54 protein-coding genes (1 of these 54 running past the window's edge) are annotated in these 57,671 nt (G+C 52.6%); 38 read left to right on the top strand and 16 right to left on the bottom strand.

The annotated features are described in order from the left end of the window. The 5 genes from BUA28_RS09625 to BUA28_RS09605 all read right to left on the bottom strand — a co-directional run. Positions 1 to 635 carry the 5' portion of a methyltransferase gene (locus BUA28_RS09625; RefSeq protein WP_072767954.1) on the bottom strand. 403 nt of this gene lie to the left of the window's left edge, so only the first 635 of its 1,038 coding nucleotides appear in the window; the start codon lies at positions 633 to 635; the stop codon falls past the left edge of the window. 135 nt (positions 636 to 770) lie between these two features. Then, a complete protein-coding gene (locus BUA28_RS09620) occupies positions 771 to 1,274 on the bottom strand; it encodes an SRPBCC family protein (RefSeq protein WP_072767904.1) in 504 nt (167 codons plus the stop codon). A gap of 313 nt (positions 1,275 to 1,587) precedes the next feature. After that, the gene (locus tag BUA28_RS15920; protein ID WP_178297997.1) at positions 1,588 to 1,752 is read right to left on the bottom strand and encodes a hypothetical protein; all 165 of its coding nucleotides are present in this window, start codon (positions 1,750 to 1,752) and stop codon (positions 1,588 to 1,590) included. A 117-nt stretch (positions 1,753 to 1,869) separates the two neighbouring features. Beyond that, entirely contained in the window at positions 1,870 to 2,199 is a 330-nt protein-coding gene (locus BUA28_RS09610; RefSeq protein ID WP_143148491.1) for a hypothetical protein, read from the bottom strand. Between the two features lie 194 nt (positions 2,200 to 2,393). Then, positions 2,394 to 3,617, bottom strand: coding sequence for an FAD-dependent oxidoreductase (locus BUA28_RS09605; protein WP_072767901.1), 1,224 nt, complete (start codon positions 3,615 to 3,617; stop codon positions 2,394 to 2,396). Positions 3,618 to 3,879: 262 nt separating this feature from the next. Here BUA28_RS09605 and BUA28_RS09600 point away from each other — a divergent pair, with 262 nt between their 5' ends. Continuing rightward, complete coding sequence (locus tag BUA28_RS09600) at positions 3,880 to 4,830, top strand: formylglycine-generating enzyme family protein (RefSeq protein WP_178297994.1); 951 nt, start codon at positions 3,880 to 3,882, stop codon at positions 4,828 to 4,830. A 178-nt stretch (positions 4,831 to 5,008) separates the two neighbouring features. On the opposite strand, the gene murA is transcribed toward BUA28_RS09600, so the two are convergent. Continuing rightward, positions 5,009 to 6,259 (bottom strand): UDP-N-acetylglucosamine 1-carboxyvinyltransferase, encoded by a 1,251-nt coding sequence (murA, locus tag BUA28_RS09595; RefSeq protein WP_072767899.1) that lies wholly within the window; start codon positions 6,257 to 6,259, stop codon positions 5,009 to 5,011. Positions 6,260 to 6,603: 344 nt separating this feature from the next. On the opposite strand from murA, the gene BUA28_RS09590 reads away from it, so the two are divergent. The 9 genes from BUA28_RS09590 (at position 6,604) to BUA28_RS09550 (ending at position 15,692) form a co-directional block, all read left to right on the top strand. Continuing rightward, positions 6,604 to 6,993 carry a RidA family protein gene (locus BUA28_RS09590; protein ID WP_072767898.1) on the top strand — a complete coding sequence of 130 codons (390 nt, stop codon included), beginning with the start codon at positions 6,604 to 6,606 and terminating at the stop codon, positions 6,991 to 6,993. Positions 6,994 to 7,052: 59 nt separating this feature from the next. Next, complete coding sequence (gene recG, locus BUA28_RS09585) at positions 7,053 to 9,098, top strand: ATP-dependent DNA helicase RecG (RefSeq protein ID WP_072767953.1); 2,046 nt, start codon at positions 7,053 to 7,055, stop codon at positions 9,096 to 9,098. Between the two features lie 67 nt (positions 9,099 to 9,165). After that, on the top strand, positions 9,166 to 9,951 hold the full coding sequence (locus BUA28_RS09580) for an ABC transporter ATP-binding protein (protein ID WP_072767897.1): 786 nt from the start codon (positions 9,166 to 9,168) through the stop codon (positions 9,949 to 9,951). A 144-nt stretch (positions 9,952 to 10,095) separates the two neighbouring features. Next, on the top strand, positions 10,096 to 11,502 hold the full coding sequence (gene pcnB, locus BUA28_RS09575; protein ID WP_072767896.1) for a polynucleotide adenylyltransferase PcnB: 1,407 nt from the start codon (positions 10,096 to 10,098) through the stop codon (positions 11,500 to 11,502). A 9-nt stretch (positions 11,503 to 11,511) separates the two neighbouring features. After that, positions 11,512 to 12,021: a 2-amino-4-hydroxy-6-hydroxymethyldihydropteridine diphosphokinase gene (gene folK / locus BUA28_RS09570; protein WP_072767895.1), complete on the top strand. Its 510-nt coding sequence runs from the start codon at positions 11,512 to 11,514 to the stop codon at positions 12,019 to 12,021. After that, entirely contained in the window at positions 12,021 to 12,662 is a 642-nt protein-coding gene (locus BUA28_RS09565) for a deoxynucleoside kinase (protein ID WP_072767894.1), read from the top strand. Before folK ends, BUA28_RS09565 begins: the two co-directional genes overlap by 1 nt. A 69-nt stretch (positions 12,663 to 12,731) precedes the next feature. Then, positions 12,732 to 13,523, top strand: a complete 792-nt coding sequence (panB, locus tag BUA28_RS09560; RefSeq protein ID WP_072767893.1) for a 3-methyl-2-oxobutanoate hydroxymethyltransferase — start codon at positions 12,732 to 12,734, stop codon at positions 13,521 to 13,523. A 14-nt stretch (positions 13,524 to 13,537) separates the two neighbouring features. Continuing rightward, on the top strand, positions 13,538 to 14,377 hold the full coding sequence (panC, locus tag BUA28_RS09555) for a pantoate--beta-alanine ligase (RefSeq protein WP_072767892.1): 840 nt from the start codon (positions 13,538 to 13,540) through the stop codon (positions 14,375 to 14,377). A 565-nt stretch (positions 14,378 to 14,942) separates the two neighbouring features. Further along, positions 14,943 to 15,692: a Crp/Fnr family transcriptional regulator gene (locus BUA28_RS09550; protein WP_072767891.1), complete on the top strand. Its 750-nt coding sequence runs from the start codon at positions 14,943 to 14,945 to the stop codon at positions 15,690 to 15,692. Positions 15,693 to 15,832: 140 nt separating this feature from the next. On the opposite strand, the gene BUA28_RS09545 is transcribed toward BUA28_RS09550, so the two are convergent. Further along, entirely contained in the window at positions 15,833 to 18,670 is a 2,838-nt protein-coding gene (locus BUA28_RS09545) for an aconitate hydratase (RefSeq protein WP_072767890.1), read from the bottom strand. A 153-nt stretch (positions 18,671 to 18,823) separates the two neighbouring features. Continuing rightward, the gene (locus tag BUA28_RS09540; protein WP_256598287.1) at positions 18,824 to 19,636 is read right to left on the bottom strand and encodes an SDR family oxidoreductase; all 813 of its coding nucleotides are present in this window, start codon (positions 19,634 to 19,636) and stop codon (positions 18,824 to 18,826) included. A gap of 368 nt (positions 19,637 to 20,004) precedes the next feature. Here BUA28_RS09540 and BUA28_RS09535 point away from each other — a divergent pair, with 368 nt between their 5' ends. Then, entirely contained in the window at positions 20,005 to 20,727 is a 723-nt protein-coding gene (locus tag BUA28_RS09535) for an esterase/lipase family protein (RefSeq protein WP_072767889.1), read from the top strand. Between the two features lie 17 nt (positions 20,728 to 20,744). Next, the gene (locus BUA28_RS09530; RefSeq protein WP_072767888.1) at positions 20,745 to 22,202 is read left to right on the top strand and encodes a hypothetical protein; all 1,458 of its coding nucleotides are present in this window, start codon (positions 20,745 to 20,747) and stop codon (positions 22,200 to 22,202) included. Positions 22,203 to 22,246: 44 nt separating this feature from the next. Here BUA28_RS09530 and BUA28_RS09525 read toward each other — a convergent pair whose 3' ends face one another. From BUA28_RS09525 to BUA28_RS09510, 4 genes are all read right to left on the bottom strand, one after another. Continuing rightward, positions 22,247 to 23,698: a bifunctional 2-methylcitrate dehydratase/aconitate hydratase gene (locus BUA28_RS09525; protein WP_072767887.1), complete on the bottom strand. Its 1,452-nt coding sequence runs from the start codon at positions 23,696 to 23,698 to the stop codon at positions 22,247 to 22,249. Between the two features lie 320 nt (positions 23,699 to 24,018). Further along, entirely contained in the window at positions 24,019 to 25,176 is a 1,158-nt protein-coding gene (gene prpC, locus BUA28_RS09520) for a bifunctional 2-methylcitrate synthase/citrate synthase (RefSeq protein WP_072767886.1), read from the bottom strand. Next, positions 25,169 to 26,062, bottom strand: coding sequence for a methylisocitrate lyase (gene prpB, locus BUA28_RS09515; protein WP_072767885.1), 894 nt, complete (start codon positions 26,060 to 26,062; stop codon positions 25,169 to 25,171). Before prpB ends, prpC begins: the two co-directional genes overlap by 8 nt. 23 nt (positions 26,063 to 26,085) lie before the next feature. Next, complete coding sequence (locus BUA28_RS09510; protein ID WP_072767884.1) at positions 26,086 to 27,069, bottom strand: malate dehydrogenase; 984 nt, start codon at positions 27,067 to 27,069, stop codon at positions 26,086 to 26,088. Between the two features lie 393 nt (positions 27,070 to 27,462). On the opposite strand from BUA28_RS09510, the gene sdhC reads away from it, so the two are divergent. The 11 genes from sdhC to lpdA all read left to right on the top strand — a co-directional run bounded on the left by sdhC (position 27,463) and on the right by lpdA (position 42,589). Beyond that, entirely contained in the window at positions 27,463 to 27,840 is a 378-nt protein-coding gene (gene sdhC / locus BUA28_RS09505; protein WP_072767950.1) for a succinate dehydrogenase, cytochrome b556 subunit, read from the top strand. Further along, a complete protein-coding gene (gene sdhD / locus BUA28_RS09500) occupies positions 27,834 to 28,190 on the top strand; it encodes a succinate dehydrogenase, hydrophobic membrane anchor protein (protein WP_072767951.1) in 357 nt (118 codons plus the stop codon). The genes sdhC and sdhD overlap by 7 nt, the downstream gene beginning before the upstream one ends. Further along, on the top strand, positions 28,187 to 29,950 hold the full coding sequence (gene sdhA / locus BUA28_RS09495; RefSeq protein WP_072767883.1) for a succinate dehydrogenase flavoprotein subunit: 1,764 nt from the start codon (positions 28,187 to 28,189) through the stop codon (positions 29,948 to 29,950). Before sdhD ends, sdhA begins: the two co-directional genes overlap by 4 nt. A gap of 223 nt (positions 29,951 to 30,173) precedes the next feature. Continuing rightward, the gene (gene zwf / locus BUA28_RS09490) at positions 30,174 to 31,688 is read left to right on the top strand and encodes a glucose-6-phosphate dehydrogenase (protein ID WP_072767882.1); all 1,515 of its coding nucleotides are present in this window, start codon (positions 30,174 to 30,176) and stop codon (positions 31,686 to 31,688) included. Positions 31,689 to 31,767: 79 nt separating this feature from the next. After that, positions 31,768 to 34,251 (top strand): glycogen/starch/alpha-glucan phosphorylase, encoded by a 2,484-nt coding sequence (locus BUA28_RS09485; RefSeq protein ID WP_072767881.1) that lies wholly within the window; start codon positions 31,768 to 31,770, stop codon positions 34,249 to 34,251. 157 nt (positions 34,252 to 34,408) lie between these two features. Continuing rightward, positions 34,409 to 35,104, top strand: coding sequence for a succinate dehydrogenase iron-sulfur subunit (locus BUA28_RS09480; RefSeq protein ID WP_072767880.1), 696 nt, complete (start codon positions 34,409 to 34,411; stop codon positions 35,102 to 35,104). After that, on the top strand, positions 35,101 to 35,334 hold the full coding sequence (locus BUA28_RS09475; RefSeq protein ID WP_072767879.1) for an FAD assembly factor SdhE: 234 nt from the start codon (positions 35,101 to 35,103) through the stop codon (positions 35,332 to 35,334). Before BUA28_RS09480 ends, BUA28_RS09475 begins: the two co-directional genes overlap by 4 nt. Before the next feature lie 201 nt (positions 35,335 to 35,535). Further along, the gene (gene gltA / locus BUA28_RS09470) at positions 35,536 to 36,837 is read left to right on the top strand and encodes a citrate synthase (RefSeq protein WP_072767878.1); all 1,302 of its coding nucleotides are present in this window, start codon (positions 35,536 to 35,538) and stop codon (positions 36,835 to 36,837) included. A 31-nt stretch (positions 36,838 to 36,868) separates the two neighbouring features. Next, positions 36,869 to 39,736, top strand: coding sequence for a 2-oxoglutarate dehydrogenase E1 component (locus tag BUA28_RS09465; protein ID WP_072767877.1), 2,868 nt, complete (start codon positions 36,869 to 36,871; stop codon positions 39,734 to 39,736). A 15-nt stretch (positions 39,737 to 39,751) separates the two neighbouring features. Further along, the gene (odhB, locus tag BUA28_RS09460) at positions 39,752 to 41,056 is read left to right on the top strand and encodes a 2-oxoglutarate dehydrogenase complex dihydrolipoyllysine-residue succinyltransferase (RefSeq protein ID WP_072767876.1); all 1,305 of its coding nucleotides are present in this window, start codon (positions 39,752 to 39,754) and stop codon (positions 41,054 to 41,056) included. A 72-nt stretch (positions 41,057 to 41,128) separates the two neighbouring features. Then, positions 41,129 to 42,589: a dihydrolipoyl dehydrogenase gene (lpdA, locus tag BUA28_RS09455; protein WP_072767875.1), complete on the top strand. Its 1,461-nt coding sequence runs from the start codon at positions 41,129 to 41,131 to the stop codon at positions 42,587 to 42,589. A 106-nt stretch (positions 42,590 to 42,695) separates the two neighbouring features. Here lpdA and BUA28_RS09450 read toward each other — a convergent pair whose 3' ends face one another. Together BUA28_RS09450 and BUA28_RS09445 are read right to left on the bottom strand one after the other, a co-directional pair. Next, on the bottom strand, positions 42,696 to 43,205 hold the full coding sequence (locus BUA28_RS09450) for a hypothetical protein (RefSeq protein ID WP_143148490.1): 510 nt from the start codon (positions 43,203 to 43,205) through the stop codon (positions 42,696 to 42,698). A 511-nt stretch (positions 43,206 to 43,716) separates the two neighbouring features. Further along, positions 43,717 to 44,742, bottom strand: a complete 1,026-nt coding sequence (locus tag BUA28_RS09445) for a DUF6733 family protein (protein WP_256598286.1) — start codon at positions 44,740 to 44,742, stop codon at positions 43,717 to 43,719. A 728-nt stretch (positions 44,743 to 45,470) separates the two neighbouring features. On the opposite strand from BUA28_RS09445, the gene hisG reads away from it, so the two are divergent. From hisG to tatC, 14 genes are all read left to right on the top strand, one after another. After that, positions 45,471 to 46,115: an ATP phosphoribosyltransferase gene (hisG, locus tag BUA28_RS09440; protein WP_072767872.1), complete on the top strand. Its 645-nt coding sequence runs from the start codon at positions 45,471 to 45,473 to the stop codon at positions 46,113 to 46,115. Between the two features lie 49 nt (positions 46,116 to 46,164). Next, positions 46,165 to 47,481, top strand: coding sequence for a histidinol dehydrogenase (hisD, locus tag BUA28_RS09435; protein WP_178297992.1), 1,317 nt, complete (start codon positions 46,165 to 46,167; stop codon positions 47,479 to 47,481). A gap of 79 nt (positions 47,482 to 47,560) precedes the next feature. Continuing rightward, on the top strand, positions 47,561 to 48,661 hold the full coding sequence (gene hisC, locus BUA28_RS09430; RefSeq protein ID WP_072767948.1) for a histidinol-phosphate transaminase: 1,101 nt from the start codon (positions 47,561 to 47,563) through the stop codon (positions 48,659 to 48,661). 12 nt (positions 48,662 to 48,673) lie between these two features. Then, entirely contained in the window at positions 48,674 to 49,261 is a 588-nt protein-coding gene (gene hisB / locus BUA28_RS09425) for an imidazoleglycerol-phosphate dehydratase HisB (RefSeq protein WP_072767871.1), read from the top strand. A gap of 26 nt (positions 49,262 to 49,287) precedes the next feature. Continuing rightward, positions 49,288 to 49,983 (top strand): imidazole glycerol phosphate synthase subunit HisH, encoded by a 696-nt coding sequence (hisH, locus tag BUA28_RS09420; protein WP_072767870.1) that lies wholly within the window; start codon positions 49,288 to 49,290, stop codon positions 49,981 to 49,983. Between the two features lie 34 nt (positions 49,984 to 50,017). Beyond that, complete coding sequence (gene hisA, locus BUA28_RS09415; RefSeq protein ID WP_072767869.1) at positions 50,018 to 50,785, top strand: 1-(5-phosphoribosyl)-5-[(5-phosphoribosylamino)methylideneamino]imidazole-4-carboxamide isomerase; 768 nt, start codon at positions 50,018 to 50,020, stop codon at positions 50,783 to 50,785. A gap of 228 nt (positions 50,786 to 51,013) precedes the next feature. Continuing rightward, on the top strand, positions 51,014 to 51,772 hold the full coding sequence (gene hisF, locus BUA28_RS09410) for an imidazole glycerol phosphate synthase subunit HisF (RefSeq protein WP_072767868.1): 759 nt from the start codon (positions 51,014 to 51,016) through the stop codon (positions 51,770 to 51,772). A 91-nt stretch (positions 51,773 to 51,863) separates the two neighbouring features. After that, positions 51,864 to 52,100 (top strand): hypothetical protein, encoded by a 237-nt coding sequence (locus BUA28_RS09405; RefSeq protein WP_072767867.1) that lies wholly within the window; start codon positions 51,864 to 51,866, stop codon positions 52,098 to 52,100. Positions 52,101 to 52,134: 34 nt separating this feature from the next. After that, positions 52,135 to 52,524 (top strand): phosphoribosyl-AMP cyclohydrolase, encoded by a 390-nt coding sequence (gene hisI, locus BUA28_RS09400; RefSeq protein ID WP_072767866.1) that lies wholly within the window; start codon positions 52,135 to 52,137, stop codon positions 52,522 to 52,524. Beyond that, positions 52,521 to 52,847, top strand: coding sequence for a phosphoribosyl-ATP diphosphatase (locus BUA28_RS09395; RefSeq protein WP_072767865.1), 327 nt, complete (start codon positions 52,521 to 52,523; stop codon positions 52,845 to 52,847). The genes hisI and BUA28_RS09395 overlap by 4 nt, the downstream gene beginning before the upstream one ends. 2 nt (positions 52,848 to 52,849) lie before the next feature. Next, the gene (locus tag BUA28_RS09390) at positions 52,850 to 53,203 is read left to right on the top strand and encodes a histidine triad nucleotide-binding protein (RefSeq protein ID WP_072767864.1); all 354 of its coding nucleotides are present in this window, start codon (positions 52,850 to 52,852) and stop codon (positions 53,201 to 53,203) included. An 11-nt stretch (positions 53,204 to 53,214) separates the two neighbouring features. Beyond that, positions 53,215 to 53,442, top strand: coding sequence for a Sec-independent protein translocase subunit TatA (tatA, locus tag BUA28_RS09385; RefSeq protein ID WP_072767863.1), 228 nt, complete (start codon positions 53,215 to 53,217; stop codon positions 53,440 to 53,442). 111 nt (positions 53,443 to 53,553) lie between these two features. Further along, the gene (gene tatB / locus BUA28_RS09380; protein ID WP_072767862.1) at positions 53,554 to 53,991 is read left to right on the top strand and encodes a Sec-independent protein translocase protein TatB; all 438 of its coding nucleotides are present in this window, start codon (positions 53,554 to 53,556) and stop codon (positions 53,989 to 53,991) included. Between the two features lie 204 nt (positions 53,992 to 54,195). After that, positions 54,196 to 54,993 (top strand): twin-arginine translocase subunit TatC, encoded by a 798-nt coding sequence (tatC, locus tag BUA28_RS09375; RefSeq protein ID WP_072767861.1) that lies wholly within the window; start codon positions 54,196 to 54,198, stop codon positions 54,991 to 54,993. Positions 54,994 to 55,250: 257 nt separating this feature from the next. On the opposite strand, the gene BUA28_RS09370 is transcribed toward tatC, so the two are convergent. Continuing rightward, the gene (locus BUA28_RS09370; protein WP_072767860.1) at positions 55,251 to 56,447 is read right to left on the bottom strand and encodes a Do family serine endopeptidase; all 1,197 of its coding nucleotides are present in this window, start codon (positions 56,445 to 56,447) and stop codon (positions 55,251 to 55,253) included. 55 nt (positions 56,448 to 56,502) lie between these two features. Between BUA28_RS09370 and BUA28_RS09365 the strand changes: the two genes are divergently transcribed. Further along, positions 56,503 to 57,252, top strand: a complete 750-nt coding sequence (locus tag BUA28_RS09365; RefSeq protein WP_072767947.1) for a Nif3-like dinuclear metal center hexameric protein — start codon at positions 56,503 to 56,505, stop codon at positions 57,250 to 57,252. Positions 57,253 to 57,471: 219 nt separating this feature from the next. Here the strand turns inward: BUA28_RS09365 and BUA28_RS16110 are convergent. Further along, positions 57,472 to 57,671, bottom strand: a 200-nt coding sequence (locus BUA28_RS16110) for a hypothetical protein (RefSeq protein ID WP_218587256.1), incomplete at its 5' end; no start/stop codon positions are given.

Genomic DNA, 57,671 nt, shown 5'->3' with positions numbered 1-57,671 from the left:
ACCATGGGAAAATCGAAAACGATAGCTTGTAAATTACTCCACTTTGATACGGCTCCAATCGAATGTGCGCCCGAGCTTCCACCAACGTCGAGCATGATATGGTGAGCGGAGAGATCGAGCACCTCCGGCCAGTAGAAAGCCGATTTGATGCTCATACTGTACATGCTACGCGTGAATCTTCGTGCGAGTTCGGCCTGCACCTCTTCAGGACGGTAAATACCTGCCCCGCCGTAAACCTGGGGCTCATCTGTGCGTATTGCCTTTTCCAGGCTTTTAAATGAATGTACCTGATCGTTTTCGATCATCAGATCCCACATGAAGCCAAAATAGCTCGGATTTTTCTTAAGCAGATAGTGCTCAGCGACTGCTGTCAACGCATAAAGTCCTCCTTTTACCGACAAGAACCCCAGCGCTGTTGCTGCCGTCAGAATAGCTTCGGCAGGGCGCTCTTTGATGTTCAGCCTCTCGCAGATGACGGGTAGCGAAAGTTCGCCGTCTTCCAGCAGAGAAAAGACGCCGAGCTTATGCGCAAGAAGCAGCGCCGGATAGCCATAAATTCCGAGGATAACATCCCATAGTTTTCTATCGTCAGGTATCTGCGGTTGCGGTGCTTCTTTAGAAACTTCATCTGTCATGAGTAAATCCTCGCGCCGATCGATCGGAATGCTGAAACTATTACCCACCGGCGACAATGTCGAGCGTAAAAGATTTTTCTGCTCCGACCGTAAGTCGCATTCTCTAAAAGTTGCAAGTAGCTGTCTCTGTCAGAGTCAAACAGCTGTGGCGTGTTTGCTGCTTTCAACTAGACGTTTTATATTTTCTACCGTGTGGACTGCACCCTCCTGAATTGCGCTCCGGACCAACTGTTCAAAAGGTCGCATGAATACTTTGAGTTCAAGTAGTTCAAAAGTAAACTTCAATTCCGTTACATCTCCCCTGCTTTGGGGTTGTAGTTCGTAAAGGCAGCGATAAGGTTCAATAATTCCCGCAAAGGCCAGTCGCCTCGAAGGTTCATAAATCGTAATCCTGAATTTTGATTCCGAGCGTTGGCCATGATCTACGCGTACCTGCCTTGCTATGGTTCCTGACTTTACGGGCCCATCAGTGAGACATTCAAGTTCCTGTACTTCCGGCGACCATCTGGGATAGTTATGAAATAAATCGTCGCCAATAAATTTGAAGACTTCAGCAGCAGGTAACTTGACCAGGATGCTCTTCTTGCCGACCACTGGATCAGCGGGGCCTAGATTGAACATGGAGCCTAAATTAAACATTTATATAACTCCTGCTCAGACTGAAAATCCGCACGAGCAATAGAAATTCGCTGCTACTGATGATTCTCAACGGTAGAGTCTTCCTGAAGAGATACCGGGTTGATTGTCGAGGTCGATTATCGTTCTTAGTCGTCCCACAAGCAACGGAATTATTTGGTTTAAAGAATTCACCGCTACTTGAAACGCTATATAGCCAGAGAGTTCTATCCGCTGATTCTGGTCGATTTTGGCAGACGCTGAGTGTGGCGCGTGTACTCAGATACTGAAGCGGAATTCATCGTATCCGCTGGTTGGAAACCTTCGTGCGCCAGCGTCAATGCTGCGGGATACCACACACCCCTCGTTGATGCATCAGCCGCGCCAGGATGGCGACCGACGGCTCGCTTTCATAGCGCAGCTCCTGCAAAATACACGCGAATCTGGCTTGCTGGCTGAGTACGGCTCTAACTGGTTGTACCGCTTTCCACTTGAATTCCATAGCGTATTTTTCTTGGTATTGACATGACGCATCCCCGACATCAGCCTGTTTAGATTTGTCTGTGAAGTCGGGGTAAAACCTGGTAGCCGATCCCGGAGTCAGCCTTTACCTCCACCGTTAATAATGGCCTGGACGCTTGGGACCCGTGCCGCTATTTCCTTCATCGTCGTCATACCTTTCCGTCCCGTCAGTGCTGTATCTTGAGTTGTCACGGTCCGTGCTGGTGCTGGTCGAACTCCGATCTTTTTTATTCCATCTCTCCTTGATACTTTTGTCCTGGTTGGCATCCGAGTCCCTCACGGCCGCGGAATCCCCGGGCCCTATCTCATCTGGCATATCATGCTCACCGGACGCCGCAGCGTGAACCATTCCGGTTCCAGCTACGCTGAAAACCAACGCACTCGCCAACGTCAATAACTTAGCTCTCAATTTTATAGAAAATTTCATGGCCGCATCCTTTATCAACTCAGCAATATTGCTGCGATTTAAATTTATGTGAATTTTCCGCAGGATTCGGTGCGCTAACGCACTAACTATCAGTAATAAAAGATACCAGGGCCCGACTGGCGGAGATGCGGCCTTCACAGTTTCAGGGGGAAATACAACGGATATGCGATGAGCAGATTAGCGATCTATCCAGTTCAGCGAGGCCATATGTCAGGCGTTTTGACATGCTCGGGACGAAACCCGATACCGATCAACCGGGCGGGAAGCCATTGCAGCAAGGGGAAGCGTGCGAGTAGACGGAAAAAAAATGGGGGCGAAAGAGAATCACCGCCACGTAATACGCGGCCAATGATCTGTTTCTGAAGAAAGAGCTGCAATCGCTGTGTCATCCGCGTTGGCCATGCGCGACGCCGCTGAATCCCCCGCAGCGCCCCGATAGTGGGTCTATCCTCCAGTAACGGTGCAGCCAGCGCATTCGATGCGGCAATTGCATCCTGAATTGCCAGGTTGATTCCGACACCGCCGATGGGGGACATTGCATGTGCTGCATCACCAAGGCAGAGAAGGCCCGGGCAATACCACTGACGCAGCCGATCGACTTGAACAGCGAGTAACTTGATCGCTTCCCAGTCTTGCAGTTCACCGACGCGATCGGCCACAAACGGGGCCAACTCCGCAATGGTATCGCGTAATGGCGGCAACCCACGCTCCCGAACTTGCGCATAGGAGCCTTTCGGGATTACGAAACCGCATTGCCAGTAAGCATCCCGGTTCAGCATGACAAAGACCCTGCCCGCATCGAAACGTCCGACAGGGTCTTCAGGATCACCCGCACGACGAGACAGCCGAAACCATAATACATCCATAGGCGCACCATACTCGATCCCCCTCAGTCCGGCACGAGCACGCACAGTGGAATGACGGCCATCCGCTCCAACGACAAGGCTCGCATGTACGTTCAACGGACCCTCAGGTGTCACGGCCCGCAACCCGACGATACGTCCCTCCTGCTCGATGAGCCCAGTCACTTCAGCATTCATTCGCAAGCTGAACGTCGGATACCGGGCTGCCCGTTCAGCAAGAAAACTCAGGAAATCCCACTGCGGCATAAAAACGATAAAGGGACATCGGGTTTGCAAATACCCGAAGTCAGCCACTGTCAACGCAAGAGCGCCAAACCGGCCATTGACTCGATGTGCTTTTTGATGCGGCAATTCCAGTAGCGCTTCGAGAAATCCAAGCTCATGCATGACTTCCAATGTGGATGGATGGATGGTATCCCCCCGAAAATCCCGCAGAAAATCCGCATGCTTTTCCAGAACCAATACCTCGACACCGGCGCGAGCCAATAGCAACCCCATCATCATGCCAGCCGGACCACCACCCGCGATACAACAGCGAACCGCTACCGTATCCATTTTTTTCCAGGACAATTAAGGAATAAGAAAGGCTACGCTTGAATTCAGGATTTAACAAATGATCGCTTTAACAAGGACTGGTGCCCCTAGACTCGTGCCTCTACGCAAGTCTATTTTTCCCCATATCTGGCTGGCATCGGCTACCATATAGGCTGGAAGCACTCATGGAAAGTGGTTATGTGCCATGCACCCGGTCAACTACGCTCCCGGTATCCACACATGAATCGAAAAAAAAACCCCCATCCGCGTTCAAATGGAATTCATGAAATCAGTTTTGTCTACTGTCCTGCTCGCCTTGAGCTTTGCAGCATCTGCCGAAGCAGGTGCATTCGCATCCACTGCTAATTCCGATTACAAAGATAATGCCACGAGCAGGGGAATGGCCGCCGACGGCGAATTCAACAATAAACGCATTGCGGAAATACAAGAAAGAACCCGCGGCGATAATAGCGAGGCATTTGAAGGTGAACGCCCGATAGATGGCGGTACAGCTCAAAAAGTAGTACTCGCGGCAACAACAACGACTGGCATACGATTAACATCCCCGGATGAGGTAGGCAACCAGCAGCAAAGGGTGGCTTTATCCACTTCAACCGGACGTCAGAACGAAGCCGGCGGGGCTTGCCCCGAGTGCCCTGAAATGATACCCATTCCAGGGCATAAATTTGCGATCGGAAAATATACCGTCACTTTCAAGGAATGGGACGCCTGTGTGGCGGCAGGTGGCTGTGGAGGATATCAACCCCCGGACAATGGCTGGGGGCGCGGCACCAGACCCGTGATCAACGTGAGCTGGGATGATGCACAAGCCTATATACAGTGGATATCCGAAAAAACCGGGAAAGCTTATCGTCTTCCAACCAAAGACGAATGGGAAATCGCAGCGCAGGCGGGCTCAACCACCGATTATTACTGGGGCAACGATGTCGGACGTAATAATGCTAACTGCGATGGCTGCGGAAGCGAGTGGGATAACAGAAGAACCGCGCCGGTGGGTAGTTTCAAGCCCAATGCGTTCGGGATATACGACATGATGGGAAATGTCTGGCAATGGACGGATACCTGTTGGCAAGGCAATTGCGCAAAGCGAATGTTTTTCGGCGGCTCGTGGAATCACAGGCCCCAGGATATGCGCGCTATCACCCGCAACTGGTTTGATACAAACAAGCGCATGCGATACTTGGGTTTTCGTCTTGCCATGACATTGCCCTGAAGTTCGTGGCAGCCTGTCGGACTTAAAGGAAATCGGCTGCAAAAGCGCTTGGCCGTTCATGCTGCTTTTTCAGCCAATAGCTTTTTCATCTAATAGAATAACTATTGGCCTTCAAATCTGCAAAACCTGTCCCCACCCAGCCACTTTTTCGCTGCGATTTTTCAAGTCCGACAGGCTGCTAGTTCGTTCGCCTGATTCTCGCCCCCAACCGGGATAGCTTGTCCTCGATACGCTCATAGCCGCGATCAAGGTGATAGATGCGATCGATGATCGTTTCACCCTTGGCGATCAGTCCCGCCAGCACCAGACTGGCGGACGCGCGAAGGTCGGTGGCCATGACGTTGGCACCATCGAGACGAGCCACACCATATACTACCGCGGTATTGCCCTCGACCTTGATATCGGCGTTCATGCGCTTCAATTCCTGCACATGCATGAAGCGATTTTCGAATATGGTTTCGGTAATGATGGCTGTACCCATGGCGACGCTGTTCAACACCATGAACTGTGCCTGCATATCGGTGGGAAAAGCCGGATAAGGCGCGGTTCGCAGATTTACGGACTTTAATGGATTATTCATTTTCAAATGTATCCAGTCTTCTCCGGATTCAATCGCCGCACCCGCTTCCATTAGTTTGTCGAGCACCGCGTCGAGTGTGCCGGAACACGTTTGCCTAAGGTGTATCTCACCACCGCTGGCAGCAGCGGCGACCAGGAACGTACCGGTCTCGATGCGATCGGCCATGACGCGGTAGGTCGCTCCGTGCAAGGCCTCCACGCCCTCGATAGTGATGATATCGGTACCCACTCCATGAATTTTCGCGCCCATCGCAATAAGACAGTTAGCCAGATCCGTTACTTCCGGCTCTCGCGCTGCGTTTTCGAGTACGGTTGTCCCATCAGCCAGGGTTGCCGCCATCATCAGGTTTTCGGTGCCGGTAACAGTGACGATATCCATGACGATATGCGCACCGTTAAGGCGCTTTGCCTTTGCATGAATGTAGCCATGCTCGACATCGATTTCCGCACCCATTGCCTGCAACCCTTTGATATGTTGATCAACGGGCCGCAGACCAATAGCACAACCACCCGGTAGCGATACGCTTGCCGCTCCTGCCCGCGCCAGCATCGGGCCCAGCACGAGAATTGCGGCACGCATGGTTTTTACCATCTCATAAGGCGCAACGAGATGAGAAAGTTGCGCGGCAGTCAATTCTGTCCTGTCGTCGTTGACTGCGACGCTGATGCCCATCTGTTCAAGAAGACCCAGCATGGTCGTTACGTCGTTCAGATGCGGTACGTTTTCTATTGTGAGGGTTTCACCAGTAAGCAAAGAAGCGCATAGAATTGGCAAGGCAGCGTTTTTCGCACCGGAAATGTGGACTTCTCCAGAAAGAGGCTCGCCGCCCTGTATGATGAGTTTTTGCATAGGCTATTACTTATAAGTGGTGAGCAATACAATGCTCTGCTTATTATCGAATTAGCGATGAGAAGTTTCTCAAACCCGATAACACGGCAATATGGACGCCTGGGAAAATTCCGGTCCGGTCGAGTGGTTGATCATATGCTAATGGATTTTACTTCCGCGCCTTGAAGCTGGTGATAAGCTTATAAGTGCACTCTATTTTTTTAGTGATGATGATGGGCACCGGGCTTGAGGTTTTACGGTTGAAATGTACGTAAATTCCAGTCATCATATCGCAAAGCTGGCCTTCATAGTTCCGAATTTACAAGCTTCTATAGCAAAGTCGCATTACAATCCGAGGAGATTACATGAAAAAAAAGACGATACAAACTACTGATGCGCCCCAGGCAATCGGCACCTATTCTCAAGGGATACGTGTAAGCGGCGGAGACACAGTTTATGTTTCGGGCCAGATCGGCCTGGATCCGCTTTCCATGCAGATGGTGAGTGGGATCGAGGAGCAAATCCATCGGGTATTTTTAAACTTGAAAGCCGTGGCAGCGGCAAGTGGCGGCAGTCTCGGCGATGTCGTCAAATTGAATGTCTATCTGATAGACCTTGCCAATTTTCAAAAAGTAAACGAAATCATGGCCAGCTACTTTGAGGCGCCCTATCCGGCACGCGCTGCGGTCGGTATAGCGGCGCTGCCGCGCGGCGCGCTAGTGGAGATGGATGCGGTACTGGTATTGCCGGGGTGAAAGGCAACACAGAATGTACTTCCACGCCTCATGCCCCTTCTCATCTGGGCGGCAAGACAATGCAGGAGAAACTCGCCAGGCTGGGCATTGCCGATGAGTTCGATCTGGTGCTGCACTTGCCGCTGCGCTATGAAGACGAAACACATCTTTATCCCATCAATGATGTGCCTGCCAACACGACAGTACAGGTTGAGGGCGTCATTACCCGCAGCGAAATCATGTATCGCCCCCGCCGACAACTCGTTTGCCGGATAGAAGACGGCAGCGGCACGTTGTTTATGCGTTTCCTCAATTTCTACGGTAGCCTGGCGAAAGCCTACTCTGCCGGCACGCGAGTGCGATTGCTTGGAGAAGCCCGGGCAGGTTTTTTTGGCGTTGAAATGGTCCATCCAAAATGCCGGCTTGTAGGGGAGCTGCAACCACTAGCCGATGCGCTGACGCCGATTTATCCAACTACTGCCGGACTCTCTTCGGAGACGGTACGCAAGCTGATCCGTCGAGTGCTTCAGCAAACACGAGATGCGGGCAATCAATGGGACTATCTTTCGGAAACGCTGCCTGACACGGTATTAACGCATTATCAGCTCCAGAGTTTCAGGGACAGCGTCTTATTCTTGCATCAACCCCCGCCGGACGCGCCGGTCGCTCTATTGCAGGAACGCACCCATCCCGCTTGGCGCCGGATCAAGTTCGATGAACTGCTGGCTCAGCAATTGTCCATGCGCTTGCATTATCGGCAGCGCCGCAGCGGCAGCGCACCCGTTCTGCGCGCCAGGAACAAGTTGACTGAAGCGTTGCTGGCATCGTTGCCGTTTGAACTCACCAACGGACAGAAGAAGGCTTTTTCTGAAATAAGCCGCGATCTGGCTGTAGCCCATCCGATGCAACGACTGTTGCAAGGAGATGTAGGAAGCGGCAAAACCGTCGTGGCGGCGTTGGCCATGTTACAAGCCATTGAAAATAATTATCAGGCCGCACTGATGGCCCCGACCGAGATCCTTGCTGAACAGCATTATCTGAAGCTTTCCGCCTGGCTTGCCCCGCTCCTGGCTCATCTGGACGTGACGATTGCCCGGTTATCCGGCAATCAGAAAAGAAAACAGCGGGAAATCATGCTTGCCAATATCGCCGAGGGTAATGCCATGCTTGCCATCGGCACCCACGCACTATTCCAGGAGCAGGTCGAGTTCGACAGACTGGGCCTTGTGATCATTGATGAACAGCATCGGTTTGGCGTTCATCAACGGCTGGCATTACGAGAAAAGGGCACGAAAAGCGGCGCCAGGCCGCATCAGTTGATGATGAGCGCCACGCCCATTCCGCGCACCCTTGCAATGAGCTATTATGCCGATCTTGATGTATCGCTGATTGCCGGGCTGCCGCCCGGCAGAACGCCGGTTTTGACCAAACTGGTCGCAGATACGCGCCGCGATGAAGTCACCGCCCGTATCCGGGAAGCTTGCCGTGGGGGAAAACAGGCCTACTGGGTTTGTCCGTTGATTGAAGAATCCGAGGCTCTGCAACTCAAGACTGCCCTCGAGACTTACGAAACATTGAGCCTGACTTTTCCGGAATTGAAAATCGGCCTGGTGCATGGACGGCTTCCATCCCAGGAAAAATCGGCAGTGATGGAATCGTTCGCGCAAGGTGAGATTCATCTACTGATCGCCACCACTGTTATCGAAGTAGGCGTGGATGTGCCTAATGCCTCGCTAATGGTGATCGAGCACGCCGAACGTATGGGCCTGGCGCAGTTGCATCAATTAAGGGGCCGCGTGGGACGGGGAGCGGAAGGAGGGATATGCATATTGCTGTATCAGAAGCCTTTATCCGCGACGGCCCAGGAGCGGCTCAAAATTATTTTCGAGCAAACCGACGGTTTTGAAATCGCGCGCCAGGATTTGCGGCTTCGTGGTCCAGGCGAGTTTCTCGGCGCCCGTCAAAGCGGTGTACCCATGCTGCGCTTTGCCGATCCGGAACAGGACGCGGATTTACTTGACGCGGCTCGTGCCGCCGCCGAGGAATTATTGCGTGACTATCCCGAAGCTGCGAGACACCATCTTAAGCGTTGGATGGGAGGAAAAACTGAATACTTGCGGGTATAAAAAACCCTTATATTGACGTCTGTGATTCAGGCTGCTTCATGAATTAAACATGAACGCATATTAATGAATGGTTTTACAGATCAGGAATCTAAATCTTCGGTATCCCGACAAGATACTGTGCCAAAACCTGAGCTTGGTCATCAATTCGGGTGAATGCTGGGCGATACTCGGCCAGAACGGTTGCGGCAAAACGACTTTGATCCATGCATTGGCCGGCTTGAGCCAGATCAATAGAAAAGATGAGCCGCAGGTAATGGTGGCGGGAAAAACGCCGCAAGCCTGGTCTCAGCGCGAACTTGCCCGTATTCTGGGCGTTATGCTGCAGGAAGAGCCGGGCGAGTTCTGGGGAAATGTGCATGAATATGTATTGCTTGGACGATACCCCCATGCCAAGAATATGTTTGGCTGGCAGGCTGTGGACCACGAAATTGCAAGTGAAGCCATTGAGGGAATGGAATTGACCGAACTCGCCCGTCGTCCATTTATTACGCTTTCAGGTGGCGAGCGCCAACGCGCTCGTATCGCTTTGTTGCTCGCCCAAGCGCCGCAATGTTATTTACTGGATGAACCGCTGCAACACCTGGACCTGCGCCATCAAGCAAGTGCAATGAGACTGTTCAGCAAATTAGCGGCGCAAGGCAAGACGCTCGTCATGGTGCTCCACGATATTGGCTGGGCGAACCGCTTCTGCGACCATATCCTCATGCTGTTCGATAATGGCCGCACCATTGCGGGAACCACTGAAGAAGTACTTAATCGGAATAATCTCGAAGCACTTTACCAGTGTAATATGAAGGAATTCGTTCTCGGAAGCGAGCGTCATTTCGTGCCGGAAACAATGCCGCGTGTATAATTCCATATCCAGCAGCGGACCGCGCCTTTCAGCTCATCTTTTTGTGGGCGCCATGTTCAGCAGCGTACTTTCTGCATCACTTAACCCCACCTTCTTGATGAATTCGCCTGCGCGAGACTTATTCAGAGGCTTCCTGATTTCGTAATGATCCGTAAACTGCTCCGCCGCGTCTTCAGCCGCAACTCATCTGCTCCCGTCCCTTCTATCCGCTCTTCTTCCGCCGAGTTGCATATCATCCCGCGGGAACAACATGGCATTATGCGCGGCCACATCAATCCCTGTGCGCTGAAAGTAACATCAGGCCTGCAGGAAGCGGGATATTCCGCTTTCGTCGTCGGTGGCGCCGCACGTGACCTGCTTCTTGGACTGGAGCCGAAAGATTATGATATCGCCACGAATGCGACGCCTGAGGAAGTACGCGCCATTTTCCGCCGTTCGCGCATCATTGGCCGTCGTTTTCGGCTGGTGCATGTGATGTGCGGAGCTGAGACAGTGGAGGTTTCCACTTTTCGCGGGAGCACATCCGCGAGCGAGGTTGAAGGAGTAGTAGCCGAGCCGCACGCTGACGAGCATGGGCGCCTTCTGCGAGACAATATATTTGGTAGCCAGGAAGAAGACGCCAGGCGGCGGGATTTTACCGTCAATGCATTATTTTTTGATCCTGTCCACGAAGAAATCTGGGACTACCTGAATGGTTATGACGATATCAAGGCACGACGCTTGCGCATCATCGGCGACGCCCTGCGCCGATATCGCGAAGATCCGGTACGGATGCTGCGGGTAGTTCGGCTTTCTGCAAAGCTCGATATGCAGATTGATCCGGCGACCGCCGAGCCGATTGGCGATCTTGCTCCTTTATTGCGAAATGTGCCGCCGTCGCGGCTATTTGACGAAATGTTGAAATTGCTTCTGTCCGGTCACGCGCTTACCTGCGTGACCGATTTGCGTAAACGCGGATTGCATCACGGCTTGTTGCCGATGCTGGACGTCATACTGGAGCAGCCGCTGGGTGAGCGCTTTATTACGCTCGCGCTCAAAAATACCGATGAGCGTGTTCGTCAGGAAAAACCGGTTTCCCCCGGTTTCCTGTTTGCAGCCCTGTTATGGCACGAAGTACTCGCGAGGTGGAACGTTCGTCAAGCTGCGGGGGAAAAATTGATTCCTGCTTTGCATCAGGCGATGGATGACGTGCTGGCGGTACAAAATGGAAATCTTGCGATCCCACGCAGGTACGATGCCGTCATGAAGGAAATCTGGGCGATGCAACCGCGCTTCATAGGCAGGTCAGGACGCAGGCCATTTCGTTTACTGGAGCATCCGCGTTTTCGCGCCGCATATGACTTCATGTTGCTGCGTTGCCAAAGCGGCGAGGTCGACATGGAGCTCGGGAAATGGTGGGAAACGTTCCAGCATGCCAGTACCAGCGACCGTGAAGCCATGCTTTTCAAGGACGAGGCGAAAAAGAAGCGCCGAAGAAGCCGCGGCCGCCGAACATCCGCCTCCGCCGATGCCCCGAGTCCCGACAATGCAGTTGCGGACGAGCGGGAATAGGTCGGTATCATGAATCGTATGTCAGATCGTCACGCCGTTTCCCAGGCATATATCGGATTAGGCAGCAACCTGGATAATCCGGCCGCGCAGATACGGAAAGCGTTTGAGGAGTTGGCGCGCCTTCCATCAAGCCATCTACTGGCGCATTCCTCGCTTTATCGCAGCGCGCCACTGGGAGAGGCCAATCAGCCTGATTTCATCAACGCCGTGGCGCTGATCGAAACTGCGCTCGCCCCCCATGATCTGCTCAAAGCCCTGCTTGAAATCGAGCATTATCATGGGCGCGTGCGTGAATATCTCAACGCGCCGCGAACGCTTGATCTCGACATACTGATGTATGATGGGCTGCAATGGGACGAGGATTGCCTGATTCTGCCGCATCCGCGCATGCATCAAAGGGCGTTTGTGCTGCAACCGCTTCGGGAAATTGCACCGGACTGCCATATTCCCGGGCGCGGTTCTATTGCTGAATTGCTGGCTGCGTGCGCTGGACAGCAAGTCGAACGAGAGCAAGCGTAGTGAAGCTGGAAGAATATCGCTACATTGTGGTGGAAGGGCCGATAGGCGTGGGCAAAACCAGTCTGGCTCGGCGTATCGCCGGTCACCTGGGCAGCGAATTGCTGCTGGAGAAGCCGGGCGAAAACCCGTTTCTGGCAAAATTCTATGATGATATTCCCCGCCATGCGTTATCGACACAACTGTTTTTCCTGTTCCAGCGGGCCAATCAATTACAGGGCCTGGCGCAAATTGATATGTTCGCCAAAACCACTGTCAGCGATTTTCTCCTCGACAAGGACCCGCTTTTTGCCAGGCTGACCCTGAGCGATGCCGAATATGATCTGTATCGGAAAATTTATCAGCACCTTCAGCCCGAAGCGCCCTCGCCCGACCTGGTGATTTATCTGCAGGCGTCGCCCGCGACGCTGATTGAACGGGTGAAGCGACGCGGCAGCGCTTTTGAAAATACTATTACATCCGAATATTTGTGCCGGCTGACCGAAAGCTATACCCGTTTTTTTCATCAGTACGAAGATGCGCCATTAATGATAATCAACAGTGAAAATCTCAACTTTGTCGATAGGCAGGCGGATTTTGATCTATTGTTGAGGCAGGTGGAGCAGATGCGCGGCCCTCGGGAGTATTTCAATCTCGGGATTTAGCCAGGCCGATAGCAATATCAGGTCATTTTCAACCGGGACTATCCGACGCACTACATCAGGAGCTCAAGCATGCGCACCACACAGGACGCTTTACAAAAGATGCGGGATGATGGGGAGAAAATCGCGATCCTCACTTGCTACGATTCAAGCTTTGCGGCTTTGCTGGAAAATGCGGGTGTTGATATCCTGCTTGTGGGCGATTCGCTGGGTAACGTGCTTCAGGGAGAGGAGAGCACCCTCCCCGTTACGCTCGATGACATGATCTATCATACCCGTTGCGTCTCACGCGGTTCGACAAAGGCATTCATTATGGCTGACATGCCTTTCGGCACGTCTCAGGTAAGCCCCCAGGACACTTTCGAGAACGCCGCCGAGCTGATGGCCGTGGGAGCAAATATGGTCAAGCTTGAAGGGGGTTCCGTCATGGCGGAAACCGTTGAATTCCTGACTCGTCGCGGTATTCCGGTTTGTGCCCATATCGGCTTGACACCTCAATCCGTTCACCAGTTAAGCGGCTATAAGGTGCAAGGCAAGACTGACCACCAGGCAAAACAGTTGCTGGAAGACGCGGTCGCCCTGGAAAACGCCGGCGCCGCAATGCTCTTGATGGAAGTGGTCCCCGCTACGCTCGCGAAAAAAGTTACCAAGAAACTGTCCATTCCCACCATCGGTATCGGGGCCGGGATAGATTGCTCGGCGCAGGTACTGGTGCTGTATGACATGCTGGGGATCTATTCCGGCAAGAAAGCCAGGTTCATGAAAAATTTCCTGACCGACGCAAACGGGATACATGAAGCAGTTGAAAATTATGTCAGGGCGGTGAAAGCTGGAGAATTTCCCGGGCCGGAGCATGCATTCTGACTCGTGGGTTGAGCATGGAGCTTGTTGCCGATATCTCATCCTTGCGGGCGCGCCTCAGGCATGAACCTTCCATTGCTTTTGTGCCGACCATGGGCAGCCTGCACGAAGGCCATCTGTCGCTAGTGCGTCTTGCACAGCAAGAAGCGGATTTTGTAGTGGTCAGCATTTTTGTCAACCGTCTGCAATTCGCGCCGGGAGAGGATTTTGATCGGTATCCCCGGGCTCTGGCCGATGACTGCGAACTGCTGAAAAATCACGGGTGCGCCAATATGGTTTTTGCACCTGGGGAAAAAGATCTTTATCCTGTGCCGCAGCAGTTCATGCTGGATCCACCACCGGTAGCCAATATTCTCGAAGGTGAATTTCGCCCCGGGTTTTTCCGTGGCGTAGCCACGGTTGTGCTGAAACTCCTGAATATCGTGCAGCCCCAGGCAGCGGTATTCGGTAAAAAAGATTACCAGCAACTGCACATCATGCGTGAACTGGTGCGGCAGTTGAATTTGCCGGTGGAGATCGTCGCAGGAGAAACGGTACGCGCACCGGACAATCTGGCGTCGAGTTCTCGTAATCGCTATCTGACGAATGAGGAACGCGCCGAGTCAGCACGGCTTTATCAGGTGCTGCTGCAGGTGAAGCAAGGGATAGAGAACGGCAATAGAAATTTTAGTGGATTGGAGGAAAACGCAAAGAAACTGCTTAACGAACACCATTGGAAAATTGATTACATTGCCGTGCGGCACCGCGATACGCTGGCTCCACCGTGCAAGGAAGATGAAAACTTGGTAATACTGGGAGCGGCCCGACTGGGCAAAACCCGGTTGATAGACAATCTGGAAATTTCTGTCAAAAATTGAATGAAGAGAGTAAGTCAGGCGATCAGTGCGTACCGGACTGACAATAGGAACGATGCGACCAACCTGAAGCATCGAGGAACGTTTGCCTCGCATACGCGACTAATTAAACTCATTTTATATGATACTAAGCCTGAAGCTCTTCCCTGGTGCTACAGAAGCCATTGATTTTATAGTAAATTTATCTCGTCTCTATTTAACGACATATAATACATACTTATTATCAAAGGGTTATAGTTAGAAGCTCCATTTATGTTGCTTACAGGCAACATAAAAATACTGTCAAATTCCATTTTTTTCTTCTGATTTTATACAACCAGCTGTTTAGCAAGGAGTAATAAAACCTGGCACGATAAATGCTTTTATATAGCAATTGCATTACCAGCGTGAGGTCTGTTGTTAATCGAGCGCCGAGAATTTATCCTCCGGCTGGGGTATGTTCGGAGGAAGAAGCGTGAAGCGCGTCAATTCAGGGTCAGCGGATCCCCGCTAAACAGCGTCACCATAGTAGTGTCATGAGCGAAGGGTACACTTCGGCGGCACAGCCTGACATAAAAGAGGTCTCATTATGTTTCCACTGCACAGCCCGAAGCAAAATCGCATTCTCGCCGCCCTGCCGCGAGAGGATTATGGACGGCTCTTCCCATTTCTTGAGTTCATATCGATGCCGTTGGGAAAAATAATTCATGAGCCTGGTTCGCCTATTACTTATGCATATTTTCCAACCACCAGCATTGTTGCGCCTTTGTACGGAGTAGAGAACGGGGCGTCCGTGCAACTTTCAATAATCGGTAATGAAGGGTTCACCGGTATTTCGTTTCTGTTAGGCGGCGGCAGCATGGCAGCCGGCGTGGTAGTGCAAAGCGCCGGAGATGGCTACCGGGTAAAAGCGAACGTGCTGAAAAAAGAATTCGATTTGAGGGGCAGGTTACAGCACCTGGTACTCCGTTTTACCCAGGCGCAGATTACTCAAACAGCGCAGAACGCTGTTTGCAATCGCCACCATAATATAGAGCAGCAGTTATGCCGTTTCCTGCTGATGAGCCTGGATCGCTTGCCGGGCCATGAGTTGAAAATGACACATGAGCAGATTGCAATCATGCTGGGCGTCCGCCGCGAAAGCGTGACCCAGGCTGCTCTCAAGCTGCAAACGATAGGTGCAATCCACTACAGCCGAGGCCATATCACGGTTGTGGATCGTGAAGAGCTGGAAAACTCGGTATGTGAATGTTATACGGTGGTAAACGGCGAGTATGACCGTCTGCTATGGAACGACCCCCATCCCTTTCCTGCTCGGGATCTGGATCTGGTTGTGTGAAACACAAGCCAAAACATGAAAGAAGAGTTGCGGGCTGTAAATTGAGGAGAGCCCCGGACTACTTCAGCGAAAATCAGGTTTCGCCCTCCCCAACCTGATTTAAGCTGAGTAGTCCGGCTTGTCGCGTGTGATACAGGATGCTAACCTGTCATGAGTTCTCTGAGAACGTAAGGTAATATACCGCCGTGCAGGTAATAGTCCACCTCAATAGCCGTATCAATCCTGCACAGTAGGTCGATTTTCCGGCTTGAACCATTTCCGTCGCGAATGACAAGTGTCACGTCCTGCTGCGGGCGGATATCGTGCAAATCCAGCAAATCGAATTGTTCATCACCTTTAATGCCGAGCGACTGAGCGCTGTCGTCCCCTTTGAATTGTAACGGCAATACGCCCATGCCAACCAGATTGCTGCGGTGTATGCGTTCGAAGCTCCTGGCAATTACCGCCTTGACGCCGAGTAGCTGTGCTCCCTTTGCAGCCCAGTCGCGGCTTGATCCCGCGCCGTATTCTTCTCCTCCAAATACCAGCGTCGGTACACCGTCTGCGACATATTTCATGGCTGCATCGTAAATGCTCATCTGCTGACCATCAGGATAATGCAGGGTTATGCCCCCTTCGCTGCCGGGTATCATCAGATTTTTGATGCGTACATTAGCGAAGGTACCCCGCATCATTACGTCATGATTCCCGCGGCGCGCGCCATAACTGTTGAAATCAGGCTTTGATACGCCACTTGCGAGCAGGTATTTTCCCGCGGGGGACGTGTCCTTGATGGCACCGGCAGGACTGATGTGATCCGTAGTCACCGAGTCACCGAAAATGCCCAGGACGCGCGCATTCCGTACCTCGCCGATCTGCCTGGGCTGCATGGAAAAATCTTCGAAGAACGGTGGCTCGGCAATATAAGTCGATTTTGGCCAAGTGTATACTTGACCTGAAACCGATGATACGTCATTCCATAACGGATGATCCTTGGTTAAATTGCTGTAGAGCCGACGGAACGTTTCCCCATTGGTGGCGAATTTCATCAGCGCGTGGATCTCGTCCTCGCGCGGCCAGACGTCTGCAAGCAAGACAGCTGTCCCATCCTCCGCAAAACCCAATGGCTCAGTCGTCAAATCCCTGAGCATGGTCCCGGCAATGGCATACGCCACTACCAGCGGTGGAGAAGCAAGGAAATTTGCGCGGATACTGGAGTGAATTCGCGCCTCGAAATTGCGATTGCCGGATAGTACCGCGGCACACACCAGATCATTCGTCGCCATCGCTTCCTCGATCGGTTCGGATAGCGGACCCGAGTTGCCGATACAAGTGGTACAGCCATAGCCCACAAGATTAAAACCAAGTTTTTCCAGATAGGCCAACAAACCGGTGGCCCTGAGATATTCCGTCACCACGCGCGATCCAGGTGCCAGCGAAGTCTTGATATGCCGCTTTACCGTCAGTCCTTTTTCCACCGCCTTCTTTGCCAGCAGGCCGGCTGCAAGCAGCACACTGGGGTTCGAAGTATTAGTGCAGGAGGTAATCGCCGCAATCACCACATCCCCGTGGCCCAGATCGAATGGGCCGTTCGATATGCATACCGGCGCTTCGTCCGTATCAAGTATCGGACGATTGCTGACCATTTCCGTAACATTCCTTGCGCTCCCCAGTTGCAAGGGAATGTTCTTCTGCCCTGAGCCGACAATGTGAGCCTCCCTGCCCATCTCTTTGTCATTACAACTGCGCACTGGATGGCGCAGATTCAAATCCGCCGCACTTTTACCATAACCGCTTTCCATAACGGGTTTGGTAAAGAGTTCGGTAAACCTGGATTTAATGTTGTCGATTTCAATGCGGTCCTGAGGGCGCCGAGGCCCTGCTAGCGAGGGCGAGACTGTTCGCAGGTCAAGCTCCAGCTCACGTGTGTAATCGATGTCGCCCTTGCGGGGTGTACCGTACATCTCCTGAGCCTGAAAATAGGATTGAAGGGCCGTAACTTCCTCGTCGCTACGCCCGGTACCGCGGAAGTACTCGATGGTGGCGTCATCCACGGGAAAGAAGCCCATAGTGGCGCCATATTCGGGCGCCATATTGGCGATAGTGGCGCGATCGGGCACCGTTAACGACGCGGTACCTTCGCCGAAAAATTCTACGAACTTGCCTACCACGTGAGCTTTGCGCAACATCTCGGTAACGGTCAGCACCAGATCGGTGGCGGTGACGCCGTCACGCAAACGGCCTGTAAGATTTACTCCAACCACGTCGGGAGTAAGAAGATAAACCGGCTGTCCCAGCATTCCGGCTTCCGCTTCGATCCCACCGACGCCCCAGCCTATGACTCCGATGCCGTTGATCATAGTAGTATGTGAATCCGTACCGACCAATGTATCCGGATACACCACGCCATCTTTCTGGTGTACTCCACGGGCGAGATACTCCAGATTCACCTGGTGTACGATACCGACGCCGGGGGGCACTACCTTAAACGTGTCGAATGCCTGCATGCCCCATTTTATAAATTCATAACGCTCGTTGTTGCGGCGGAATTCCATCTCCATGTTGAGGTTGAGCGCCTGATCGTTACCGTAGTAATCAACCTGAACTGAATGGTCAACCACTAGATCAACAGGTACCAGCGGCTCGATGAGCTTTGGGTTCCTGCCCATTTTTTCCGCCACACCACGCATTGCCGCCAGGTCGACCAGGAGCGGTACGCCGGTGAAATCCTGTAGCAGGATGCGGGATACCACAAAGGGAATCTCATCCATCCGCGCTGCATTAGGTTGCCAGTTGGCTAGCCGCCTCACATGGGCTTCCGTAACTTTCTTGCCATCGCAATTGCGCAAAACCGATTCCAACACAATACGAAGGGAAACCGGTAGACGCGAAATCTTGCCCACGCCCGATGCTTCGAGCGCAGGCAAAGAATAAAATTTTGCTTTCCTGCTCGCTGAAAGAGCAACTTCCTTTTGTGTATTGAATAGGTTGTGAGTCATGATACTCCTTAAAAAGTGCCGGATCGGTCGAGCCAGGATTTGCAGAAATCATTCCCACGGCACGGATCAGAATTTGCGACCTCTGAACTGAGCGTACCAAACTGAGCGGGTCATTTGACGATTCTCAATCAAGATCACTTGGCGATATCTTTGCTATTTTTTTGTCTTATATTCTGCAATATCAGTTTCGATTACGCTTTCGGAAAAACTCTGGTAGGCAAGCCCGATGCGTTTGGCCATTTTGTCGGGAAAAAGATGGAAATCTCCTGATTTCAGTGCGGCGATTATACCTTCCGCAACAATCGACGTAGGCTCGGCATTTCCACTCAAGCCAGCCGTATCGGACATGTCAGTGGCAATAAGGCCGGGATGCACGCTGAGCACTGCTGTGCCCTGTTGAGCCAACAACTCGCGCAACGCCTGTGTGAGAGAGTAAGTGGCCGCCTTGGAAGCGGAGTGCGTCGCAAAGTTCGAAGCGCATTTCAATGATGCAACCGAGTTGAGCTGGACGAACGCACCGCCCCCATTCGACTTGAGAATGGGAGCAAAGGCTTGCGCCATGAGAATTAGCCCGAATACATTGATCTTCATTGCCAGCTCAAGCGAATCTATCGCGTCGCTGTCCAGCGGGGTTGAAGCCTTAAAGACAGCCGCATTATTAACCACCACCTGAACATCACTCGTTCTATCCGCCAGCGCTGTGATAGTCTCCGGTTCAGCCAGATCCAGCTGAACTGGCTCCACCATGTCGCCGTAATGCTCGGTCAGGGGTATGGCAGAATCCAGGTTGCGAACCGCAGCATAGACTTTCGTTGCTCCGTGATGCAAAAAAGCATCGACTATCGCGTTACCTATTCCGCGATTCGCTCCCGTAACAAGCGCTATCTTGCCTTTGATGTCGCAGGTTATTTTCATTTTATGTATAACACTGGCGTAACGTGAATCAATGCCGATCCGGGTAACCATGAACACGTGTTCAATTATATTCCGCTTGAACCCTTCCGCGCAGGTCTTATTCAAAGCGTCCTTATTCAGAGCTTCCTATTTCCCGCGATCTTGGGCCGTTGAGGTTCTGGATCCAACCAACGCTTGTATTCAGTGGAACAAGAGGAAAAGGTTAGTTTATCATTGGAGCCCGGAAGAGGCTGCTTTCCTTGATCAATAATGTTAATGGCATAACCCGCTAAATACCGCTTGAATCCCGAAAATTGTCTAGTATGAAGAAGAGGATGGTGATAACGCAGTTCTGCCTGTGCCTGGGCAAAGCGCGCTATGCTGCAAACTTTGCCGCTGATGTGGATGCGGCTCGCCAGGTTTTCTTATAAGAACATCTTATGGCACACCCCACGCTGGCTCTGTTGCATGGCTTTCTCGGTTTCTCACATCGAGGGCCTATCGAATATTTTCGCGGCGTAAAAGGAGCGTTGCGCGATATGCATATTACGCCCCTTATCCCCGAAGTGCCTTCCGCTGGCACCGTAGCCGAGCGCGCAGAGACGCTTGCCTCAAAACTTCTCTGCGGCAACACATCTACCTTTGCCTTGTTGGCGCATAGCATGGGTGGGCTTGACGCCAGATACCTGATTACCTATCTAGATCCGGACCGTCGCATAAAAAGCTTGCTTACTGTTTCCACACCACATCGCGGCAGTCCATTGGCGGCATGGATGCTCGAAGCACGCGGACCAATTCCAGCCTGGTTCCGGCATATTGGCCGCCCGGCGCTGGATGAGTTGACCCCGAAGGCATGCGCAGCCATGTCTATCCCGGACCGGGAAGATGTAAATTACGCTTCCTACGCGAGCTGCCGCCGTGCTGACGAGCTTCCTTTCTGGCTCAAATCCTATGGGCGCATTATTTCCGAAGATAACGACGGAATGGTTCCGCTTAGCTCCGCGCAATGGGGAGAATTTCGTGGCACCCTGCGCGCGGATCATGTGGAGATGCTCGGATGGAGCCTGAGTTTGCCAGATATTCGGTCCGCGCGGCCTTTCGATCACCTCCCTTTCTGGACCCGGGCCGCCGCTGAGGCTATGGCTGCGGCGGAGGAAAAATAAGCTGAAGAGGAAATGGCATGGATCAGAATGAAGATAAACAATGGCGCATGGTTTGGTATGACTGGCTTATATTTCTGCTGCCGTCGCTTTTTTTTATCAGCCTTGGGCTGGAATCGGCCCTTGGTTCCCCCTTGCGTCCGGATGGAACGCAGTATCAGGATTTCCGCGCTATCGCACACTGGTTTGACCCAGTGTTCTTTCAATACAACCTGGTCATGTCATTGCTGGTGGTGATGGTCGTGCCCTCGCTCGCGCTAAGCTATACGCTAATCATGACAGACCGAAAGGAGCGCCGGTTGCAACATGAGGTCCCGGCTGAGCGTCGGGGCGAAATCCGCAGAAGAATGGGGCGGCGCGCTTCATTTGGCGAATATAGGGGTAGCGTCTGGTTGACTACGACAGTGGTGATGCTGGGCGTTTCCATACTGCTATTGTTCAAACCTGTCTCTTCGCCGGGCGGTATGGGCGTCGACTTCAGTCTTGGCGCAAACATGTTGACAATGGGACCTTTCGCCGAGTTATACGGAAAAAATCCAGACTCATATTATTCTCACCTGATCCGGAATCAGATCGCTTTCCAATTTGGCTTCCTGGGCGCTTACGTCTATTTCATCGGCTCAGTCGTGCGTGCGTACTTCACGTTGGATTTGACTTCTCTCACTTTCGTCGATGGCGCCATTCGTATGATCGTTGCAAGCATACTGGCGCTAGTGCTCTCCTTCGCCTTCGACCTTGCTCTCCCCGAGGAGCTTATTTCCGCTCCTGCCGCATCCGATACACGCGGCGGCGATTCCATTAAATCTTCGTCCACTATCGAGCCTAAGTCCGACACCCCGGCTTCAACTGCTCGTGCTGGCGAGGATGCGCAGGGAAATTCCAAGCGCCATCCCAATGAGATAGAGTCAACAATCCCTGCAGGCTTGAGCATGCTTCCCGTCGTGGCCTTTTTCTTTGGCTTTTACCCCAAACGCGCATCACTGGCGATCGAGCGCGTGGCGCTCAAGGTAATGAAAAATATTATGTCCGAAGGCAGCTACCGTGCGCTTCCACTCTCCATGCTGGCGGGAATGAGCTATTCCCATGAGTTGAGGCTGGAACGAGAAGGTTTCGATAACATTGAAAATCTGAGCAGTGCCGATGCCGTGGATCTGGCGGTACGCACCTATTTCAGCTACGGCCAGTTGAAGCAATGGATAGACCAGGCCTGGCTTGCTGCTCACTTGCGCGAAGATTATCCTGACTTCGTCCGTCGCACGGGTATCGGAAGCAGTGACGAGTTGCAGCGCTTTTTATCCACGTGCGATGGTGCAAAGGTCGATGGCGTTGAACAGCTGGTAGCAGGATTATCGGCGGACCCAACGGCAAGCGCGTCGTGGAAGTTGCGGCTTACAGCGCTTAAAATATTGCTGAATATAGGCCCTGCTCCGGGGAAAGATTGCAGAAATCTGGCCGAAACCGGGCATGAACCGGGCTGATATTGTGCTTGCCCTTGCACCATTCCCTGAAGGAAAATCTCGGGCTAAACCACAAACATATCGACAAATTCATTGACCGGTGTTGCTTCCAGCTTCCTTTGGTCGAGGCAGAGGTCAATGATTGCCTTTTGTTGCTTTGCCTGGAAACGGCGCGCAAGGTTGATTTTGAATTTTTCTTCAAGTAGCGGGATGCCTTCGCTGCGGCGAAACCGATGACCAATGGGATATTCCACCACAACTTCATCCAGTTTGCTGCCGTCTTTGAATTCCACCGTCAGGCCGTTGGAGATAGCGCGCTTTTCAGGATCGTAATAGTCCCTGGTAAATTGCGGATCCTCGACACACACCATTTTTTCGCGTAATTCATCGATTCGGGGATCGGCAGCAACATCATCCTCATAATCGGCAGCGGTAAGTCTTCCAAAAATAAGCGGCACCGCAGCGATGTACTGAATGCAATGATCGCGGTCCGCGGGATTGCTGAGCGGCCCTTTCTTGTCGATGATGCGAGTCGCAGCCTCGTGAGTGCGGATTATGATTCTCTTGATATCAGCGATCCGCTCCCTCACAAGGCCGTGCAGTTGCATCGCGCATTCTGCCGCTGTCTGGGAATGGAATTCGGCGGGAAAGGAAATCTTGAATAATACGTTTTCCATGACATACGAACCCCACTGTTTGACCGGCCTCGGGAATTTGAACGATTGCCCCTTGAACAATACATCGTAAAACCCCCAGATCCTGGCCGTGAGTGCCGAAGGGTAGCCCATTTCTCCTCTAAGAGTAATCAGCGCTAGCCAGACGGCTCGACTGGTGGCATCACCCGCTGCCCAGGATTTGCGCGAGCCGGTATTGGGTGCGTGACGGTAAGTGCGCAGCGATTGTCCATCCACCCAAGCCTGTGAAAGTGCATCCACGATCTGGTCACGGCTGCCGCCCAGTAAATGCGTCACGACGGCGACGGATGCAATTTTCACCAATACGACATGATCCAGCCCAACCTTGTTGAAACTGTTCTCCAACGCAAGGCAACCTTGGATTTCATGGGCCTTGATCATCGCCGTCAGCAAGTCGCGCATGATGAACGGTTTCTCTCCCCCGGCCACAGCCTTGCGCGAACACCAGTCGGCCACGGCAAGTATGCCGCCCAGGTTATCCGACGGATGACCCCATTCCGCGGCCAGCCAGGTATCGTTGAAATCGAGCCAGCGTATCATCGTGCCGATATTGAATGCCGCCTGTACCGGATCGAGCTCGAATCGTGTACCGGGAATTCTCGCTCCGTCCGGCACCGTGGTTCCGGGAATGAGCGGCCCCAGCAGTTTGGTGCAAGCCGGGTAAGTAAGCGCTTCCATCGCACAACCCAGCGAATCCATCAGGCACTGACGCGCGGTATCGTAAGCAAGAGTGCTGGGGATATGGCGACCAACAACGTAATTCGCGATGTCCACCAGCACTTGATCGGGTTGGGGGCGAATATTGGAGACCTGCAATGACATGATTATTTATCGGAAGAACGGGTCATATTATAAAACCTATCATCTAACAGTAAGTATTTTTTCCCGCTAATTGAAATCCAAGGTCTTTTCTAAACTATTTAAACGCTGGATAAATGAGTGATGGGAAGGACGTGGTCTTCCTGCAATGGAAGCAAGAAGCATCCTGCATTCCTTGTTTGCCGCACCTTTATTGCTTAGGTTTTACTGCAGTACTCATTCTTAATCCAGAGGCTATAGTCTTTCAGTTGCGAAGCTCTCATTCCCCATGAGCGATTAATGGGTACCAAAATATTTTTATGATCCTGGTAATTAAGCTAGTTCTACGCCCGCACCGAAATCGGCACAAACTCCCGCTCCTCCGGCCCGATGTAATTCGCAGAAGGCCGAATAATCTTGTTGTCCACCCGCTGCTCGACGATGTGCGCGGCCCAGCCGCTGGTTCGTGCAATCGCAAATAGCGGTGTGAACATCGCTGTCGGTACACCCATCATGTGATAGCCAACGGCGGAGAACCAGTCGAGATTGGGGAACATTTTCTTTATATCCCACATTACCGTTTCCAATCTCTCGGCAATACTGAACATTTCCGTATCGCCCGCTTCTACTGAAAGTTTCCTCGCAACCTCCCGGATGATCCTGTTACGCGGGTCACCACTTGTATATACGGGGTGGCCGAATCCAATGATGATTTCCTTATCGGTTACACGGCGGCGGATGTCCGCCTCGGCCTCATCCGGGCTGGCATAGCGCGTCTGGATATCGAATGCGACCTCATTAGCGCCGCCATGCTTGGGGCCGCGCAACGCGCCAATAGCGCCGGTGATTGCCGAGTAAAAATCGGACCCCGTGCCGGCAATCACGCGAGCAGCAAAAGTGGAAGCGTTGAACTCGTGCTCGGCGTACAGCACCAGCGAAGCATGCATGGCCTTCACCCACGACTGAGGCGGTGGTTTGCCGTGCAGCAGACGCAGGAAATGTCCACCTATGGAATCCTCATCAACTGCCAATTCTATGCGGCGATTATTGTGGGAGTAGTGGTACCAGTAAAGCAAGATTGAGCCGAGGCAGGCCAGAAGCCGGTCCGCCAGATCGCGCGCGCCTTCGACGGTATGTTTCTCCGCCTCCGGCAATACCGTGCCCAATGCGGACACGCCGGTACGCATCACATCCATCGGATGAGCAGTTGCCGGGATCGCTTCCAGAATGGTTTTAATGCCGGCAGGCAGATCACGCAGGCTTTTGAGTTTCTCCTTATACGCGGCCAGTTCGCCCAGCGTGGGCAACTTCTCATGCACCAGCAGATAGGCAATCTCTTCGAATTCACAGTTGTCGGCCATGTCGAGAATGTCATAACCGCGATAATGCAGGTCGTTGCCGGTTCTGCCGACGCTACAGATGGCGGTATTTCCCGCTATCACACCTGACAACACCACGGATTTCTTGCTTCTGGAAGGAGTACTTCCGGTGGTCTTATTCATTTTCAGGCTTTCTGGATTCGGAAAACATGTTATTCAGTTTCTCCTCGTAGGCCTGGTAATCGAGAAAGTGATATAGCTCGGCGCGAGTCTGCATAGCTTCAATCGTCTTCTTTTGGGTGCCTTCGTTGCGTATTGCCCGGTACACATTCAGGGCAGCGGCACTCATGGCACGAAACGCGGATAGCGGATAAAGCACCAGGGAAACGTCTGCCTTGGCCAATTCCTCCACCGTATAAAGAGGCGTCGCGCCGAACTCGGTTATGTTCGCCAGGACCGGCACTCTCACCACTGCGGCGAATCGGCGGTAGGTGTCCAATTCAATCACGGCTTCCGGAAAGATCATATCGGCGCCCGCTTCCACACAAGCGCAGGCCCTGTCCATGGCAGATTGCAGACCTTCGACCGCCAGTGCATCCGTGCGCGCCATAATGACAAACTCGGGATCGGTCCTGGCATCGACCGCAGCCTTGATACGGTCCACCATTTGCGCCTCGCTGACGATCATCTTGCCCGGAAGATGGCCGCAACGCTTGGCCTCGACCTGATCTTCGATATGCATCGCCGCTGCGCCGGCTTTAATCATTGATTTAACCGCGCGGGCGACATTAAGAACGCCACCGAAGCCAGTATCCGCATCCACCAGTAGCGGCACATCGGTAATATCCGTGATGCGGCGTACATCGGTCAGCACATCGTCCAGCGTCGAAATGGCAAGATCGGGCACGCCCAGCGACGACGCCGCCACGCCGCCGCCGGAAAGATAAAGCGCTTTGAACCCGGTACCGGCGGCCAGGCGCGCCGCATACGCATTGATGCAACCCGCAACCTGCAGAGGCTTCTCCTCGGCAAGCGCGGCGCGAAAACGGGAACCAGCGGAGATGATCATAAAAGCTGAAAAATCAACTGGGATTATCCGAGCGAATGCTTCACCGAATCTCGCTCATCCACCAGTTCCTGATAGGTGGCCTGCATTTTTTCCTTGCTGAATTCGGTGATCTCCAGATCAGGAACGATATGGTAGGCCCCCTTCTTGCAGACCACTGGAAAACCATACATAACACCATCAGGAATCCCATAGCTGCCATCGGACGGGATGCCCATGGATACCCAGTCATTTTCTGGCGTGCCGAAAACCCAATCACGGATATGATCGACGGCGGCATTAGCGGCGCTTGCTGCGCTCGACATGCCACGCGCCTCGATGACCGCCGTACCACGGTGCTGCACGGTAGGGATAAAATAATCTTCTACCCAGGCAGGGTCGTCGATGAGGGAAGTGGCCTTATCGCCGCCAACCTCGACATGATTCAAGTCGGGATATTGGGTAGCGGAATGGTTACCCCAGACGATCATTTTTCTTACGCTGCCAACCGATTGTCCAAGTTTGTTGGCAATTTGTGATAAGGCGCGATTATGATCCAGCCTCATCATTGAAGAAAAATTGGCCGGCTTCAGGTCAGGCGCGTTTTTCATGGCGATGTAGGCGTTGGTATTGCAAGGGTTGCCCACGATCAGGACTTTCACGTCGCGGCTGGCAACTTCATTCAGCGCCCTGCCCTGTCCGATGAATATGGCGCCATTTGCTTCCAGCAAATCTTTACGCTCCATGCCCTTGCTGCGTGGACGCGCACCCACGAGCATTGCGATGTCGGCGTCGCGGAAAGCGGATTTGGGATCATCGGTGATGGTTACGCCGGCCAGCAGCGGGAATGCGCAATCATCGAGCTCCATTACGACCCCCTTTAGCGCAGGCAATGATGGTGGTATGTCCAGCAATTGCAGGATGACAGGCTGGTCCTTGCCAAGCATGTCTCCCGCAGCGATGCGAAACAGCAGACTGTAACCGATCTGGCCGGCTGCACCCGTGATCGCCACGCGAATAGGATGATCCATTCCTGCACTCCTGTAGGTGAGTTGCCGGGACAAGAAATTTTCTGGAATTTACCACGCATCCGGCATGCTTGTCTAACGTGCTCAGGTTCGAAATTCAGTCATCACCGGAGAGCATGCGCTTGCCGTCATATTCGCATTTTTATGCTCAAGCATCCTGCTCGATGCGAAGGATTTAAAAAAAGAATCTTTTTAATACATCAAATAATTCCGCTTGGAAAAATATTGGGCGCTGCTGCCAATTCAAATTCGTTGGGGATTCCTTTAGGCTGAATTCGAATGTAATGCCTTATTTTTTTTAGGGATTATTTATGAAGAGGCTTAGGTTGTGCCGCTCGATATAACGGTCTACACTAATCCGTGGATGCAGAATCCGATGTTACGGGAGAGCAAAAATTGCAGAGAAAACGTCCCAAGTATCTTAATCTGCTGGAAATCAGGCAGCCGCTTCCTGCCATCATCTCGATCCTGCATCGCTTGAGCGGAGCGCTGCTGTTCTTTCCCGGCATTCCGCTTCTCCTTTGCGGCCTTGACCTGATATTAAACTCACCACAAGGCTACGCTCAATTCCAATCGTTTCTGACAAACCCGCTTTTCAAGGTGGCGTTAACACTTTTTTTGTGGTTTTTCCTGCATCATTTTTGTGCCGGCATTCGCTATCTGGCGCTGGATCTGCATTATGGCGGCAAGCTGGAGCAGGCGCGCCTCACCAGCAAGATAGTGCTGGCCATAGGGATCATTCTCACGCTACTGATGGGGGCATGGATATGGTAAAGCGTGTCATAACCGGCGCTCATTACGGTCTGCGTGACTGGCTGGCTCAGCGCATCACCGCAGTGGTCATGATTGTCTTTACTCTTTTACTTGCGACAATATTTATGATTTCGCCGCCACATGATGAGGCGTCCTGGAAAGCAATATTCAGTAATCGGTGGATGCGGACCGCCTCCTTCCTGTTTCTTGTCAGCCTCTTCTGGCATGCATGGATCGGGATGCGCAATATCCTGATGGATTATGTTCACCCTACCGGCATTCGCCTGACGCTACAGATACTGGTCATCCTGTCCCTGATATTTTATACGATCTGGTCTGCGGAAATTTTGTGGGCCTTGGAGATGGCATGACGACGAGTAAACGAAAATTCGACGCGGTAATCGTGGGCGCCGGGGGCGCCGGTATGCGTGCGGCATTACAATTGTCCGAGGCGGGACTCAAGGTAGCCGTGCTATCCAAGGTTTTCCCCACCCGTTCCCATACGGTTTCTGCGCAGGGTGGTATTGCCGCGGCGCTCGGAAATGTCACGGAGGATAACTGGCATTGGCATATGTACGATACCGTGAAAGGCTCGGATTATCTCGGCGATCAGGACGCTATCGAATTCATGTGCCGCCAGGCCAGCGAAGTTGTGTATGAGCTGGAGCATTTCGGCATGCCGTTCGATCGCCTGGAGAGCGGAAAAATTTACCAGCGTCCCTTTGGCGGCCAATCACAGAATTTCGGCGGCGCACAGGCAACGCGCTCGTGCGCCGTGGCGGATCGCACCGGCCACGCCATGCTGCATACGTTATATCAGCGCAATGTACAGGCCAACACCCAGTTTTTTGTTGAATGGATGGGGCTGGATCTGATTCGTGATGAAGAAGGGGATGTGTGCGGCGTGGCAGCGCTGGACATCGAAACCGGTGAAGTCATGCTCCTGCAAGCAAGGGCGACGCTATTCGCGACCGGTGGCGGCGCTCGCATATTCAGCGCCAGCACTAATGCATTGATCAATACAGGCGATGGTCTCGGCATGGCAGTACGTGCCGGCATCCCCCTGCAGGATATGGAATTCTGGCAGTTTCACCCTACTGGCGTGTATGGAGTCGGCATACTTATCAGCGAAGCGGTGCGCGGCGAAGGCGGCTATTTGCTCAATAAAAATGGCGAGCGCTTTATGGAACGCTACGCGCCTCACGCTAAAGACCTGGCCAGCAGGGATGTGGTATCGCGTGCGCTGACCATGGAAATAAAAGAAGGCCGCGGCTGCGGCAGGGATGCCGACCATCTGCTGCTGAAACTCGATCATCTCGGTGCGGATGTGATCAAGGCGCGACTGCCAGGCATTCGTGAAATCGCCATGAAATTTGCCCATACAGACCCGATCCGTGATCCGATCCCAGTGGTGCCTACCGCGCACTATATGATGGGTGGCATTCCCACCAATCTTTATGGACAGGTGGTTGCGCCGTATAAAACCGGACCCGAGGAAGTCGTGCAGGGGTTTTATGCCGTGGGGGAATGCGCTTGTGTATCCGTACACGGCGCCAATCGCCTTGGAACCAATTCGCTACTCGATATCATCGTTTTCGGCCGTGCCGCGGGCAATCAGATCATCGAGGATTTGAACAGGCATCCGCATCACAAACAACTGCCTGCCGATGCCGCCGACAAAGCGCTCACGCGTCTTGACCGCCTGAACAACCAGAAGGATGGTGAGAATGTGGCGCAAGTAAGCGACGATTTACGCAAGACCATGCAGGCACATTGCGGCGTATTCCGTTTCCCGGACATGCTCAGGCAGGGAGTGGAAAAGATCGAAGAAGTGGCCAAGCGCGCCGGGCACACTGAGATCAGGGACAAAAGCAGGGTATTCAATACCGCGCGGGTAGAAGCGCTGGAGCTCGACAATTTAGTGGAAGTAGCCCTGGCCAGCATGATTTCGGCGGAAGCGCGCACTGAAAGCCGCGGCGCCCATGCGCGCGATGATTTTCCCAACCGGGATGACGACAAATGGCTCAAGCATACGTTGTATTTCAGCGCAGGCCGCCGGCTGGATTACAAGCCGGTCCGGTTGAAGCCGTTGACCGTGGATTCTTTCCCGCCGAAGGCAAGAGTCTACTAACGAAAACAAACAACCACGGATTTTAATTAAGCATCAACTGTTTTAAACGCATCAAAAATTGCAATAACGAAAGTCAAGAGCGTCCCATGTCAAACGAAAACCGGGTATAGATGGGACATTTAAGAATGGCCAGATAAGACAAAAATGGTCATGGCTGTCGCCAGTCATGTTTTCAGAATTTGCACCGCTTCGGCGCCAGCGATAAAACAAGAGGGAATACAGAATGAAAACTATTGAACCTTGCGTCTTGGTGATCTTCGGAGCGAGCGGGAACCTGTCGCGGCTCAAATTGATTCCTGCGCTGTTTCGACTGGACGTAGCCGGGCGTTTGCCCGAAAAAATGGCGATACTGGGTTGTAGCCTTGAACCATGGAGCAATGGTCAGTGGATCGCGGAGGTATCGAAGATGCTTCGGTCCAAATTTGCGGATGGCATTGATGAGCAGGCCTTCGAGCGTTTTAGTGCCCGCTTGCATTACCATGCCAACCCCCCGGGCAACGGCGATGCTTATCTCAGATTAAAGCAAGTATTGGAAGAAACCCCCGGCTTTCCACCTAACACCGTGTTTTACATGGCCGTTCGACCTTCGGCTTTCCCGGCGATTATCGACAAGCTCGGCGTGATAGGGTTGCTTAATCAACAGAGGGGCTGGTGCCGCGTGGTAATTGAAAAACCTTTCGGCTATGACTTGCTGAGTGCACAGACTTTGCAGGGGAGCCTGTACCGGCATTTGAATGAACCGCAAATTTATCGCATCGACCACTACCTGGGCAAGGGTACGGTGCAAAACGTAATAGTATTTCGCTTCGCTAACATATTGCTGGAGCCGATATGGAACAATCATTATATTGACCATGTGCAAATTACGCATTCGGAAACCCAGGGCATTGCCGGGCGCGCCGACTACTACGAGGGTGCCGGGGCGCTGCGCGACATGATCCAGAGCCATCTGATGCAGTTGCTCGCCCTGGTGGCGATGGAACCGCCGGTAACTTTGGCTGCAGAACATTTGCGGGACGAAAAAGTAAAAGTGCTGCAAGCAATACGGCCGATCACGCAAAATTCGGTACACGCCCATGCCTTTCGCGGCCAATATACCAACGGCATCATTGATGGCAAACCCGTTCCCGCCTATGTGGACGAACCCGGCGTGGCGCCGGACAGCGCCACGGAAACTTATGCGGCACTGAAGCTGTTCATCGACAATTGGCGTTGGGCTGGCGTACCGTTTTATCTGCGTACCGGCAAACGCATGGCGGAAAACAGTTCCGCAATTTGTATCCGCTTCAAGAGGCCGCCTCAGGATTTGCTGCGTCGAATGCACCAGGAGCATCACGAGTCATCACGCCCAAACTGGATCATGCTGGGAATTCAGCCCAATGACTCCTTGAAAATGGAACTTCAGGTAAAAGTGCCAGGATTTGATCTGACGACTCGCACCATCAGCCTGGATGCCACATACCGCAAGGAAAGCGAACAGGAACATGACGCCTACGAGGGCTTGCTGCTGGACGTGATGCAAGGCGATCATTCATTATTTCTTCGTATTGATGAGGTGGAATGGGCTTGGCGCGCAGTCGATCCCATTATCAAGGTATGGGCGATGGAGCGCGATTTCATCAACGGTTATCACGCCGGCAGTTGGGGGCCGCGAGGTACCTATCGCCTATTTGATAGTGACGATCAGTTTTGGCGCCACTCCCTTGACCCCGAAGGCGCTGATTTGCAAGCTTATTGATGCTGCCGTATCTGTTTTATGAAAGCAGTATCTTCTAATGGACATCTTTGTATTTATCGTAAATCCAACAGGATAAATCATGAATAATCCCTTAAAGCTTTCCATTTTTGACCATGAAAAAGTTGGTTTCGACACGGATTCGATCAAACACTCTCTTTCCAACGGCCTGACCTATTCGGTAGGCAAAGACACCATTACCGCTATCAATCGCGACAGATTCTTTGCTGCGGCCTATATGGTGCGCAACCGCCTGATCGACCGCTGGATGGAGACCATGCGCAGCTATTACATCAATGACGCCAAGCGTGTCTATTACTTTTCCCTGGAGTTCCTGATGGGGCGCACCCTGATGAATAGCGTACATAATCTCGGTTTTGATCAGCAATTCCGGGAGGCGTGCAATGATTTGGGGATCGACCTGGACAAAGTACGTGAAATAGAGCCGGATGCCGCGTTGGGAAATGGCGGCCTGGGACGTCTCGCTGCCTGCTTCCTCGATTCCATGGCGACACTCAGCCTCCCGGGTTACGGCTATGGCATTCGCTACGAATACGGCATGTTTGCCCAGCGTATCGAGGACGGCAGGCAGGTGGAGCATCCGGATAACTGGTTACGCTACGGCAACCCCTGGGAGTTCCCCCGCGCCGAGGTGTTGCATCAGGTCAAATTTCACGGTCGTGTGGTTCAATATGAAGATGAGAATGGTGTAGCGCGCTATCACTGGATCGATACCGATGACGTAATGGCGATGGCATTTGATACCCCTATCCCCGGCTATGGCACCCACACTGTCAACAACATGCGTTTATGGGCTGCGAAAGCCACGCGCGATTTCGAATTACGCTACTTCAACGAGGGCAATTATGTCAAAGCGGTGGAGGATAAGAACGATTCCGAAAACTTGTCCAAAGTGCTCTATCCCGACGATACCACGGCAATGGGGCGCGAACTGCGCCTGAAACAGCAATACTTCTTCGTATGCGCTTCACTGCATGACATCCTCTATCGCTATAACAAGTACCAGACCAATTTCGATGCCCTTCCGGACAAAGTCGCGATCCAGCTGAATGATACGCATCCCGCCATCGCCATTCCGGAGCTGATGCGCATATTGGTGGATTTGCACCGTCTCGACTGGGACAAAGCGTGGGATATCACGATCCGCACTTTCGCCTATACCAACCATACGCTGATGCCCGAGGCACTCGAAACGTGGGCGGTCACCCTGTTCGAGAATGTCCTGCCGCGCCATATGCAAATCATCTACGAAATCAATCGTCGCTTTCTGAAAGATGTGATGCACCGATATCCTGGCGATACCGAAATACTGCGTCGCATGTCCATCATTGACGAGGAAGGAGGCAGGCGGGTCCGCATGGCACATCTTGCCATTATAGGTAGCCATAAAGTGAACGGGGTAGCACAAATTCATACCGAACTGATGAAGCAGACCATATTTGCGGATTTCGACAGGTTTTTTCCCGGCAAGATCATCAATATCACCAACGGTATTACGCCGCGCCGCTGGCTGAATCAGGCTAATCGACGCTTGGCTGAACTTATTACTTCACGCATCGGCGCTGGCTGGGTCAAGAACTTGAGTCAGTTGAAAAATCTGATTCCGCTTGCCGACGAGGCTTCTTTCCGCGAGGAGTTCGCTGCCGTGAAGCGCGCGGACAAGGAGCGATTCGTCACTATGCTGAAGCAAAAGCACAACATTGATATCAGCGCAGATTCGCTGTTCGACGTCCAGATCAAACGTATTCATGAATATAAGCGGCAACTTCTCAACGTGCTGCATATTGTCACACTATATAACCGCCTTCGTGAGGATCCAGATGCCCACTACGTCCCGCGTACCGTAATTTTCGGTGGCAAGGCGGCGCCCGGCTACGCCACGGCCAAGCTCATAATCAAGCTTATCAACGACATCGCGGATATCGTCAATAACGATCCAAAGGTAGCCGGCCGTCTGAAAGTGGTATTCATACCCAATTACGATGTATCGACCGCGGAAGAAATGATTCCGGCGGCAGACCTCTCCGAGCAGATTTCAACAGCAGGTACAGAGGCTTCCGGTACCGGGAACATGAAGCTGGCATTGAATGGCGCACTCACAATCGGCACCCTGGATGGCGCAAATATCGAAATCCGCAACGAAGTCGGGGAGGACAACATATTCATATTTGGCCTCACGGCGGCGGAGGTCGCCGAGGCGAAAGTAAAGGGTTATCGTCCGTGGGATTTTTACCACGATAACGCGGAATTGCGGACGGCGCTGGATATGATCGCTTCGGGCTTTTTTTCCATAAGTGAGCCGGGCCGCTTTAAACCTATTGTAGATTCTCTCTTGCAGGGCGGCGACAAGTACATGCTGTTGGCGGATTATGCCTCTTACATCGCTTGCCAGGAAAAGGTTGCGATCGCATACCAGAATCAGGACGAGTGGATACGAAAGGCAATTCTGAATATTGCCAACATGGGTAAATTTTCCAGTGACCATACCATCATGCAATATGCCAGCAAGATTTGGGATGCAAAACAGGTCATTCCTGTCGAGTAAAGATTGACCGGCCAGTCTCAAATGTCTTTCCGGCTGGTCGGTTGTTTGCGTTTTTCTATCACGGGTGCTTGATGAGGAAACGTCTATGTGTTATCCCTTGCGTATCGCAAGAGTAGCGCCCGATATCTTCTTACATCCGCCGAAAGGTTAACAAACTATGAAATTCTCCATTTTTCGCTTCGATCCCGACAAGGACGAAAAACCTTATATGCGGGACTATGACATCGCGCTGGAACCGGCGGACAGGATGCTGCTGGACGCGCTCATCCGAATAAAAACCGTGGATGACAGCTTGAGCCTGCGGCGTTCCTGCCGTGAAGGGGTATGCGGATCGGATGGAATGAATATCAACGGACGCAACGGATTGGCGTGCATTACTCCAGTAGCCGGGTTGAAAGAGCCCGTGGAACTGCGGCCATTGCCCGGGCTTCCCGTGATACGCGACCTGATCGTGGATATGACGCAATTTTTCCAGCAATATCATTCGATCAAGCCTTACCTCATCAACAATGACCCCCCCCCGGAAACCGAGCGGTTGCAATCGCCTGAAGACCGGGCAAAGCTGGATGGACTATACGAATGCATACTCTGCGCATGCTGCTCCACTGCATGTCCTTCATTCTGGTGGAATCCTGATAAATTCGTGGGCCCAGCCGGACTGTTGCAGGCATATCGCTTTCTCGCCGACAGCCGCGACCAGGCCACAGCTGAGCGCCTGGATTATCTGGAAGACCCCTACCGCCTGTTCCGCTGCCATTCCATCATGAACTGCGTCGATGTATGCCCCAAGGAATTGAATCCCACCAGCGCCATCGGACGGATCAAAGATATGATGGTTAAAAGAACGGTATGAGGAAACTGGAGCGTGCCCGATGGCGTTGCCGTCGTGGCCTGCTGGAACTGGATATCGTGCTGCAACGGTTTATGGATGCGTATTACGTTAAACTGGATGAAGCCGAGCTCCGGCAATTTGAAATATTGCTGGATCTTCCTGATAATGACTTGTGGGATATGATCGCGCTAAAAAAAGAAGCGGAGGATATGAGACTGCAACCCGTATTGCATCTCTTGCGGACTATTTAATCTAAATCCGGCAGTTGATCGCTTATTTTTCAGTTTAGCGTTATGATCCATAACGACTTTTTTTATCACTTGGCCTTCACCTTTCTGGTGAGTTGGCTACGGGGTGGATTGAACACACTCCACCCTGCCCAACTACCGGATTTAGGTTTAATTGCATCATCGCGGCTTTTTTTGCTGAAAAGAAAATAAGGGGGGAACGACATGGAGCAAAAACATATAGCGACTCTCAATCTGGATAACGGCAATCATCCGGCTGAATTTCCTATCATGGCCGGCAGTATGGGCCCGGATGTGGTAGACATTCGTACTCTGCATGCCAAGAGCGGGGTATTCACCTACGACCCCGGCTTCCTGTCCACCGCCAGTTGCAGTTCCAAAATAACTTTCATTGATGGCGATAAGGGCATTCTGCTTTATCGGGGCTACCCGATCGAGCAATTGGCCAAGCGATGTGATTTCATGGAAGTGTGCCATTTGCTGATGAATGGAGAACTGCCGACCAGAAGTCAGAAGTCCGCGTTCGTCAAGACCATCAAAGATCATACGATGGTGCATGAGCAACTCGCGCGCTTTTTTACCGGTTTTCGCCGTGATGCCCATCCCATGGCGGTGATGGTCGGCGTAGTCGGCGCATTGTCGGCGTTTTATCATGACGCGATGGATATTTCCGATGCCAACCACCGTGAACTGTCGGCCTTCCGGCTGGTAGCAAAGCTACCTACCATTACGGCAATGACCTATAAATATAATATCGGCCAGCCTTTCGTATATCCGCGCAACGATCTTAGCTATGCGGAAAACTTCATGCACATGATGTTCGCCACGCCCGCCGAGGAATATAAGCCCAACCCGGTGCTTGCGCGAGCGCTGGATCGTATTTTGATCCTGCATGCCGATCACGAGCAGAACGCTTCCACTTCCACCGTGAGGCTTGCCGGCTCTAGCGGCGCCAATCCATTTGCCTGCATCTCAGCCGGTATCGCCTGCTTATGGGGACCTGCGCATGGTGGAGCAAACGAAGCCTGCCTGAACATGCTGGAGGAAATTGGGGACGACTCGCGCATCGGCGAGTACATCGAGCGCGCTAAAGACAAAAATGACAGTTTCAGGCTGGTGGGCTTCGGCCACCGTGTATACAAAAATTTTGATCCCCGCGCCAAGCTGATGCGCGAAACCTGCCATGAAGTGCTGAGCGAACTGGGGCTGCACGACGATCGCTTGTTCAAGCTGGCGCTGAAACTGGAGAAAATTGCGCTTGAAGACGAATATTTCATCTCCAAGAAACTTTATCCCAATGTTGATTTTTATTCCGGCATTGTGCAGCGTGCTTTGGGAATTCCAGTCTCCATGTTCACTGCCATTTTTACCATGGCACGCACGGTAGGCTGGATTGCCCAGTGGAACGAAATGATTTCCGATCCGGACTATAAAATAGGGCGACCACGTCAGCTCTATACTGGGGCCACCACACGAGATGTAGTCTCGATTGCGTTACGCAAGTAGTCTCGCTCTGCCAGCCAGGAGATCTCCAGCCATGATGAAGCAACTGTTTGAGGATTCCTTGCTGTTCGGTACCAATGCGTCCTTCATTGAAGGGCTTTATGAAAAGTACATGCAAAATCCGGAATCGGTTCCGCCGGAATGGCATGCATACTTCGACAAACTGCGGCAGGCAGACGGAACGGGCGGATCTGCTGGACAGGCTTCTCAAAATGTTTCGTACTCATCGGAAGTCGAATCGTTCAGCCGACCAGCGGCAGCGCCCTGGCGCCTCAGCGGACATAGCCCCGATCAGGAATTTCTACAGGACGATTACGACCTGGAAACGGAACGCAAACAGATAGCGGTATTACAAATCATCAATGCATACCGTTTCCTGGGGGTGCGCCATGCTGACCTCGACCCCCTCAAACATCAGGAAAAGCCGCATATTCCCGAACTTGAACCCACCTATTACGGGCTGACAGAAGCGGACATGAGTACGGTTTTTGGCACCGGCTCATTGATCGGTCCGCCGCGCGCATCGTTGGCGGACATTCTGCGCATACTGCGGGAAACTTACTGTGGCAGTATCGGTGTCGAGTATATGTACATTACCGATACCGAGCAAAAACGGTGGATACAGAATCGTATCGAAGGTTCGCGCGCACAATCCCGGTTTTCCCCTGAATACAAACGCCATATCCTGGAACGCCTCAATGCGGCAGAAGGATTGGAAAAGTATCTGCACACACGCTATGTCGGACAGAAGCGCTTTTCCGGCGAAGGCGGCGAAAGCCTGATTCCGCTATTGGATAACCTGCTGCAGCGCGCGGGCCAGATGGGCGTGCAGCAGGTTATCATCGGCATGGCCCATCGCGCACGGCTTAATGTCCTGGTCAACACATTGGGGAAGTTGCCGAGCGATCTGTTCCAGGAATTCGAAGGCAAATATGCGCAGGACCTGACTGAAGGCGACGTCAAATATCATCAGGGTTTTTCTTCCGCGGTATCCACTCCGGGCGGTACGATGCGCCTGACGCTGGCATTCAACCCATCACATCTGGAAATTGTAGACCCGGTAGTGCAAGGCTCGGTGCGCGCCCGTCAGCAGCGTCTGCGAGACAGGCAGGGCGATCTGGCGCTGCCTGTGCTTCTGCATGGCGACGCTGCATACTCGGCTCAGGGCGTGGTGATGGAAACCCTGAATCTGTCGCAAACGCGCGGCTACGGTACCGGTGGCACGATACACGTCATTATCAATAACCAGATCGGTTTCACAACTTCTGATCCACGTGATACGCGCTCTACACTTTATTGCACTGATGTGTCAAAAATGATCGAAGCGCCGATTCTCCATGTCAACGGGGATGACCCTGAGGCAGTCGTCATGGCGGCTGAGATTGCGCTTGATTTTCGGATGAAGTTTCATAAGGATGTGGTCGTGGACATGGTTTGTTTTCGCACCCTCGGCCACAATGAGCAGGACGAACCCATGGTGACTCAACCGCTGATGTACAAGATTATCGGCCGCCATCCCGGCACGCGCAAGCTCTATGCCGACAAACTGGAAGCCGAAGGCGTCATCGGCGCCGGCCAGGCCGAGCTGATGGTAAAAGCCTATCGGGATGACATGGATAGAGGCCGCAACCCCAACAAAACCATTCTTTATGGCTACAAATCTTCGAACGCGGTGGACTGGACACCCTTCCTGAAGAATAACAAGTGGGACATGAAGGTGCAGACCGGGCTGCCGATAGCGGAATTAAAAAATCTGGCCACGCGGTTAACGGATATTCCCTCCAAGTTCAAGTTACATGCACGGGTGGAAAAGGTCATCGCCGACCGCCGTTTGATGGGCGAAGGAAAATTACCGCTGGATTGGGGAATGGCTGAAACCCTTGCTTATGCGGCGCTTCTGAAAGACGGATATGCGGTGCGCATTTCCGGACAAGATTCGGGACGTGGAACTTTTTTTCACCGCCATGCTGTGCTGCATGACCAGAACCGGGCGCGATGGAACGAGGGAACGTACGTTCCCCTTCGCCATATTGCTCCCGAGCAACCCGGTTTCGTTATCATCGATTCTGTACTCTCGGAAGAAGCCGTGCTGGGCTTCGAGTACGGCTATACAACCGCGGAACCAAATGAACTGGTAGTATGGGAAGCGCAGTTTGGCGATTTTGCAAACGGTGCGCAGGTTGTAATAGACCAGTTCATCGCCTCCGGCGAAGCCAAATGGGGCCGTCTATGCGGCCTGGTGATGATGCTGCCGCACGGCTATGAAGGGCAAGGGCCCGAGCACTCCTCCGCACGGCTGGAGCGTTTTCTGCAACTCTGCGCCGAATACAATATTCAGGTGTGCGTTCCATCCACCTCCGCACAGATGTTTCACATGCTTCGGCGGCAAATGATCCGGCCAATGCGCAAGCCGCTTATCATCATGAGTCCTAAAAGCCTGCTGCGGCATAAGGAGTCCTTCTCAAGTCTCGAAGATCTGGCCAACGGCAGTTTCCGGAACGTGATTCCGGAGATGGACAAGCTCGATCCCCAAAATGTACGGCGCGTCATCGCCTGCTGCGGCAAAATATATTACGAACTGCTGGCTTATCGCCGGCAACACGGAATCAAGGATATCGCAATTGTTCGTATCGAGCAGTTGTACCCTTTTCCACATGACGATTTCCAGATTGAGGTTGACCGCTATTCTCAAGCTAAAGATATACTCTGGTGTCAGGAGGAGCCCGGCAACCAGGGCGCCTGGCACCGTATTCAGCACTATCTGCTGCGGCACAAGCGTCCCGACCAAAGTTTAGGCTATGCGTTGCGGCCGTCGTCAGCCTCCCCGGCAGTAGGGTATCTGGCGAAACACAAATTTCAGCAGAACGAATTGATAGTGGCAGCGTTTCGCGAAAAAATTTAAGCCAAAGGAAGAATCATGCTCGTCGATGTCAAAGTTCCGGTTTTATCCGAATCCGTGGCGGAAGCCACATTGCTTTCCTGGCATAAAAAAGAAGGCGAACATGTTGATAGAGACGAGAATCTGATTGATGTCGAAACAGATAAAGTCGTGATGGAGTTACCGGCGCCGGCCGCTGGCGTATTGGCCAAAATCGTCAAGGGCGACGGGACGATAGTAGCAGGCGGCGAGATCATCGCCACCATAGACACCGAGGCGGTTCCAGCCGAAACCAAAGCGGCTCCAGATGCGGCGGCGGAGTCTGCTTCCTCAAGCGTGACATTCGCTCCCGAGGCCACCTCCGCTGTTGCGGCAGCCCCGACGATGATGCCGGCCGCGCAACATTTGGCGGCGCAGGCAAATCTTGATGTGGGTGAAATCAGCTCGATTAAAGGTAGCGGACGCGATGGCCGAATTACGAGAGAGGACGTGGCGGCCCATGTGGAAAAGAAACCTTCGCCCTCTGGCGCGCCTTCTCCCTCGCCGTCACCGGCAGGCCGCGCCCCTTCGGCAACTCCTGCACCTGCACCTTCAACCACGACTATGGCACCGTCCGCGACAGCCGCACCCGCGCTTGCGGGTGACAGACCCGAACAACGGGTGGCGATGTCCCGGTTGCGGGCGCGTATCGCCGAACGACTCGTTCAGTCCCAATCCACCGCCGCGATACTTACCACGTTCAACGAAGTGAACATGCAAGCGATAATGGAACTGCGCGCCCGCTACAAGACGAGTTTTGAAAAAGAGCACGGCATCAAGCTTGGCCTCATGTCGTTTTTTGTCAAGGCGGCGGTAGCGGCGTTGAAAAAATTTCCTGTCGTCAATGCATCCGTGGATGGAAATGACATCGTCTATCACGGCTATTACGACATAGGCATCGCGGTAAGCAGTCCGCGCGGGTTGGTGGTTCCCATCATTCGAAATGCGGACGCTTTGTCACAGGCGGGGATTGAAAGGCAGATCGCAGACTTCGGCAAGCGCGCCCTTGATGGCAAATTAACGATGGAAGAGCTGACGGGCGGCACCTTCTCCATCACCAATGGCGGCATATTCGGCTCGATGCTTTCAACACCCATTATCAATCCCCCCCAGAGCGCGATTCTGGGTATCCATGCCACGAAGGAGCGGCCAGTAGCCGAGAATGGACAGGTAGTGATTCGTCCGATGTGTTATCTCGCGCTTTCCTACGACCACCGTATCATCGACGGACGTGAAGCGGTACTCTCTTTAGTGGCGATGAAAGAGGCTTTGGAATATCCCATGAGCCCGTTACTGGAAGCCTGAGACGCCAGGCAAGCCGCAATTTCATAAGCGCTACGCATTCCTCCTGTACCCTGTTTTTTTATAAGTGAAAATATGTCCCAACTTTTTGACGTCGCAGTAATCGGCGCGGGCCCTGGCGGCTACGTCGCGGCAATCCGTTGCGCCCAGTTAGGGCTCAATACCGTATGTATAGATGAGTGGAAAAATCCGCAGGGCAAGCCCAGCCTTGGTGGAACCTGCCTGAATGTGGGCTGCATCCCATCGAAGGCGCTCCTTGAATCATCGGAAAATTATGAACGTGCCGCCCATAAATTCTCTGCTCATGGAATCAGGATCGAGGGTTTGTCGGTGGACATCCCGGTAATGATGTCTCGCAAGGACAAGATTGTCGCAGGCTTCACCGGCGGCGTGGCCATGCTGCTCAAAAAAAATAAAGTCGCGTCAATGCACGGGCATGGCACCTTGCTCAAGAGCGGCAAAGACGCTAGTGGCAACCATAGTCTTTGGCAGATCGAGGTGAAGAATGGGGACCAGACGGAGGCCATCGAGGCAAAACACGTCATCATCGCCACGGGTTCAACCCCGCGCACGCTGCCGTTCGCACCCGTGGACAATGAGCGAATACTGGATAACACGGGTGCACTGGCGATGAAAGAAGCGCCGGGACGACTGGGCGTCATCGGCGGGGGCGTGATTGGCCTCGAAATGGGCAGTCTATGGCGGAGGCTCGGTTCGGAAGTCACCATTCTTGAAGCGCTGCCCGGGTTTCTCATGGCCGCCGACGAGCAAGTGGCGAAGGAGGCGCGAAAAATCTTCACCCGAGAATCAGGCCTGGTGATAAAAACAGGTATCAAGATAAGCGGGATCAAAACGGGTGAAAAAAGTATCACCGTTGAGTACGCAGACGCAGAGGACATACAGGGGATCTCACAAAAACTCGAAGTGGATAAACTGATTGTCGCGGTGGGACGCGTTCCCAATACGGCTGAATTGGGCGCGGAAAATATCGGGCTGAAGCTGGATAAGCGGGGTTATATTGAAGTAGACAGCAATTGCCGTACCAACCTCCCGAATATATATGCTGTGGGTGACGTGGTGCGCGGGCCCATGCTGGCGCATAAGGCTTCCGAGGAAGGTGTCGCGGTTGCCGAGACCATTGCGGGTCAGGCTGGACACGTGAATCTCGATACGGTCCCCTGGGTAATTTATACCTCACCGGAAATTGCCTGGGTGGGCAAAACCGAGCAGGAACTGAAAGCGGGAGGCGTTCAATATAAGGCGGGACAGTTCCCCTTCATGGCTAACGGTCGTGCACGCGCGCTCGGAGAGACAGGTGGCTTCGTCAAAGTACTGACTGACGCGAACACCGACCGCATCCTGGGCATCCACATGATCGGTCCCTACGTTTCAGAGATGATTGCCGAAGCGGTGGTCGCAATGGAATTCGCGGCCAGCAGTGAAGATATTGCGCGCATCGTTCATGCCCATCCCTCGCTTTCCGAAGTATTGCACGAGGCGGCGCTGAGCGTGGATAAACGCGCGATTCATATATAGAAAAGGAAGGAGCGTCCCAGTTCAAACCGAGCTGTCTCTGTACTACCTTTCCGGGCGGTTTTGCGCAACAATTCGGCAAGGCGCTCCGGCTACTCCCGGCGTCGCCTCAATCATAAGCTTTCATCCCGGGCTTAAACACTGAATGGGTATTGCCCAACTCCCGTGTTTGCCACCGCTCGGTCAGTTCCCGCATAGCCTTCCGCCGCTCAAGACGCTCCAACTCGGCCATGCGCTCGCGCACAGGCGCCTGCTCTAGCAGGATACGAGCCTCGACCTCGTTCTCTATGTTACTTACATACTCAGTAACGTCGTGAACACGTGGAACCAGCTTCAGTACTTCTATTTCCGCTGCGGACTTCATCTCGTTGCGCTCGGCGAGAAATCTGGTCGGCATTAGTCCGAAATCATGAAGCTTGGCCCGCAAGGGGTGAGCAGATCTCCAGCTGTCCATCTGACGCTCCGCGTTCATTACGTCCATTCTGGCCTGCCGCAATTGCTCTGATAAGGAATCGCGAGCCTGCCGGGCAGCCAATACCTCGTGGTCGCGCTCCACCAGATCGCATACGTCCGGCGGACGTAATTCTGCCATCACGGCGCGCAACTCGGCGCTTGTCATACAATCCATCTTCTCCTGCATCTCAGTTCCCCGATTTGCCGTTCGGCCTCAAGACCGGTAATCTCGGCATGGACGTTAAAGAATGACCTGGCGCACCAGGTCGCCGATTGCACTTGGGCGACGCCAATTCGCTCACTTTTCCCACCCTTTTGCCCGCCAATGGCCGGGCAATGCCTGTACCATCATCGGTATGACTACGCATACAATACTATTGCGGAACAACACTTCTATTGTGTTTCAGCGCTCGCTTCAGAATACTGATGGGGGTCAATCCTGATGTAATACCCATATTCATCTGGAGTACAAGTCAAGGATCCTCATTCCTGTGCGCATATTCACTTTTAGTAGCCTGTCGGACTTAAAGGAAATCGGCTGCAAAAGCGTCTGGCCGGTTTGATATTTCGCTGTTTTTTGGACCAATAGAATAACTATTGGCCTTCAAATCCTCAAAATCTGGCCTCACCCAGTCACTTTTTCGCTGCGATTCTTTAAGTCCGACAGGCTGCTAGCTCTAGAAATGAACCTTGATGCTGGCTTGATAGAATTCCTTGGACACGTCTCCCTTGAGATCAGCACCAGCCGCGAAGCGCAGGGCGAGATTCATAGGCAGCGCAAATTCGATATAGGGACCTATCCAGTTATAAACCGTCCCGGTATTTCCTTCTATCCTGTCTTTATGGAATCGCAGATGCTCCCAGTGAACGCCTACGGAACTGACCGGTGTATTTTTAAAATTGAACAGCGCCGGTTTGACACCGAGGCTGATCCAGTTATGGATGAAATCCCTGGCCCGCTCATCGCGGATAGCCATATAGTAGGCAAGATACGCCTGCCCGGTAAAATGGTCGTCATTATAGTTTATCGTCATACTGGGCACCACGCCTTCCCCAGCCCGAATACCCCTGCCGACGATTTTGCTGGATAATAAGGCGCCGTTCAGCATGCCTATCTGGGGATTGATACTTAATGCATGGTTGAGAAAGTGAAAATTCAGACCCATGCCGACCTCAGTCCACAGCCCGTTACCACCAGCATCGACCTGAGTGCCGTTCGGACCGGAAACCACCCGGCTGCGGCCGAAATTGGGACTCGTCCATAGCCAGCTATAAAAAGTGAAGTCGATATTGTCGAGGACTTCATATTCTGCATCGAGTATGGTTTGAAAACCAAAGAACGCATCCTGCTTCAAGGTCACGCCACCATGAAATTTTTTCCTGTCAAGGCCGTGACCTCCACCATCGGCATCCTGCCATCCTGCGCCCGCCACCGGTTTTTCCACGTTTGCAACTTTTGTTCCCACGGCTTCCGGCTTCTTCTTGAACTCGTTACCTGTTTGCGCGGGCGAAGCAGAAGACTGCACCGTCACGGTATCGTGTAATTTTTCCTTGCCGACACCGTGATCTGTGCTCACGGTATTTCGATCCCCTTGCCCCCCTTTACTCTCCAAACGCGCTTCCAACTCCAGAATCCTTGCTTCCAGGGTTTCGAGCCTCTTCTTAAGCTCGCTGTCTGTTTTCGCAAGTACGGCAGAAGACATACAGGCTGTCACAAGAAACAGAAAGAGACCGAAAAGTTTTTTAGTACCGCTTATCCAACCTCTATTAACGCTATTATTTGTTCCAAACTTTAGTGGCATTTTTTATTTTCGCTTTTACTTTTTGTGGATTCTTACTTCAACTTCGACTCCGCTTCCTAAGTATTTTGTGAAGGAAATGTGAAGTAAACGTGAAGTAAGTGTGAAGTAAGTGTGAATTTAATGTGAAGTACTTGTGAAGAAGATGTGAAGTATCAAGAATTAAGTGTGATGAAATTGTGAAGAAATTGTGAAGAAATTGTGAAGTCCACATTTTTTTTAAGGTATTAAGGCTTTTTTTTCTCGTTTTGGAGTTTTTATAGGAACTTCAAAACGAAGGTTGGGTAATTCTTTATCCAGGAGTTATTGCGAGTAATTCGACGACAGAATCCCTTTTCACCCATAGGTAAAGACCGTACAGGCCCAACCATGCCCAAGCATTGAAGAGCTAGTACCTAAGCCGGGGAACCACCATAGCGTGGCGCTACATGCATGGTCGCACTCGGGTTGTTATCGTCGGTTTTTCTGTTCTCTAAGGGACCGAAACCTTTGTAGGTCTCCGCATCTGTCAGCTGACTTGAATTTCGCCGAAGCACCAGCTTGAATTCCTGAGGGGGTTATTCGTTGAATATTTTGCGGGTAACGTCGGCTTGCCACTTTTGGGTTAAAATGAGGCCTTTGCAGAATCCTCCATGACGAGCATTACGATCGCCCTTTCCAAGGGCCGCATTTTTGACGATACTGCGCCGTTGTTGAAAGCAGCCGGTATCGTCGCGCTAGATGATCCTGAAACGTCGCGTAAGCTGATCCTTGCGACCAATCGTGGTGACGTGCGGCTTATCATTGTACGAGCCTCGGATGTACCCACTTACGTGCAGTACGGCGCCGCGGATATGGGCATCGCGGGAAAGGACGTACTGCTGGAGCATGGCGGCGCAGGGCTTTATCAGCCGCTGGACTTGAATATTGCCTGCTGCCGCATGATGGTGGCGGTGCGCGATGATTTCAATTACGAAGAGGCCGTGAGCCGGCGAGCGCGAGTGCGAGTCGCAACGAAATATTTACAAACAGCACGTGAACACTTTGCCGAAAAAGGCATGCACGTGGATCTTATCAAGCTCTACGGTTCGATGGAACTCGCGCCGCTGGTAGGATTGGCGGACGCGATTGTGGATCTGGTTTCCAGCGGTGGCACGCTAAAGGCCAACCATCTGAAGGCAGTGGAAGAGATCATGCCGATTTCGGCGCGACTGGTCATCAATCAGGCAGCACTGAAATTGAAGCGGGAAGCGATACAGCCAATGCTGGAAGCTTTCTCTGCGGCAATCATCAAATGAAGCATGAATTAGCAAAAACGTCAAAATCAATAAATCCACGCGCCTTCCCATGATTCAAATCAAACGGCTGTCCTCTACCGATGTCCGCTTCAACGAAGCACTAGCGGAACTGCTGGCTTTTGAAAACGTCCAGGATGCGAAGCTGGAGGCAGCCGTCGCCGACATTCTTGTTGATATCAAGAAGCGGGGTGATGAAGCCCTGCTGGAATATACGCGTCGTTTCGACAATTGGGATCCAGTTTCGGCAGCGGCACTCGAATTGCCCCGCCAACGCGTGCAACAAGCCCTGCAAGACCTGCCTGCAGATCAGCGTGAGGCCCTGGAACAAGCCGCATTGCGCGTGCGCGCTTACCACGAAAAGCAGCTGGCACAATCCTGGAGCTATATCGAACCTGACGGTACGCTCCTCGGCCAGAAAGTAACCCCGCTGGATCGTGTTGGCCTGTACGTTCCAGGCGGCAAGGCGTCTTATCCTTCCTCCGTGCTGATGAACGCAATTCCCGCCAAGGTGGCAGGCGTGGGCGAACTCGTCATGGTCGTACCGACCCCCGGTGGCGAGATAAATGATCTCGTGCTGGCTGCCGCAGCCATTTGCGGGGTTGAGCGAATATTTACCATTGGCGGCGCTCAAGCCGTCGGCGCACTGGCTTATGGCACCTCGGCTGTGCCGCACGTCGACAAGATCGTCGGCCCCGGCAACGCGTATGTGGCAGCGGCTAAGCGCCGCGTATTCGGTATGGTAGGCATAGACATGATAGCGGGACCTTCAGAAATCCTGGTGATTTGTGACGGCAAAACAAATCCCGACTGGATTGCCATGGATCTGTTTTCACAGGCGGAGCATGATGAGCTGGCGCAAGCGATCCTGCTCTCCCCCGATGCCGATTTTATCGACGCGGTAGCGGCAAGTATTGCCCGCCAACTGGAAGCGATGCCGCGCAAGGCGGTAATACGGGCTTCGCTGGAAGACCGTGGCGCGTTGATCCAGGTACGAGATCTGGACGAAGCCTGCGCCATAGCCAACCATATCGCACCGGAGCATCTTGAGCTATCGGTTGAACAGCCGGAAAAATGGCTGGAAAAGATCAGGCATGCCGGCGCCATTTTCCTGGGCCGTTACACTTCCGAAGCGCTCGGCGATTATTGCGCTGGCCCCAATCATGTGTTGCCCACCTCTCGTACCGCACGCTTCTCATCACCGTTAGGCGTGTACGATTTTCAGAAACGTAGCAGTATTATCAAGGTGTCGGAACAGGGCGCGGCAAAATTAGGTCCGATAGCTTCCATCCTGGCTCATGGAGAGGGTTTGCAAGCCCATGCGATGTCTGCGGAATATCGGATCAGGAATGGCGTCGACGTGAAATGATTCGACGGATTCTTTCAGAGCCAAGCCATACTGTATGCCGTATGCTGCCGGCCGTAAATCGAAGCTGAGTCATATAAAAATGCCAGCATCGCCCGATCAAATCATTCGGCCCGAGATCCTCGCGCTCTCCGCTTATCACGTACCGCCTGCAAGCGGAATGGTGAAGCTGGACGCAATGGAGAATCCTTATTCTCTTCCACCCGAGTTATGCGAAGAGATTTCACGGCTCACGGCCGGCGCGCCGATCAACCGTTATCCCGATGCGAGCGCTGCTTCACTTAAAAACGCATTGCGGAAAGCACTTTCGATCCCGCCAGGTATGGAAATCATGCTAGGTAACGGTTCGGACGAGATCATCCAGATCATCGCTTTGGCCTTCGCCAGACCTGGAGCAGTGTTGATGAGTGTCGAACCCGCCTTTGTCATGTTTCGCATGACTGCCGTGTTCGCCGGGATGAAATATGCAGGGGTGCCGTTAAATTCTGATTTTTCACTTGATATGGACGCGATGCTTGCCGCCATTGCGCAGCACCAGCCAGCGGTAATTTTTATTGCATATCCAAATAACCCCACTGGCAACCTGTTTGACAGCGAAGCAATCTCACGTATTATTGAAGCTGCTCCTGGCGTGGTGGTCGTGGATGAGGCTTATCATGTCTTCGCCGATGCAAGCTTTATGGGCAAGCTGGCGCAATACCCCAATCTGTTATTGATGCGCACGCTTTCCAAGCTGGGGCTGGCGGGTTTAAGGCTGGGACTCCTGGCCGGAAGATCTGAATGGTTGATACAGCTTGAAAAATTGCGTTTGCCGTATAATGTAGGCGTTGTCACCCAACTGATCGCGGAAAAGGTATTGCAGCATCGTGATGTCCTGATGCAACAGGCCACAGCGATCAAAGCCGAACGCTCGTTAATGGGTGAACGGCTGGCGGCACTGAACGGTATCAAGGTTTTCCCGACGGATGCGAATTTCATTTTGTTCCGCGTGACTCGAGAGGGTGACGGGAATGAAGCCAATCGGGTATTTCTGGGACTTAAAGAGCGCGGAATATTGATCAAAAATCTTGACGGGCACCACCCGCTATTGAAGAATTGCCTGCGCGTCACAGTGGGCAAACCCGACGAAAACATGAAATTTCTGATGGCGCTTCAGGCCTCGCTTGATAAATCCAACAATTAAATTAACCCATCCATGCGTCAGGCCCAAATTAACCGAAACACCCTGGAAACCCAAATTGACGTCAAAGTTAATCTGGATGGTACCGGGAACGTAGCGCTGGATACGGGAGTGCCATTTCTCGATCATATGCTGGACCAGGTAGCGCGTCACGGCATGATAGATATGGAGATCGCTGCTAGAGGCGATCTCCATATCGACGCCCATCATACGGTAGAGGATATCGGCATCACCCTTGGACAGGCATTCAAGCAAGCTATTGGGGACAAGAAGGGCCTGCGACGTTACGGCCAAGCTTATGTGCCGCTGGACGAGGCATTGACGCGTGTGGTGGTGGATCTCTCGGGACGCCCGGGCATGGCGTTTAATGTCAAATTTGTACGCGCCCGCATCGGCGAGTTCGACGTGGATTTGATAAAGGAGTTTTTTCAAGGGTTTATAAATCATGCCTTGATGACCGTGCATATTGACAATCTGGTCGGCTGCAACGCGCATCATCAGGCAGAAACCATATTCAAGGCATTTGGACGTGCATTGCGCATGGCAATCGAAACCGACCCCCGCGCCTTGGATACGATTCCATCCACCAAAGGCTCCTTGTAGACGCCCTCAACCCTCATCTACCCAGCATGACTGATATTGCAATCGTTGACTACGGCATGGGTAATTTGCGCTCGGTGTCCAAAGCGCTGGAACATGTCGCGCCGACCGCCTCCATTGTCATCACCGACGATCCGGAGGTAGTGCGGAAGGCTGGGCGTGTAGTGGTTCCAGGTCAAGGCGCAATGCCCGACTGCCTGCGCGAACTGGATAAACGCGGATTGCGCAGCGCGGTGCGCTATGCAGCGATGAGCAAACCTTTTCTCGGTATCTGCATCGGCCTGCAAATGCTGTGCGACAGCAGCGAAGAAGGCAACGTAGAAGGCCTCGGTATTGTGACCGGCACTGTGCGGCGTTTTCCTTCCACGTCGGTGGCAGATAGCAGCGGGCTGCGATTCAAAGTGCCGCACATGGGCTGGAACCAGGTTCACCAAGCCATTGAACATCCCTTGTGGAAAGATATCCCCAGCGATGCACGCTTTTATTTCGTGCATAGTTATTATGTGGAAACCGCCAACCCGGAATCGACGGCAGCTACCACCAACTATCCCTTTTCTTTTACTAGCGCGGTGGCCAAGGATAATATTTTTGCCGTCCAGTTTCACCCGGAAAAAAGCCATGACGCAGGGTTGACGCTGCTGAATAATTTTGTGCGATGGGAACCGTTTCAGTTTCAGGAAGGGATAGTCAAGTCCACGCGTGACCTCTTCCCGATCCAAACCTAAAAACTCACCTCTACACTTTAAACCTGACTCAAAAATGCTGATTATTCCTGCGATAGACCTGAAAGACGGCCAGTGCGTACGCCTGAAACAGGGCGTGATGGAAAACGCCACGGTGTTTTCCGAAGACCCCGGCGCCATAGCCAGCCATTGGCTGAGCCAGGGCGCGCGCCGATTGCATCTGGTGGACCTGAATGGCGCGTTTGCCGGCAGGCCAAAAAATGAACCGGCCATACGTGATATTGTTGAGGCTATTGGTGACGAAATTCCGACACAACTCGGGGGTGGCATACGTGACCTCGAAACTATCGAGCGTTATCTCGACGATGGCATAACTTACATTATCATCGGCACCGCAGCGGTGAAGACGCCAGGATTCCTGCACGATGCCTGCAACGCTTTCCCCGGCCATATCATGGTAGGTCTGGACGCGAAGGACGGGAAGGTGGCCGTCAATGGCTGGTCCAAAGTTACTGGTCACGACGTCGTGGATCTCGCCAAAAAATTTCAGGATTATGGGGTCGAAGCGATCATTTATACTGATATCGGGCGTGACGGCATGTTAAGCGGCGTCAATGTGGAGGCCACGGTGGAACTGGCCAGGGCACTTACCATTCCCGTCATTGCCAGCGGGGGCATCGGCAATCTTGACGATGTGAAAGCGCTCTGCGACCTCGAGTTGGAAGGTATCATGGGTGCAATTACGGGACGCGCCCTGTATGAAGGCGCTCTGGATTTCAAACGGGCGCAAGCATTGGCGGATGAGCTAAGTATGAAAATCTCCCGCGATAAATCCCTTTCCTGATAAAGCTCGGTCTTCATTTCGAAAAAATAGAACTGCGGTAAATTCGGCTTCAGGATTTATAACCTTCTTGTTCTTTATCTTGCTTCCCCTATGGAAGAGGTGCTGAATTCTCCGGATACCCCTGAATTCGGGTTCCGGATAGATGATCTGTTAACTAAGGATACGAAGTGGCTGCGCATCTGTTCGCAAAGCGGATGCTGGCAAATTTGCGATTTATAAAGGTATCGTATGGGTCTTGCCAAGCGTATTATTCCCTGCCTTGACGTAACAAATGGCCGTGTTGTCAAAGGCATTAATTTTGTCGGGCTTCGGGATGCGGGTGATCCTGTCGAAATATCACGCCGTTACGGTGATCAGGGAGCGGATGAGCTGACCTTCCTCGACATCACTGCCAGTTCTGATAACCGTGACTTGATTCTTCGTATCATTGAGGAAGTTGCAGCTCAGGTATTCATTCCGTTAACAGTGGGTGGCGGGGTGCGCAAGGTGGAAGATGTGCGAAGGCTGTTGAATGCGGGTGCCGATAAAGTAAGCATCAACACTTCGGCGGTGCAGAATCCTCGACTGGTGGCGGATGCCGCGGATCGTTACGGTTCTCAGTGCATCGTAGTGGCGATAGATGCCAAGCGGGTGGAAAACGGCTGGGAGGTATTCACTCACGGGGGACGTCAGGCGACCGGCATGGATACGGTCGAGTGGGCAAAAAAACTGCAATCGCTGGGGGCAGGCGAAATATTGCTTACCAGCATGGATAAGGATGGTACTCGCAACGGGTTTGATCTGGCACTGACTCGCGCTGTATCCGACGCGGTGGATGTGCCGGTGATCGCGAGTGGCGGCGTTGGTAATTTACATCACCTGGTGGAAGGAATCGTAGAGGGCCATGCCGACGCAGTTCTGGCGGCCAGTATTTTTCACTATGGCGATTACAGTATACTTCAGGCCAAAGGGTATATGGCGGAACATGGCATTGAGGTACGGCTTTAGTAGTAGAATAACGGTCCGTTCACATGATGCGACGACGCCGCAGCGGGTCAGGGATGGGATGCCCCAAAGATAAGGAGTGGCGAATACGAGAATGATCGCTATGCTACTTTCCTTTATGGAGCGGAAAACCCGATACACCAGCTTCCAAAAATCCTTCATTCCACCCGATCTGCAGAAGCAGGCGCTCACTTGTTTATCTATTATCCCCGGTGCGCCGTCAAATCAGGCGGTCTTTATCGCATCTTCCGAGCATCCATTAATGCCAGTCAAGCTGAAACCCGGAATCAGCTCTTTGCCACCAAGCGCTCCATTTAATACCTATATTTAAAGCGTTCCGAATAACCTGATCCTAAAGCATACCTATGTCCGACATTTGGCTCAACAAGATAAACTGGTCCGACGACGGACTCGTGCAAGTCGTTACGCAGGAAGCCGACAGCAAGGCGGTGCTGATGGTCGCCTGGATGAATCGCGAAGCATTGAAGCTTACTGTGCAAACCGGCGAGGCACATTATTGGTCGCGCTCTCGCAGGAAGCTCTGGCATAAAGGCGAGGAATCAGGGCACGTTCAGAAAGTAAAAGAAATCCGGCTGGATTGCGATGAGGACGTTCTGTTGCTGACAGTGGAACAAGTTGACGGCATCGCTTGTCATACCGGCAGACATAATTGTTTTTTCAATAAACTGGAAAACGGCCAATGGGCAGTGGCAACGCCAGTAATCAAGAGCCCGGAAGAAATATACAAAAAATGACCGATCCAGCTATTCTTTACCGGCTGACTGAAGTTATTGAAGGCCGCAAAAATGCCGATCCTGAAAGTTCGTACGTCGCAAAGTTGCTGTATGAGGGGCAGGACAAGATTCTGAAGAAAATTGCGGAAGAGTCGGCAGAAGTTTTGCTGGCCTCGAAAGAGCAGGACAAATCGCATGTAATACGAGAGGTCGCAGACCTGTGGTTTCACTGCCTGGTGCTGTTAGCCCACCACAACGTGGGGCCCGACGATGTGCTGAACGAGCTCCTCCGCAGGGAGGGAGTTTCGGGGCTGGATGAAAAAGCAGCGCGGAAGGTGCGATAAAAATGGACAGCTGTGTTTTCTGTAAAATCGTGCGGGGAGAAATTCCCAGTGAAAAAATCTATGAAGATGCTGACGTTTTTGCTTTTCATGATATTCACCCCGCAGCACCGATACACTTCATGTTGATACCCAAGCTACACATAGGTTCACTTGACGAAGTCGAAGATAAGCACCGCAGTTTGCTGGGCAAGATGATGGTACTGATACCCAGGCTGGCGAGGGAGCAAGGCTGCACGGACGGCTTTCGTACCATTATCAACACCGGACGCGTTGGTGGGCAGGAGGTTCATCACTTGCATATTCATATCGTAGGCGGCACCGAGCGTTTGCCGGCTATGATTCATCATCCGAGATAAAGGAGTAAATGATGGGATCATTCAGCATTTGGCATTGGCTGATCGTTCTGCTGATTGTTGTTCTGGTATTTGGCACCAAGAAACTCCGCAATATCGGCAGTGATCTGGGCGGTGCAGTTAAAGGCTTCAAGGAAGGGGTAAAAACGGCTGATGAAGAGGAGCTATCTTCTGTGCCTCATCAAACCGGTGCCCGGACCATCGAGGCGGAAGCCAGGGAAAAGACGCAGTCAAAATCATGAGGCCAGCGAACAAAGGTAAAAAATCCGGCTAATGGAATACAACGATCTCATATGACGGAAATAGCATCCCATAGCCGCTCGCTACGCTTCATCGGTAAATTTCCATAAAAAATGTTCGATATCAGCTTCACGGAAATTCTCGTTATAGCAATCGTGGGGCTGGTCGTTATTGGTCCTGAGCGCCTTCCCAAGGTAGCGCGTACGCTAGGGCATCTGTTCGGCCGGGCGCAACGTTACGCCAATGATGTCAAGAATGACATCCAGCGAGAAATGGAACTGGAAGAACTCAAAAAATGGAAAGCTTCCGTGGAGGGAACTGCTCGTTCCATCGAAGACTCGGTACAAAAAGAAATGACGCAGTTCCAGGACGTGATGGAAACGGAAACAGAACCAAAACCTTCCACGACCGTTTCCGCATCTTCTCCCAAGGCCACGGAGGAAGATACTGCAGCATCGTTCCCTTCCCCCACTCCAATCAGCCCCGCTAAGCCATCAATCAGAACGGAATCAAGTCACGACGCAGCCGGACCAGAAGTACATCGCGAATAGTTTAGCGCCGGAGAATATATACTCGCTGACACGAATCGGTATCTACCGGTTCAATTCTTTTGGCCCCGCTCACAATAATCCTGAATCCGGCAGTTGACCGCTTATTTTCCGGTTTAACGCTATAATCGAAAAGCATTTTTTTATCCCGTGATCTTCACCTTTTTGGTGGGCTCGCTACAGGGGCCAACTGCCGGATTTAGGATAATGAGTACCGACGAAACATTCATTTCCCACCTTGTGGAACTTCGTGCCAGGCTGCTACGGGCATTCGGCGGGCTCCTGCTTGGTTTTATCCCCTGCGCTTACTACGCCCGCGAACTCTATTCATTGCTGGCACAACCTCTGCTGGACAAACTTCCACAGGGGGGCCAGATGATTGCAACCGAAGTGGTGACGCCTTTTTTTGTGCCGATGAAAGTTGCCATGATGGCTGCTTTTATCATTACTTTGCCGCACACGCTCTATCAAATATGGGCATTTGTCGCGCCCGGGTTGTATTCCCACGAAAAACGCCTTGTCCTGCCGCTCGTCTTCACCAGCAGCCTCCTGTTCATATGCGGCATGGGGTTTGCTTATTTTGCCGCTCTGCCCCTGGTATTCGAATTCATCACCCAATTCGCGCCAGAGGGCGTGGCAGTCATGACCGATATCGGCAGGTATCTCGATTTTGTGCTGACTATGTTCATTGCCTTCGGCATCACCTTTGAAGTACCGATATTGGTCGTGATACTCGTTCGGGCGGGCATTGTCTCAGTCGAAAAACTAAAGGCAATACGTCGTTATGTTCTAGTCGGTGCATTCGTCATCGGCGCCATATTCACCCCCCCCGATGTGGTTTCACAGTTCATGCTGGCCGTGCCGCTTTATTTGCTTTACGAATTAGGCATACTGGTGGCAGGGCTTGTTACCCAACCGGCAAAGCTATTAGCTCATCAACCGTCAAACGACATGGATACGGAGCAGAAACTGGAAGAGGCTGAAACGAGGAAAAGAAACGACTAAGGAATCTCTGGGCGATCGCGGATTTCGCCAACCAGACCAGGGAAGTCCCGCTGCAACATTCCGTACCGCTATCTGCGCCGTAGCAGGCATCTCGCGGCCGTATTGCGTTAAAGATAGCGCGATTTGCCTACCCGAATATTTTGGGCAACCTTAAAGTTTCCGGGGGCAGCGGCATTTACCGGGTGATGTATGTTGCCAAATTCGAGAAAGCGTACGGATTTTGCAATTGACTTCTTATACGTTACATAACTGAGCTTTTAGTCTATTGCATCCGGGTCTTGATACTGGTCTTGAGGCGCAGGCATGGGTCGCTTGCCCACATTGATCTCGATGGATTTCTCCGTCTGATTGCGCATCACGGTAATGTTGGCTGCTTCTCCAGGCAACAATGCGGCGATCAGATTGAGCATCACGGATGAATCAACCACCGGGCTTTCCTTCACCGCCACAATGATATCCCCTGGCTTTACACCGGCCCGATCTGCGGGTCCACCCTTGAGCACTCCCGCGATCAAGGCGCCGTTGGTGTTGGGGCGCTTGAACGATTCAGCCAGTTCCGGGGTCAAGTCTTGCACTTCCACTCCAATCCAGCCGCGCGTTACGCCACCCGTCTGGATAATCTGCTCCATTATTTGTTTGGCCACGCTGGTTGTAATGGCAAAGCCGATACCGAGCGATCCACCGGTACGAGACACAATCGCCGTATTGATACCGATCAGGTTGCCGGAAACGTCAACCAGGGCACCTCCTGAATTGCCGGGGTTGATGGCGGCATCAGTCTGAATGAAATTTTCAAAGGTATTGATGCCCATATGTGTCCGCCCCAGCGCGCTGATGATACCCATCGTAACCGTCTGTCCCACACCGAAGGGGTTTCCGATTGCAAGCACGATATCGCCGACCCGGGCATTATCGGAATGCCCGAAGGTCATTGTCGGAAGCGCTTCCATATCCACTCTTACAACCGCAAGGTCGGTTTCCGGATCTGAACCGATTACGCGTGCCTTGGCCTTCCTGCCGTCGGCCAGCGCAACCTCGATTTCATCCGCCGCTTCTATCACATGGTGATTGGTAAGAATATAGCCTTCGGAACTGACAATTACCCCGGACCCGAGACTCGACGCACGCCGGCTCTGCGGCGATTCGAAACGATCGCCAAAGAAACGCCGGAACATGGGATCCTCCATCAGGGGATGGGAGGATATCTTCACCTCTTTACTGGTAAAAACGTTGACCACCGATGGCATGGCCTTTTGCGCTGCAGCGCTGAAGCTGGCGGGCAGGGGCACATTGGGGTGCGCCGTGTCGGAAACCGCTTCTTTTATAGTTACCACGGCGCCGCCGCCCCCCCGCGATTGCCAGGGCAACAGCTCGGGCCTTAAAGTGGAAACGACAAACAATGCGGCAAGGACTATCGTTACCGTTTGTGCGAAAATCAGCCAGAGCTTGTGCATTTGGGATTTAGGTTTCGAGATTTAGTATGATTTTTATAAAGACCAGACGAATATGATGCGATTGGATAAGCTCGAAATCTATTTGAACCAACTCCTGAACATTGCCCATTTCCGTGATTATTGCCCAAATGGGCTGCAAGTGGAAGGCCGAAGTGAGGTGCGTCATCTGGTTAGTGGTGTAACCGCCTCGTTGGATTTCATTCAAGCTGCTATAGAAGCAGGCGCAGACGCGCTGCTCGTACATCACGGTTATTTCTGGCGCGGTGAGGACCCATGCCTTGTTGGCAGGAAGCACCGCCGTATCGCGCGGTTGATTGCGCACGACATCGGACTTCTCTCCTATCATTTGCCGCTGGACGCTCACCCGGAGCTGGGCAATAACGCTCAACTGGCCCATAGGTTAGGTCTCGTTGAAACCAGCCGTTTTGGCGATCAAGAAATTGCCATGCACGGAACGCTTTTGCCGGGCGTGTCGAACGTGAAGGAACTGCGCATGAATATCGAACGCGTCCTACGGCGCGAACCTTTGGTAATCGGCGAGGATTTGAAGACGGTGACACGCATAGCCTGGTGTACCGGCGGCGCTCAAGATTATTTCGACGAGGCTATCCGTCTGGGCGTAGATGCGTTTATCACCGGCGAAATTTCAGAGCGAACCGTTCATGAAGCCCGCGAGTCCGGCGTTGCTTTTATTGCGGCCGGGCACCATGCCACCGAGCGATACGGGGTACAGGCATTGGGCGATCATATCGCGCAGAAATTTGGTATCACTCATCAATTCATAGATATCGACAGCCCGGTATGAAAAAACCAAAAATGTTTATCCTTATTTTTCTGACTGTGTATCGCTCGATACTTCCTCATCAAAGCCTGGGTATACCCGCTACCGGAAACACATAAAAGCAACTACTCTGCCAGTGGCTTTATCTGGCTGCTGAAGCGGTATCAGTGGTACCAGAAAGAGTCATAGTACTGGTGCTACACGTTTATATAAACCAGCTATAAAGTACGGTCATAATAAATTTCAAAAAATCACGCGAGTCATGTCCTTATCTATAAGGAGCGCCCATCGAGCGGCTCCATGGCATTGATCTCCCGCAGTGACATCGCCTGATCGCACTTTGATCATGGTTTCAAGTCTGGATATTGAACACAACAAATCAACACGGAGTAAAGGAGAGAACAAATGGTTGTCAAACCTTGGCTGAAGCTGGTCACGCTCGC

This window comes from Nitrosospira sp. Nsp11, assembly GCF_900142705.1.
Lineage (GTDB): Bacteria > Pseudomonadota > Gammaproteobacteria > Burkholderiales > Nitrosomonadaceae > Nitrosospira.
The sequence above is the reverse complement of the archived record's forward strand: the minus strand, read 5'-3'. Positions and strand labels throughout refer to the sequence as shown.

Coding starts and splice junctions, on each gene's coding strand:
- BUA28_RS09465 (WP_072767877.1), top strand. CDS start 36,869: ATGATGAAGCAACTGTTTGAGGATTCCTTGCTGTTCGGTACCAATGCG.
- hisF (WP_072767868.1), top strand. CDS start 51,014: ATGGGTCTTGCCAAGCGTATTATTCCCTGCCTTGACGTAACAAATGGC.
- hisI (WP_072767866.1), top strand. CDS start 52,135: ATGTCCGACATTTGGCTCAACAAGATAAACTGGTCCGACGACGGACTC.
- BUA28_RS09605 (WP_072767901.1), bottom strand. CDS start 3,617: ATGGATACGGTAGCGGTTCGCTGTTGTATCGCGGGTGGTGGTCCGGCT.
- hisC (WP_072767948.1), top strand. CDS start 47,561: ATGCCAGCATCGCCCGATCAAATCATTCGGCCCGAGATCCTCGCGCTC.
- sdhA (WP_072767883.1), top strand. CDS start 28,187: ATGACGACGAGTAAACGAAAATTCGACGCGGTAATCGTGGGCGCCGGG.
- hisG (WP_072767872.1), top strand. CDS start 45,471: ATGACGAGCATTACGATCGCCCTTTCCAAGGGCCGCATTTTTGACGAT.
- panC (WP_072767892.1), top strand. CDS start 13,538: ATGGAGCTTGTTGCCGATATCTCATCCTTGCGGGCGCGCCTCAGGCAT.
- pcnB (WP_072767896.1), top strand. CDS start 10,096: ATGATCCGTAAACTGCTCCGCCGCGTCTTCAGCCGCAACTCATCTGCT.
- folK (WP_072767895.1), top strand. CDS start 11,512: ATGAATCGTATGTCAGATCGTCACGCCGTTTCCCAGGCATATATCGGA.
- tatA (WP_072767863.1), top strand. CDS start 53,215: ATGGGATCATTCAGCATTTGGCATTGGCTGATCGTTCTGCTGATTGTT.
- hisD (WP_178297992.1), top strand. CDS start 46,165: ATGATTCAAATCAAACGGCTGTCCTCTACCGATGTCCGCTTCAACGAA.
- BUA28_RS09530 (WP_072767888.1), top strand. CDS start 20,745: ATGGATCAGAATGAAGATAAACAATGGCGCATGGTTTGGTATGACTGG.
- BUA28_RS09535 (WP_072767889.1), top strand. CDS start 20,005: ATGGCACACCCCACGCTGGCTCTGTTGCATGGCTTTCTCGGTTTCTCA.
- BUA28_RS09510 (WP_072767884.1), bottom strand. CDS start 27,069: ATGGATCATCCTATTCGCGTGGCGATCACGGGTGCAGCCGGCCAGATC.
- hisA (WP_072767869.1), top strand. CDS start 50,018: ATGCTGATTATTCCTGCGATAGACCTGAAAGACGGCCAGTGCGTACGC.
- BUA28_RS09620 (WP_072767904.1), bottom strand. CDS start 1,274: ATGTTTAATTTAGGCTCCATGTTCAATCTAGGCCCCGCTGATCCAGTG.
- BUA28_RS09370 (WP_072767860.1), bottom strand. CDS start 56,447: ATGCACAAGCTCTGGCTGATTTTCGCACAAACGGTAACGATAGTCCTT.
- BUA28_RS09475 (WP_072767879.1), top strand. CDS start 35,101: ATGAGGAAACTGGAGCGTGCCCGATGGCGTTGCCGTCGTGGCCTGCTG.
- BUA28_RS09540 (WP_256598287.1), bottom strand. CDS start 19,636: ATGGTTACCCGGATCGGCATTGATTCACGTTACGCCAGTGTTATACAT.
- BUA28_RS15920 (WP_178297997.1), bottom strand. CDS start 1,752: ATGGAATTCAAGTGGAAAGCGGTACAACCAGTTAGAGCCGTACTCAGC.
- BUA28_RS09450 (WP_143148490.1), bottom strand. CDS start 43,205: ATGACAAGCGCCGAGTTGCGCGCCGTGATGGCAGAATTACGTCCGCCG.
- BUA28_RS09600 (WP_178297994.1), top strand. CDS start 3,880: ATGAAATCAGTTTTGTCTACTGTCCTGCTCGCCTTGAGCTTTGCAGCA.
- BUA28_RS09445 (WP_256598286.1), bottom strand. CDS start 44,742: ATGTCTTCTGCCGTACTTGCGAAAACAGACAGCGAGCTTAAGAAGAGG.
- hisH (WP_072767870.1), top strand. CDS start 49,288: ATGACTGATATTGCAATCGTTGACTACGGCATGGGTAATTTGCGCTCG.
- BUA28_RS09365 (WP_072767947.1), top strand. CDS start 56,503: ATGCGATTGGATAAGCTCGAAATCTATTTGAACCAACTCCTGAACATT.
- prpC (WP_072767886.1), bottom strand. CDS start 25,176: ATGAATAAGACCACCGGAAGTACTCCTTCCAGAAGCAAGAAATCCGTG.
- BUA28_RS09480 (WP_072767880.1), top strand. CDS start 34,409: ATGAAATTCTCCATTTTTCGCTTCGATCCCGACAAGGACGAAAAACCT.
- BUA28_RS09390 (WP_072767864.1), top strand. CDS start 52,850: ATGGACAGCTGTGTTTTCTGTAAAATCGTGCGGGGAGAAATTCCCAGT.
- tatB (WP_072767862.1), top strand. CDS start 53,554: ATGTTCGATATCAGCTTCACGGAAATTCTCGTTATAGCAATCGTGGGG.
- panB (WP_072767893.1), top strand. CDS start 12,732: ATGCGCACCACACAGGACGCTTTACAAAAGATGCGGGATGATGGGGAG.
- tatC (WP_072767861.1), top strand. CDS start 54,196: ATGAGTACCGACGAAACATTCATTTCCCACCTTGTGGAACTTCGTGCC.
- BUA28_RS09580 (WP_072767897.1), top strand. CDS start 9,166: ATGGTTTTACAGATCAGGAATCTAAATCTTCGGTATCCCGACAAGATA.
- BUA28_RS09525 (WP_072767887.1), bottom strand. CDS start 23,698: ATGTCATTGCAGGTCTCCAATATTCGCCCCCAACCCGATCAAGTGCTG.
- recG (WP_072767953.1), top strand. CDS start 7,053: ATGCAGGAGAAACTCGCCAGGCTGGGCATTGCCGATGAGTTCGATCTG.
- hisB (WP_072767871.1), top strand. CDS start 48,674: ATGCGTCAGGCCCAAATTAACCGAAACACCCTGGAAACCCAAATTGAC.
- gltA (WP_072767878.1), top strand. CDS start 35,536: ATGGAGCAAAAACATATAGCGACTCTCAATCTGGATAACGGCAATCAT.
- BUA28_RS09485 (WP_072767881.1), top strand. CDS start 31,768: ATGAATAATCCCTTAAAGCTTTCCATTTTTGACCATGAAAAAGTTGGT.
- zwf (WP_072767882.1), top strand. CDS start 30,174: ATGAAAACTATTGAACCTTGCGTCTTGGTGATCTTCGGAGCGAGCGGG.
- BUA28_RS09590 (WP_072767898.1), top strand. CDS start 6,604: ATGAAAAAAAAGACGATACAAACTACTGATGCGCCCCAGGCAATCGGC.
- BUA28_RS09610 (WP_143148491.1), bottom strand. CDS start 2,199: ATGAAATTTTCTATAAAATTGAGAGCTAAGTTATTGACGTTGGCGAGT.
- lpdA (WP_072767875.1), top strand. CDS start 41,129: ATGTCCCAACTTTTTGACGTCGCAGTAATCGGCGCGGGCCCTGGCGGC.
- murA (WP_072767899.1), bottom strand. CDS start 6,259: ATGCAAAAACTCATCATACAGGGCGGCGAGCCTCTTTCTGGAGAAGTC.
- BUA28_RS09545 (WP_072767890.1), bottom strand. CDS start 18,670: ATGACTCACAACCTATTCAATACACAAAAGGAAGTTGCTCTTTCAGCG.
- BUA28_RS09395 (WP_072767865.1), top strand. CDS start 52,521: ATGACCGATCCAGCTATTCTTTACCGGCTGACTGAAGTTATTGAAGGC.
- sdhD (WP_072767951.1), top strand. CDS start 27,834: ATGGTAAAGCGTGTCATAACCGGCGCTCATTACGGTCTGCGTGACTGG.
- BUA28_RS09405 (WP_072767867.1), top strand. CDS start 51,864: ATGATCGCTATGCTACTTTCCTTTATGGAGCGGAAAACCCGATACACC.
- prpB (WP_072767885.1), bottom strand. CDS start 26,062: ATGATCATCTCCGCTGGTTCCCGTTTTCGCGCCGCGCTTGCCGAGGAG.
- BUA28_RS09550 (WP_072767891.1), top strand. CDS start 14,943: ATGTTTCCACTGCACAGCCCGAAGCAAAATCGCATTCTCGCCGCCCTG.
- odhB (WP_072767876.1), top strand. CDS start 39,752: ATGCTCGTCGATGTCAAAGTTCCGGTTTTATCCGAATCCGTGGCGGAA.